At 53.0% G+C, this 57671-nt stretch carries 38 protein-coding genes and 1 pseudogene (1 of these 39 running past the window's edge); 19 read left to right on the top strand and 20 right to left on the bottom strand.

The genetic code is table 11. The features are described from left to right. The 6 genes from BM123_RS10395 to BM123_RS10370 form a co-directional block, all read right to left on the bottom strand. Positions 1 to 917, bottom strand: partial view of a calcium/sodium antiporter gene (locus BM123_RS10395; protein ID WP_090168025.1) — the 5' portion only. Its footprint begins 13 nt before the window's first position; only the first 917 of its 930 coding nucleotides appear in the window; the start codon lies at positions 915 to 917; the stop codon falls past the left edge of the window. Between the two features lie 251 nt (positions 918 to 1168). Then, the gene (locus BM123_RS10390; protein ID WP_090168023.1) at positions 1169 to 2038 is read right to left on the bottom strand and encodes a pirin family protein; all 870 of its coding nucleotides are present in this window, start codon (positions 2036 to 2038) and stop codon (positions 1169 to 1171) included. Between the two features lie 126 nt (positions 2039 to 2164). After that, a complete protein-coding gene (locus BM123_RS10385) occupies positions 2165 to 3826 on the bottom strand; it encodes an ArnT family glycosyltransferase (protein ID WP_090168021.1) in 1662 nt (553 codons plus the stop codon). 78 nt (positions 3827 to 3904) lie between these two features. After that, positions 3905 to 5437 carry a hypothetical protein gene (locus BM123_RS10380; RefSeq protein WP_090168019.1) on the bottom strand — a complete coding sequence of 511 codons (1533 nt, stop codon included), beginning with the start codon at positions 5435 to 5437 and terminating at the stop codon, positions 3905 to 3907. Positions 5438 to 5498: 61 nt separating this feature from the next. After that, positions 5499 to 6620 carry a DUF4249 family protein gene (locus BM123_RS10375; RefSeq protein ID WP_090168017.1) on the bottom strand — a complete coding sequence of 374 codons (1122 nt, stop codon included), beginning with the start codon at positions 6618 to 6620 and terminating at the stop codon, positions 5499 to 5501. Positions 6621 to 6652: 32 nt separating this feature from the next. Next, the gene (locus BM123_RS10370) at positions 6653 to 9376 is read right to left on the bottom strand and encodes a TonB-dependent receptor (RefSeq protein ID WP_090168015.1); all 2724 of its coding nucleotides are present in this window, start codon (positions 9374 to 9376) and stop codon (positions 6653 to 6655) included. 503 nt (positions 9377 to 9879) lie between these two features. Here BM123_RS10370 and BM123_RS10365 point away from each other — a divergent pair. The 3 genes from BM123_RS10365 to BM123_RS10355 all read left to right on the top strand — a co-directional run bounded on the left by BM123_RS10365 (position 9880) and on the right by BM123_RS10355 (position 13961). Then, positions 9880 to 10881: a hypothetical protein gene (locus BM123_RS10365; protein ID WP_139211839.1), complete on the top strand. Its 1002-nt coding sequence runs from the start codon at positions 9880 to 9882 to the stop codon at positions 10879 to 10881. A 47-nt stretch (positions 10882 to 10928) separates the two neighbouring features. Beyond that, positions 10929 to 11432: a hypothetical protein gene (locus BM123_RS10360; protein WP_090168012.1), complete on the top strand. Its 504-nt coding sequence runs from the start codon at positions 10929 to 10931 to the stop codon at positions 11430 to 11432. A gap of 420 nt (positions 11433 to 11852) precedes the next feature. Beyond that, a complete protein-coding gene (locus tag BM123_RS10355) occupies positions 11853 to 13961 on the top strand; it encodes a carboxy terminal-processing peptidase (protein ID WP_090168009.1) in 2109 nt (702 codons plus the stop codon). Between the two features lie 262 nt (positions 13962 to 14223). Here the strand turns inward: BM123_RS10355 and BM123_RS10350 are convergent, their stop codons facing one another. The 3 genes from BM123_RS10350 to BM123_RS10340 form a co-directional block, all read right to left on the bottom strand. Then, on the bottom strand, positions 14224 to 14799 hold the full coding sequence (locus BM123_RS10350) for a DinB family protein (RefSeq protein WP_090168007.1): 576 nt from the start codon (positions 14797 to 14799) through the stop codon (positions 14224 to 14226). Positions 14800 to 14902: 103 nt separating this feature from the next. After that, entirely contained in the window at positions 14903 to 16537 is a 1635-nt protein-coding gene (locus BM123_RS10345) for a T9SS type A sorting domain-containing protein (protein WP_139211838.1), read from the bottom strand. A 322-nt stretch (positions 16538 to 16859) separates the two neighbouring features. After that, on the bottom strand, positions 16860 to 17399 hold the full coding sequence (locus BM123_RS10340; RefSeq protein ID WP_090168003.1) for a Crp/Fnr family transcriptional regulator: 540 nt from the start codon (positions 17397 to 17399) through the stop codon (positions 16860 to 16862). 420 nt (positions 17400 to 17819) lie between these two features. On the opposite strand from BM123_RS10340, the gene BM123_RS24685 reads away from it, so the two are divergent. The 3 genes from BM123_RS24685 (at position 17820) to BM123_RS10330 (ending at position 22240) form a co-directional block, all read left to right on the top strand. Further along, the gene (locus tag BM123_RS24685) at positions 17820 to 17951 is read left to right on the top strand and encodes a hypothetical protein (RefSeq protein WP_262490453.1); all 132 of its coding nucleotides are present in this window, start codon (positions 17820 to 17822) and stop codon (positions 17949 to 17951) included. 54 nt (positions 17952 to 18005) lie between these two features. Further along, positions 18006 to 18848: an alpha/beta fold hydrolase gene (locus BM123_RS10335; protein WP_090168001.1), complete on the top strand. Its 843-nt coding sequence runs from the start codon at positions 18006 to 18008 to the stop codon at positions 18846 to 18848. A gap of 122 nt (positions 18849 to 18970) precedes the next feature. Then, positions 18971 to 22240 (top strand): T9SS type A sorting domain-containing protein, encoded by a 3270-nt coding sequence (locus tag BM123_RS10330; protein WP_090167999.1) that lies wholly within the window; start codon positions 18971 to 18973, stop codon positions 22238 to 22240. 305 nt (positions 22241 to 22545) lie between these two features. Here the strand turns inward: BM123_RS10330 and BM123_RS10325 are convergent, their stop codons facing one another. Further along, positions 22546 to 23307 (bottom strand): enoyl-CoA hydratase/isomerase family protein, encoded by a 762-nt coding sequence (locus BM123_RS10325; protein WP_090167997.1) that lies wholly within the window; start codon positions 23305 to 23307, stop codon positions 22546 to 22548. A gap of 428 nt (positions 23308 to 23735) precedes the next feature. On the opposite strand from BM123_RS10325, the gene BM123_RS10320 reads away from it, so the two are divergent. Continuing rightward, the gene (locus tag BM123_RS10320) at positions 23736 to 25325 is read left to right on the top strand and encodes a septal ring lytic transglycosylase RlpA family protein (protein ID WP_139211837.1); all 1590 of its coding nucleotides are present in this window, start codon (positions 23736 to 23738) and stop codon (positions 25323 to 25325) included. 260 nt (positions 25326 to 25585) lie between these two features. After that, positions 25586 to 26512: a bestrophin family protein gene (locus BM123_RS10315; protein WP_090167994.1), complete on the top strand. Its 927-nt coding sequence runs from the start codon at positions 25586 to 25588 to the stop codon at positions 26510 to 26512. Positions 26513 to 26711: 199 nt separating this feature from the next. On the opposite strand, the gene BM123_RS10310 is transcribed toward BM123_RS10315, so the two are convergent. Next, positions 26712 to 27803, bottom strand: coding sequence for a T9SS type A sorting domain-containing protein (locus BM123_RS10310; protein WP_090167992.1), 1092 nt, complete (start codon positions 27801 to 27803; stop codon positions 26712 to 26714). 265 nt (positions 27804 to 28068) lie between these two features. Between BM123_RS10310 and BM123_RS10305 the strand changes: the two genes are divergently transcribed. Both BM123_RS10305 and BM123_RS10300 read left to right on the top strand, forming a co-directional pair. Further along, the gene (locus tag BM123_RS10305) at positions 28069 to 28812 is read left to right on the top strand and encodes an isoprenyl transferase (protein ID WP_090168228.1); all 744 of its coding nucleotides are present in this window, start codon (positions 28069 to 28071) and stop codon (positions 28810 to 28812) included. Positions 28813 to 28901: 89 nt separating this feature from the next. Further along, positions 28902 to 31442 (top strand): BamA/OMP85 family outer membrane protein, encoded by a 2541-nt coding sequence (locus BM123_RS10300; RefSeq protein WP_090167991.1) that lies wholly within the window; start codon positions 28902 to 28904, stop codon positions 31440 to 31442. 412 nt (positions 31443 to 31854) lie between these two features. Here BM123_RS10300 and BM123_RS10295 read toward each other — a convergent pair whose 3' ends face one another. Together BM123_RS10295 and hppD are read right to left on the bottom strand one after the other, a co-directional pair. Then, positions 31855 to 34587 carry a TonB-dependent receptor gene (locus BM123_RS10295; RefSeq protein ID WP_090167989.1) on the bottom strand — a complete coding sequence of 911 codons (2733 nt, stop codon included), beginning with the start codon at positions 34585 to 34587 and terminating at the stop codon, positions 31855 to 31857. A gap of 644 nt (positions 34588 to 35231) precedes the next feature. Beyond that, positions 35232 to 36359: a 4-hydroxyphenylpyruvate dioxygenase gene (gene hppD / locus BM123_RS10290; protein WP_090167987.1), complete on the bottom strand. Its 1128-nt coding sequence runs from the start codon at positions 36357 to 36359 to the stop codon at positions 35232 to 35234. Between the two features lie 422 nt (positions 36360 to 36781). On the opposite strand from hppD, the gene BM123_RS10285 reads away from it, so the two are divergent. The 7 genes from BM123_RS10285 (at position 36782) to kynU (ending at position 44205) form a co-directional block, all read left to right on the top strand. Next, positions 36782 to 37327 carry an RNA polymerase sigma factor gene (locus BM123_RS10285; RefSeq protein ID WP_245748498.1) on the top strand — a complete coding sequence of 182 codons (546 nt, stop codon included), beginning with the start codon at positions 36782 to 36784 and terminating at the stop codon, positions 37325 to 37327. Next, positions 37324 to 38718: a hypothetical protein gene (locus BM123_RS10280; RefSeq protein ID WP_090167986.1), complete on the top strand. Its 1395-nt coding sequence runs from the start codon at positions 37324 to 37326 to the stop codon at positions 38716 to 38718. The genes BM123_RS10285 and BM123_RS10280 overlap by 4 nt, the downstream gene beginning before the upstream one ends. A 95-nt stretch (positions 38719 to 38813) precedes the next feature. After that, entirely contained in the window at positions 38814 to 39545 is a 732-nt protein-coding gene (gene msrA / locus BM123_RS10275; RefSeq protein WP_090167984.1) for a peptide-methionine (S)-S-oxide reductase MsrA, read from the top strand. Between the two features lie 108 nt (positions 39546 to 39653). Beyond that, entirely contained in the window at positions 39654 to 39998 is a 345-nt protein-coding gene (locus BM123_RS10270; protein WP_245748510.1) for an arsenate reductase family protein, read from the top strand. Positions 39999 to 40116: 118 nt separating this feature from the next. Next, on the top strand, positions 40117 to 41019 hold the full coding sequence (gene hemF, locus BM123_RS10265; RefSeq protein WP_090167980.1) for an oxygen-dependent coproporphyrinogen oxidase: 903 nt from the start codon (positions 40117 to 40119) through the stop codon (positions 41017 to 41019). 285 nt (positions 41020 to 41304) lie between these two features. Continuing rightward, positions 41305 to 42657 carry a DUF58 domain-containing protein gene (locus tag BM123_RS10260; protein WP_090167978.1) on the top strand — a complete coding sequence of 451 codons (1353 nt, stop codon included), beginning with the start codon at positions 41305 to 41307 and terminating at the stop codon, positions 42655 to 42657. Positions 42658 to 42957: 300 nt separating this feature from the next. Next, on the top strand, positions 42958 to 44205 hold the full coding sequence (gene kynU, locus BM123_RS10255) for a kynureninase (protein WP_090167976.1): 1248 nt from the start codon (positions 42958 to 42960) through the stop codon (positions 44203 to 44205). Between the two features lie 63 nt (positions 44206 to 44268). Here the strand turns inward: kynU and BM123_RS10250 are convergent, their stop codons facing one another. Both BM123_RS10250 and BM123_RS10245 read right to left on the bottom strand, forming a co-directional pair. Beyond that, positions 44269 to 45192 carry a helix-turn-helix domain-containing protein gene (locus BM123_RS10250; RefSeq protein ID WP_090167973.1) on the bottom strand — a complete coding sequence of 308 codons (924 nt, stop codon included), beginning with the start codon at positions 45190 to 45192 and terminating at the stop codon, positions 44269 to 44271. A gap of 44 nt (positions 45193 to 45236) precedes the next feature. Further along, positions 45237 to 46103, bottom strand: a complete 867-nt coding sequence (locus tag BM123_RS10245; RefSeq protein ID WP_090167971.1) for an oxidoreductase — start codon at positions 46101 to 46103, stop codon at positions 45237 to 45239. Positions 46104 to 46418: 315 nt separating this feature from the next. Between BM123_RS10245 and BM123_RS10240 the strand changes: the two genes are divergently transcribed. After that, the gene (locus BM123_RS10240) at positions 46419 to 47468 is read left to right on the top strand and encodes a DUF3089 domain-containing protein (RefSeq protein WP_175489323.1); all 1050 of its coding nucleotides are present in this window, start codon (positions 46419 to 46421) and stop codon (positions 47466 to 47468) included. Positions 47469 to 47520: 52 nt separating this feature from the next. Here BM123_RS10240 and BM123_RS10235 read toward each other — a convergent pair whose 3' ends face one another. From BM123_RS10235 to BM123_RS10215, 5 genes are all read right to left on the bottom strand, one after another. Continuing rightward, positions 47521 to 51117 carry a hypothetical protein gene (locus BM123_RS10235; protein WP_090167967.1) on the bottom strand — a complete coding sequence of 1199 codons (3597 nt, stop codon included), beginning with the start codon at positions 51115 to 51117 and terminating at the stop codon, positions 47521 to 47523. Between the two features lie 124 nt (positions 51118 to 51241). Further along, complete coding sequence (locus BM123_RS10230) at positions 51242 to 51523, bottom strand: hypothetical protein (RefSeq protein WP_090167965.1); 282 nt, start codon at positions 51521 to 51523, stop codon at positions 51242 to 51244. Positions 51524 to 51672: 149 nt separating this feature from the next. After that, positions 51673 to 52185, bottom strand: coding sequence for a hypothetical protein (locus tag BM123_RS10225; protein ID WP_090167964.1), 513 nt, complete (start codon positions 52183 to 52185; stop codon positions 51673 to 51675). 10 nt (positions 52186 to 52195) lie between these two features. Further along, positions 52196 to 52993, bottom strand: a complete 798-nt coding sequence (locus BM123_RS10220) for a ParA family protein (RefSeq protein WP_090167962.1) — start codon at positions 52991 to 52993, stop codon at positions 52196 to 52198. A gap of 85 nt (positions 52994 to 53078) precedes the next feature. Beyond that, entirely contained in the window at positions 53079 to 54326 is a 1248-nt protein-coding gene (locus BM123_RS10215) for a hypothetical protein (RefSeq protein WP_090167960.1), read from the bottom strand. A 406-nt stretch (positions 54327 to 54732) separates the two neighbouring features. Here BM123_RS10215 and BM123_RS10210 point away from each other — a divergent pair. Beyond that, positions 54733 to 57671 (top strand): annotated as a pseudogene (locus BM123_RS10210) (hypothetical protein); the annotation flags it as partial.

Below are 57671 nucleotides of genomic sequence, written 5' to 3'. Positions count from 1 at the left end.
TCAATGATTGCCCCGAAATACCAGAGGTAGAACAGCAGTAATACGAGTCCTTCCCAGCGGGTGATCTTGCGGTTGTTACTCATAACGCCGAGCAGAATTGTCATGGCGATCATGAGCGGGAGGTAGATAGTAATGATGTCCTGAGGGATCTCCAGCTTACCGAAGAAGCGGGGGATGGACATCACGATGAAGGTATTGAAAACGTTGGAGCCGATGGCATTACCAACGGCAATACTGGCTTTCCCTTTGCGGGCGGCGGCCAGGCTGACGGCTACTTCCGGCAGGCTGGTACCAATCGCTACGGCGGAGAGCGCAATCACCGTTGGTGCAATATTGAGCATCGCACTGATGTTGGTAATTGCCTCAATGACGCCGGTGGCGGATAAGCTGACGATCGCGCCGCCAACGAAGAGCAATACATAGTCTTTCCAGCTCGCGGAGGGCCGGTCAGCTTTATCGGGTCGTTCTTGCCCCTTGAGGCTGTACCCCAGGAAAATGCAGATGCCAACCAGAAAGAGCAGTGCTTCGTAGATAGACAGATTGCCGTCAAAAACGGAGAAATATAGCAGAAAGGCGGAGCCCCAAAGGAAGGGGATGTCGATGTGCCAGAGGTTATACTCCAGGTCAATGTTCTTAACGACTACTGCCGTGAGGCCCAGTACCAGGGCAATATTCGTGATGTTGGAACCTACTACGTTGCCGATCACGATCTCCGGTGTCCCGTTCATCACAGCCACGATGCTGGTGGCCAGCTCGGGCAGGGAAGTGCCGAAGGCAACAATGGTTACTCCGATGATGAAGGGGGAGATGCCCAGCGAAAGGCCAATGCGTTCGGCAGACTCCACAAAGCGATCACTGGCCCATAAGAGCGCGACGATACTGACAACGAAGAGGCCAATTTGTAAAAGTAAATCCATAATCTAGGCGGCAAAGATAGATGGATATGGGAGATTTTGGCTGAAGCCAAAATTTCCCATAGTCTTGCAGACTGATCGTCTGATAGGCTACCGCACATTCTGGGCGGTAACGCGTGGACAAAGAGCGGGGGTAGTTGCCAGAAAATAACGGGGAGGAATATATTCTTGATCGGCGAGTTGAGTGATCTTCCCGCCCCGGCCTCGCCTCCCACGTGCGGTAGCCTGCCAGACTACAAGGCCACCAGGCTACCTTACCCCTCTTCAATATAAAAGCCCATCTTCCCCATCTGGTAATCCCGCATCGCTTCCATGATTTCCGTTTGGGTATTCATCACGAAGGGGCCATGTTGCTTCACGGGCGCGCCGAGGGGAATACCGCCGAGGAGAAGCAGACGGGTGAGAGGGGCTTGTCCGCTAAGGGAAATTCCCGCTCCGTCTTTTTTGTAGTGGAGCAGGTTTCGGCCTTCATAGCCAAAGCCGGAGGGCAGGCTGAGTTTGCCGTCCAGCATATAGGCGGCGAAGTTGTAGTCTTCCGGTACGGGCAGCTCCACGGTGGCTCCTGCGGGCAAGTCCAGCAGCCAGGCGATGATGGGGCTGTAGGTCTGGGCCGGACCCTGCTGACCAGCAAACTGTCCGGCTACTACCTTTAGCTTCGCTCCTCCGGGGAGATCGATCAAGGGGAAAGAATCAGCTTTCATGTCCTGATAGCGGGGTTGCACCATTTTATGCTCCGGCGCCAGGTTTACCCATAGTTGAATGCCTTCCAGCACGCCGCCACTGGCGAGGAAATCTTTGCTGCCGCGCTCGCTGTGGATGATCCCCCGGCCGGCGGTCATCCATTGCACATCACCACCGGTCAGAATGCCGGTGTTGTTGCGGCTGTCGCGGTGACGCAGGCCACCCTGAAAAAGGAAGGTGACGGGCTCAAAACCCCGGTGAGGATGGGGACCCAGATCAAGGGGATCATGGCCGGGCTCTACCTCCCAGGGGCCGAAGTGATGAAGCAGCAGGAAGGGGTCGATCTGGTCAACCCGCTGCGTAGGCAGCGGCTGATGGATCGTGATGGGGCCCATCTGCATCGGCTCGGCGGGAAGGATGTGGGCAAGGGAGCGAAATTGCATAGCTTTAATGTATGTACATGATTAACAATGGCTCATGCCTTTGGTTGAGACGCCGGCTTCAGCCGGCGGTACAGTAGCCACGGCTTCAGCCGTAGGCTCGTCGCGTAGCGTCTCCACCAGAACCGGTCATTCTTCCACCGGCATCCCCGACCCCATTCCGTCCAGTAGTTTCTCTCCGCTGTGAATCCAGGCTTTGGGCGGATTAACGAGCAGGCCGACGGGGTAGTAGACGTCCCCCTTCCAGGAGGCACGGGAGAGATGGCGGAGGTAGAGGCTGTCCGTCTCGGTCATCTTTATCTCGGGGTACTGCAAAGAGGATACGATGTAGCGGGTGGTTCGGTCAAAACCTTCCCACTTTCGGGGGATGACGTGGCCCCGGGCTTCCGTCAGATAGTAGCCCGTGGCGGGCTCAATCAGGGTGAAGCCGAAGATGGCCAGGGAGTCTTGTTCGTGTCCGGTCACCACCTCATAGGCCGTTTCCCGCACGGCGATGCCGCGCTCGTCTCCTGCCGCCCGGGGCGGCAGGACGAAAAAGTTAAAGCCGATGCGAAGAATCAACAGCAGGAGCGCAAACAGTAGTAGCAGGTTACGTTCACTGCGCCACGCCAGAACACACACAGCACCTGCGGCCGCGCCCAACACCAGGCTCTTGGCCCAGGCCCACTCCACGATGGCGGTTTCCGGAAATAGCGGCGCAAAGGGGATAATCAGGGTGCAAACCGTCATCAGCCCCAACAGCAGGTACCGCAGCCCCAGGTAACTCCGCGTTCGCGCTTTTTTGTGGCACAGATGCAGGTGCAATAAACTGCCAAAGAGCAATGGGAAAAGCATGAGTAAATACCGGGGGTACACATTAGGCGACAGCCAGTATATCGGCAGATTAACCAGGAAAGCAAGCAGGGAAAACGCAGCGAAATCATTGGTTTTCAAACGCTGCCAACTTCCGGGCTGTAGCAAATAAAGGAGAAGTAGCGTCCACGGCAGAAAGTGATAGCTCATCTCGAAAGGGAAAGCAATAATGTGCTGCACAGATTCCCAAAATCCGTGGGCAACTGCTGTTCTTTTTCCGCTTTCCACAAAGAGTCGCTGGGCTACTTTAGCCAGGTCTACGTATTCGCTGTATTGCCAGTAATACAGGGCCAGCAGGGCTACACAGCCCAGTCCACTGAGCAGGTGAGCGGGGCGGAAAAATTGTTTCCAGCTACGCGTCCAGCCAAGAATGGCCAGTACCGTAATGCCCTGAAAAACGATGGCGGGTAAACCCTTGAGCATAAAACCCACGGCCGTCAGCGCGTAACTCCAGGCAAAAGCTTTCCACCATTCTCCTTTTCGCCCGTGTTCATACAGCAGCATAATCTGTGCGTAAACGACCCAACTGAAGGTGACGTCAATCAGGGCCAGCATGGAATCCCAGAACAGCATTCGCCCGCAGGTGATCACCGTCAGAGCGTGGAGGCCGGCCAGGTAGCGGGAGAAGTGTTTACGGCTGAAAAAGTAGGTCGTTGCCGCAAAGCCCAACAAGCCAATTACCGTTGGTACCCGGGCGGCTAATTCACTGGCGCTGCCGAAAAGGGTGAAACTGAGGGCCAGGATCCAGTTCCAAAGCGGCGGCTTATTCAGGTAAGCATCGCCGTGCATGGAGGGGGAGACGTACTGCCCGCTCCACAGCATCTCCTGGGCGACGAGCGAGCGGATCGCCTCATCGTCGATGAAAACCATGACGCCCAGGTTGATCAGCAGGGCGGCGGGCAGTAGGATCAGGCTTAGAAGGAACAGGTTGCGGCGCACGGGGGCGAAGGTAGTAGGTAGCGGTGTAGTTTTGTAGTAATGTAGCGCTACATTACTACAAAACTATCGACTACATTACTACTTCACCTCTACCGTAAAGCTTTTGCTCACAGAGCGCAGACTACCGTCCGCTGCCCGGGCAATGACGAGGACCCGGTAGCTGCCAAAGTCATCCGTAGCCGGAAGGGAAATACTGGCGCTACTTTCTCCTTTGCCCGTCTTCCAAAGCAGCAGTGGAGAAAGTGCAGGCACGTCGCTGTCTGCCGCATCCCGAACCTGAAAACTTGCTTTAGGCTGTAGCCCCTTGACGGCGAAGATGTCATCGGCATCTTCCTCCGGGAATTTAGTGGGCTCCCGCAGGGTTTCAATCTGGATTACTCCGTTGTTGCCCAGTGCCGGGAAGTACTTACGGAGCTCCGATCCAACGTAATAGTAGGCCAGATAACTCACCTCTGCCGGACTCATCGTATTGATGTAATTTTCGTTCTGGGTCAGCTTTCCATCAACGATGTATAGTGGGCTGTCCAGAAAGAAGCGCTGGTTGGGCGCATTGTAGAGTCTGCCGCTGTAGTTACCCTTTTTTACCTTTACCCGCAGCTCACCACCAACCTCTTTGAAGAAGGTGTACATATCCGGGAAGGCTTTGTAATCCTGAACGTCAAAATCACGATTAGGGGAAAGTTTTCTACGCTCTTCCGCAGTGATCTTGGCTTCTATCTCAGTCTCTACGGTCGCAAAAAGCTGGTAGATCTTCCGGCGTCGACGACTCAGGTCTACGTAGGCAGCAACTTCTTTGGTGAGCGGTGGCTCCTGCCCGATAGCGGCTAATTTTGGCAGGGCCACAGTGGGCTTAATATCTGCGGGGTCAAGGGCACGAACCTGAAGGTCTTTCTCTCCTTCGAAGGCACCAAGCTGCAGCGTGAAATTGCCGTTGGGGCCCGTTTTGGCAAAGCCAAATTCATAACGGCCCGGATCGAAAACGGGCAGCAGGTTGGTCACTACGGGAGAACCGTCCTGAAGGCTGACGTTGGCGTTGTAGAAAAGGGTGTCCAGCCAGGGTCCGCGTGGTGTTTCCGTGCCCTGCAGAAAGGCTTCCCCGGTTTCTCCGCTTACGTCGGTATTAACTACACTCACGCTGTAAGCCGCACCGTTTAATCCGCCGATTTGCAGACCGTCCGGGCTGGCCTGCAGCGTTAGTCCGTTAGCTGCAGGGAGTTTGTTGCCCTTTCCGGCAGTGGCCGTAGCGGAAGGCTCCATTCGCTGATCACTGTACACGGCATGGCGGAAAGTTCCCAGGTCTATGACCCGGCGATCCGTTGTGAACGCCTGCAGGTTAATACGATAGTAGCCGGTAGCGACTTCGAAGGGCCAGCGGTAGTATCCGTTTAATTGTCCGTTAGCATCTTCCTTTAGAAAAAAGTAATCGACAGCGGTGCCGTCCGGAGCGAAAACAGTTGCCTTGATTTTCTTTGGTGCAGGCTGAGGAGCGTAAGCCGCAAACCAGGCTACCTCCCCGGCTACGTGGAAGGGCCGGTCGAAGTGAATAGCGGTCTGTGCATTCAGGGAGAAAGTGGCCAGAGTAAGAGCAATGATGAAGGAAAGGGTTCGCATAGCAGCGTAAGTTGTAAGCGGGAAGGGAAAGGAAAAGTCCGGAGTGTCTGATCTGAGCGGTCTAGAAGGGGAAGAAGTCCGGTTTGACGATTTCAGACCCGGAGAGGCTTTCGCAGTCGTCACAGGAGTTAGGTTGTGGGAAAGGAGAGGGGGAGCGTAGGAGGGGACAGAACAAATTGGGGTTCATCGCGTCCTCCGGTGATACGGCTACGCGGGCTACGGTACGGTTAGCGGCGTAGAAGAAACCGAATACGTTGGCCGTTGTACCGTTTACGTCAATGACATTACCTACAACCGGACCGCCGGGCGGCTCAAAAAGGCTGGCATCCCGGGTGGCAATCTGATTAACCTGGTTGAAGTATTCGTAGGCATCCCGGCTGATGGCTTCCTGAATGATCGTCATCACGTTGCCTTCCGCATACCGAAAGTCCGCCAGCTGAAAAGCCAGCGGGAAGTTCTCCACCCGATCGCCGGATTGTTCCAGGCTGTTGAAGAGGAAAAGCTCATCGCTTTCGAAGGAAATGCTGACGTAGCAGGGCTTGGGAGGATTATCCCGGTTAGGGCCAACCTGCGGGGTGTCCGTTACCTTGTAAGTTTGCTCCAGTGTCCAGCGGAGAAAGGTAGGACTACCGTCTGAGTACCGTACCGGAGCGGTGATGTCGTAAAAGATGGCAAGTTCCTGAGAAGGGTTGCCGTTGAGATCATCAACGGTAGTGAGTCCGATGCTTGCTCCGGCGGACTCTGCCTGCAGTGGTGGAGGTAATACGTCGAAGGCGGAGAGGTACTCTTCGCCTTCCCTGGTCTGTACCCGTAAGCGGTAACCTACACCGGGAGCTATTTGGAATGAAGCATCTCCGGAAGCAACGGTTGCCCGGTAAGCACCGTCCCGGAAGGGAAGGGAAAGCGTTTGCCCGTCACTGTTCTCCAGCGTCAGCGTAGCGGTTACTACCTGATCCGGCCGGTTGGAGTTCTCGAATTGAAATAAACGCTCGAGCCGTACCTGAACGTCGGCACTACCGGTTTCCACGTCAGCGTTTAGCCGGCCCTGGACAACGATGCCGTCCGGCAGGGCAGCGCCCTGCGCCAGGTCGATCTCATCGAGACAGGCAACACTTAGCAGAGAGAAAATGATCAGCGCGAACACCCGGGACAGGGCCGTCAGTTTGATTGCTTGGTTTTTCATTTTTCTTGGGTTGGGGGTGGAGGTAAGCCGGTTTAGCGTGTCTCGATGTTAAAGGTAATGGCTGGGAATACCGTACCTAATACGGCCAGCCGGTTGGCCACATTAGTTTGATCAGGCGCCTGGGTGTAAAAGACAGAGAAGGCGTTCTTGCGTCCGTAGACATTGTAGAGGGATACCGTCCAGCTGGTCTGGAAAGTCTTCGTCTTATTATAGCCCTTGCCCAGAGTGTAAGCCAGATCCAGGCGGTGATAATCGGGGATGCGGACTTCGTTGCGGTTACTGTACACGGGCACAAAAAGTCCGTTCTCCACCCGGTAGTTACCCACTGGTGCCGTTACGGGCCGACCAGTACCGTAGGTAAAGTTAGCCGTCAGGGTGTTTCGCTTGTTGGGATTCCAGTTGATGGTTGCTACGAAGTTGTGCGGCTTGTCGAAATTACTGTTGTAGTAGTTACCGTTGTTGATGCCGGGAATCTGCCGCTCCGTACGGCTGTAGGTGTAACTCACCAGCCCGTTAAGCACACCGACCTTACGCTTGCCGCTCAGCTCCAAACCGTAGGCCCGGCCTTCGCCGATCAGGATTTCTGTCTCCAGGCTGGGGTTGACGATTACTTCGGCGAAGTCCCGGTAATCCCACAACTGGTCGATTTGTCGGCCATAGACCTCCGCGCCCAGTTCTACATTGTTATCCTCCAGGTTAAGGAAGTAACCTATAGAGAAGTTGTGCGACAGGAAGGGAGGGATATAACCCGTGCTGAGCTGGTACTGAGAGCTCGGGGTAGGGGAGTCGCTCACGAATATCTGGTTCAGGAACTGTGCCGTCCGGCTGTAGCCGGCCCGGATGGAAGCCTTACCCGTCAGGCGGAAGCGCGCGCTTACCCGTGGTTGAAAGGCGTTGTAGGCCTCGATCAGCTCGCCCGCACCGAAGCGGATGGAATCCGTGATCCGGCCCCGGGCCGGGATGCCGTCTTCGTACTGAAACTCCGTGCCGGGGCCCAGAAAGCGGTAGTTCGTAAAACGGAAGCCACCACTTACGCTGAAGCGTTCGGATATCTCAAAATCAGCACTGGCGTAGAGGCTGGCCTCCATGCCCTGTTCTTCTTCCAGGCTGCTTTCGGTGGCCAAAGACTCCTCCGATGCGCGCGTCCGCTCACCGGGATTGACGAAGTATTGATTGATGTCCAGCCCCGCCTCAACGCTCAGCTTCTCATTGGCCTCGTAGTTGATGGTGGGCTTGATCGTCAGGTAGCGGATGCCGTTGTCCACCTGCTCCGCCGTCAGCGTACGCAGGTCGCTCTGGCTGCTGGTGTAATCGTTGTAGACTACACTCAAATCGCCGTATAGCTTATCACTGAAAATTTGTTTCCAGCTTGCCTGCCCCATCATCGTCTGGTAATCGAAGGCAAAGGTGTTATTGTAAGTGAACTCATCCTGTGAGCCATAACCTTGTAGGATGAGGGTGGATTTTTCCCCAAAGCGCTGCGTCAGCCGTAGGTTGCCGTCGAAGAAGAAAGCCGAACTGGCCTTTACTTCCGGTACACTGGCCAGCTGAATCGCCCAGTTGGCGTAGCTGGAACGGGCGCCGAAGATGAAGCTGCTCTTCTCCTTCACGATCGGACCTTCGAGCATCACCTTACCGGTTACCGGACCAACGCCGGCCTTTACGCGGAAGTGATCGAAGTTGCCGTCGCGCATCTGTACGTCGAGTACGGACGCCAGGCGTCCGCCAAAGCGAGCAGGAATATTGGCTTTGTAAAGATCTACACTCTTGATCAGGTCGGCATTATAGGTGCTGAAAAAGCCCAGGGCGTGGCTGGAATTAATCAGCGCGCCATTATCCATCAGCAGCAGGTTCTGGTCGATCTCACCGCCGCGAACGTTGAAGCCCGAAGCGCCTTCCCCAATGGAGCTAACGCCAGGATTCAGCAGCAGGGCTTTCACTACGTCCGTCTCGCCCATGAAAGTGGGCAGTTTTTCGAGCTGGGCCATGTCGATGCGCTGTACGCCCGCCTGTACCCGATCCACGTTGGCATCAGCGGCCGTTTCCGTTACCACGATTTCCTGCAGGTTGGTAGCACTGGAGCCCAGGGCGATGTTGTAGTCGCCGCTGCCGTTCACTTTCACCTCCCGGCGGTTAGCGCCGAAGCCAACGTAACTGACCACCAGCGTATAGCTGCCGGGGCGAAGCTTTAATTCGTAGTTGCCGTCCGTATCGGTCACCGTGGCCGTTGTACTGTTTTCGACCTGCACGGTGGCGCCAATGAAGGTCTCGCCCGTGTTTTGGTCGGTAATCTGTCCTTTGAGGGTGGCCATACCGTCGGTGCCCAGGCTCTCCAGGGTACCGATGTAGGCCGGGCCGTCGTTGGCGGCACCCCGACGGGTTTCCGGGGCGGGTTCGGCTTCTTCAATACGCTCAGCCACGGCGGCGTAGTAGGCAGCGTCGAACTCCGTACCGATGGTAATGGCCGGACCGATGACGTACACCCGGTCGCGGTAGTCAATGAAGTCGAGTACCGTGTTTTTAAGGATCGCGTCGAGAGCCTCTCGCATGGTGGCGTCCTTCAGGTCCAGCGCAATGGGCCCCGTAGGCAGCTGGTCTTCCTGGAAAAAGATGCGGACGGGCAAGCCGTCGTTGATCCGTTGCAGGGCGGCGGAGCGGGTGATGGAAGCATCCGTCAGGTTAAGCGTGAGGTCTTTCTGGGCGCTAACGCAGGTGCATAGCAAGACCAGAAAAGCAAGGGAAAGTAGTCGTTTCATCTAGTGATATGGCTGGGGTGGTGGCGGGAAACAAAGCGCAAAGCTAAGAAAAGTGAGGGGTTGGTAGCCTTAACTTCTGGTCGGGTGCTGGACATAAGGGCCGTCTTGCCCGCTTTGTATCGTGATGCACTGCGGTTTATGGGGTTGCTAGTCAGCTCGTCGGCCGAGCGTTACGACGAAGGAGTTTCGCTCGCCCGCCGAGTGTAGGAAATCTACCTGACAACCCACTAGTTTATGCACCATGATTTTGTCAGCGCTACGCTTGCTAGCCATCGGCTGAAGCCGAGGCTACAGTAGTCGCGGCTTCAGCCGCTGACTAGCAGTGCGTAAAAGCCCGCCGGAGCTGTGTAAATAAAACTACGGTCGGTCACCGAACCAACGTTTCAGTATGAAAAGCTACCGGTTTGTCTGAATTCAGGTATTGTGTTTAGTAAGGTCAGTTGATCTTATTAGGTTTAGGCCAGAATTGAAATAGGTTATTATCAAAAGCTATTTACCTTTTGATGAAAAATTTTATCCTCTCAATACCTAAAATAGCATTATTAATGAAACCCTTGCACTTACTATTATTGATTTCTTTTTTCGGATACTTCACCGTTGTTTCGGCCCAGATTGGAACAGAAATACGTGTTCATGATGGAGGGCGGGGTGGCCTTATGATGTCCCACGACGGTAGATGCAGCGGGGTGATCAATGCAATAGCACTTGGTAATAGTGGCCCATTCAATAGGGGGGATTTTTTTGCTGCTGGAAATCAATTTGAAGATGATTTTATAGAAAATTACCCTCACAAATTAAGTACAATCAATTCTTTCTATCGATGTTTTACATATGGAGGGCTTCAAGAACAAATTGTTCTTGATGCGCTAGGGTTACCTCATAACAATACTAGTCCGTCTAATTTCGGTGGTAAACCAGATGCTTATGGAAAAGGTTATTTTTGGGACTTTGATGATTCGGAAAGTTTTATTCCGACAACTTTTTATGCTCCTATAATGGTAGAAATAAAGGCTCGATATGCGAATGATTTTTTTGATTACACGAGCATTAATAGTACTCAGTTTAATAGGTATTTAGATTATCTAAGTGACCCTAATAATGTTTATAGGCCAAATGAAACAATTTCGCATGCTCTAATTATGGTCTTGCCGTCTGGAATCGAATTTTCACCTGACGATATTGAGAAATGTTCAAGAAAAAATATTCCATTTTACATAGCAAGAGTACAGAAAAAAGTAAATACAGCTAGAAATCCTAAATTTCTTACAAGAGTCACGCCTCCTAATTTAAAAAATGCTGATAAGCTAGATTATTCTTATACTAATGCTAGGAGATTTCCCTATTGGTTAGTTGAGGTAACTCTTGAATATAGGACGATGTGTTCCTTTGATTATAATGTCATTGAAGCAAATTTTGAAAATTGGGCAAATGATTTCGAACAGTCTTATCTAATTCCTTCTTCCATACCCTCTGACGCAGAAGAAGAGTGTGAAGACAGAACCTAAAATGATATTGTCTTTCCGGTTTAAAAGTTGATAAATATAGACAGAGTATGATTAAGGACTATTTTTTAAATTCTAAGTTAGGCGTTCCTTATTCATTCAGATATTATAATCTTGATTCTTTTCAAGAGGTTATCGACGAATTAGACAGAGAGGGACAAGTAGAACTTGACGAGCACGACATTTTTTACAAGAATAATCAAAGTCTGATTTATACCTTTGAAGATGGTAGAGTGGTCGTTTTTACTGGTGGTTCAATTTACTTGTTTGAGTCAGAGTCATATAGCATTTGGTTGTATGATTCAGGAGAGATTGACCGCGTTGTTAACGATTCTCCAAAGGTTTTTATTAAAAGCAGGAGTGAAAATATTCTTAGTGCGCATCTAATATCAGATCTAGTTGCGGGAGTTATCTTAGAATTTGCAACATTTCAAGTCCATCAATCGAATCAGGATAGAGACGTTTATTTGACACCTAACGGGTGGCTGATTGTTCAAGACTTAATCAAATTTGAAAATTACCTTCTATTAGAAGATGAAGCGATTAAGTTTTGAGCGTGTACGGGTTCAATCTCAACAAAGCCCGTGTTCGGAGTTTACACAAGCGAAATTGCTTTTTCCTCACGGATACTCTTGCTTTCCTTTGCTCTCTAAAAGCTTTTTTGCACCCGCGTCCGCGCCCAAATTTGCACAGGTAAGCTAGCTCAACCCAGCGTACAACGCTCTCTTAAATTCCCCTTAAAACCCGCCCAAGTCGCCCCCTGACTCAACCCTCGCCCCCCGCCAAACATTTACTTCCCACAGGCGCAAAACACCATCGTATGGGGTTGGTAGGTCCGGAAGCGAAACCTTAAATTTGCTGACCGGCTCTTTCTACCTAATAATCAAGGGTGTTTGGCCGTTGTATACTCCCGGGCTTTCGTCCGGCAAATCGCTTCCCCAGCCGGCAAAACCGCCGGCCGCAAATGATGATCTATGAAATCCCGAGGTACGCTCCTATTTTCCGCCCTCTTCATGGCACTTTTTGGCTTTTTGGCCGCTTACCTGCCTGAGCCAACGCCTCCCGGCGACAAACAGTCCGTCATCATCCAAACGATGATGCAGAACCTGGCCCGCTTCCATTATCAGCCGATGAAGATCGATGACGCGTTCTCCGGCCGTGCCTATGACTACTACCTCAACGATGTGGACGGTGCCCGTCTGTTCTTCACCCAGGAGGACATCGCCGCCTTCGCCCCGAACAAGTTCATGGTCGACGATCAGGTAAAAACCGGTAGCTACGAATTTTTTGACCTCGTGCAGGAGCGCTGGGGAAATGCTCTCGATAAAACAGAGGCATACTTCAAGGACATCCTGAGTAAGCCCATCGACCTGGAGCGCGGGGGTGAAATCACCGTCCGGGACGATGATTCCGGCTGGGCGGCCAACGATAAAGCACTGCGCAATTACTGGGAGGAGTACATCACCCGGGATATTCTGAATCAGATCATTCAGAAAGAAGAAGAAAACCAAAAAGATGAAGAGCTTACCGTAAAGCCAAGCACCAAAGAGGTGGAAGAGCAGGTGCGCAAGAAAACCCTCGAACGCTACGAAGGCTGGTTCGAACGGATGCGGGAGGCCAAGCTTTCCATGCGCCGCAGCCAGTACCTGAACGCGCTCACGAGCATGTTCGACCCCCACACCAGCTACTACCGGCCGAAGGATAAAGAAAGCTTCGATATCCGCTTTAGTGGTCGACTGGAAGGCATCGGTGCAACGCTGCAAAACCATGATACCTATACCAAGGTGGCTACGCTGGTAGTGGGTGGACCGGCCTGGAAAGCCAAGGAACTGGAAGAAGAAGACCTCATTATGGCCGTCCGCCAGGAAGGCGAAGAGGAAGCCGTGGATATCAAGGATATGCTCGTCGAAGACGTCGTGCAGTACATCCGTGGTAAAAAGGGAACCACTGTATTTCTGAAGATCAAGAAGCCCGATGGCACGATCAAGGAGATCAGCATCGTACGCGACGTGGTGGTGATCGACGATCGTTTCGCCAAGTCGCTCATCGTGGACGGAGCTGGCGAAGGCGAGAAAGTAGGCTACATCAATCTGCCCAGCTTCTACGCCGACTTCCAGAACGAAGACGGCCGCTTCAGCGCCAAAGACATTAAGATTGAGCTCGAAAAGCTCAAAGACCGCGAAGTGGATGGTATCGTTCTTGACCTGCGCAACAACGGTGGTGGATCGCTGCGCGACGTAGTGGATATGACCGGCTTCTTTATCCCCGAAGGCCCCGTTGTTCAGGTGGCCGGCCGTGGCGGCCGGAAGGAAATCCTCCGCGACAAAGACCCGAGCGTGATCTGGGACGGCCCGCTGGTCGTACTTGTTAACCAATACTCTGCTTCCGCCAGTGAGATCCTCGCCGCGGCCCTGCAGGATTATAACCGCGCCGTCATCGTCGGCAGTACCTCTACCTTCGGCAAGGGTACCGTTCAGCGTTTCATCGATCTGGATCGCACGATTCCCGGCCGTACGGACATCAAGCCCCTCGGCACCGTCAAGCTGACGATGCAGAAGTTCTACCGCATCAACGGAGGCTCTACCCAGCTACGTGGTGTTGAGCCCGATATTGTGCTGCCCGACAGTCGCTCCCTGTTGGAAACCGGCGAGCGCCAGCAAACGGCTCCCCTGAAGTGGACCAAGATCGACGCGGCAGATTATAGCCAGAATGTGTATCAGATTGACTTCATGGAAACCCTCCGCGAAAAGTCAAACGAGCGGGTTGCTTCTAATGCTACCTTCCAGAAAATCGCCGAGAACGCCAAGCGCGTTAAGCGGCAGCGCGACCGCAAGACCTATCCGCTTTCACTGACGGAGTATCAGGCCATGGACCGCGCCAATAAGACGGAAGCAGAAATGTATAAAGACCTCTTTGACGACGTCGTGAACCCTGGTGTTTTTAACATCGAAGTCGACCTGGAAGAAATCATGGTCGATGAATCCAAGGAAGCTCGCAACGATGAATTTAAGAAAGGTGTCGGCAAGGATGTGTACATCCAGGAGGCGCTGAACATTATTGCGGATATGCGGGAGTTGGAGTAAAGGCCTGAGGCTTTTATGTAGACGGGAAAGGCGCTGCGCGCTTTCCCTTGTATACGCCGCTTCGCGGCTTTTAGGACTTCGCCTCCGGTAATGATTTGCCGGAGGCGAAGTGGTTTTGGGCTACCTCGGTTGAGGACCTCCGGTCCGAATCAGGCAAGGGAGCGCAGCGACTTTGCCTGTGTAAGCCCGTCACGATCCAAAGCTGCCGCGCATACCCGCTCCGGGAGCCTTCGGCCCCGTTCGCGTTCGACGCGGGAGCGTCTCAACCAGCAACGACACAAGCCCGTTGAGCCTGCTCCACATGCCGCCAGTTATGGTAAATCACCACCCGTAGCGTATCCCCCAGCCGAAGGCGAACGAGCTCGGAGAGGCTGGTACCGGTTTTAGTCCGCGTCAGGTCTACGCGGCTGGCGAGTTGGAGTAGCTCCAGTATTTCCTCTTGCTGGCGGATGAATTCCTCGATGGCGGAGCGATCCGGAGCGGGGTCAAAGTTAACGGGGTTGGCTTTTTTGAAAGTATTAATCTTGCGCGTTTGTGGGCCGGGCTTCATGCCGGCGGCAAAGTAATTGCCAAGCCAGGAAGAAGTGAAGGTTTCGGTGTTAGTACGGTGCTTCGTTGCGTTGATTTGCTTACGGATTTCGGGTAGGTAATAGTCACCGTAGTAATTCAGATGAGCAAAATTTTCCAGCGCATTCCAGGCATCGGGGCGTCCCGCAGTACTGCGGGACAGGTGCAGGGTGGTGTCATCGAGCGCAAGGAAGTCCCGGCCGGCAGCCAGGTTACTGCGGGTGCGTTCGGTGAGTTGGGAGAGGAGGTCCTGGGCGGAACGAGCTTTCATCGGGTACTGTTTTGGTTAAAGTATACCGCAAAGTTCTGGCCACTGAATTGCGTGAATCTTGATTTGACGCAAGAATTTAGCTAATCAAGTAATCCAGCCCCACTCATCGCTTCACAAAAGTAGACGCCCAGCGCTGTTCTCCATCTTCCACCGTCAGGTGGTAGACCCCGGGGAGTAAGCTTTTTACGTCAATGCTGTAGTTGACTTCGCCCGTAAAAGGAATGCTGGCGCGATGCCTCCTGATTAGCCTGCCAAGTTGGTCCGTAATGGAAAAAACGAGATGCTGTCCCCAATCCCCTCGGGGCTGTACGTTGAGCAAATCGCTTGTCGGGTTGGGAAATGCTATTCCACCTACGACTTCTGCTGAGTTCCAAGGTACACTCACCGATGTTGTGTCCAGGCAAGAAGGACGCAGTCTGCCTTCCGCGTCTACTTTCAATATCCAGCCGCGTTGCCGAAAGGCTTCAGTGGTATCTGTCTCGAAGTTAGTGATTTCCCGCTGACTCTCTCCTACCATGATGAAACCACCGTCCGAAGTCGGCTTGAGGTCATAAATTTTATTGTTAACACTAATCGTATCGCTCTCCCCAAAGGCAGAATACAATCGCCGCCAGAGGAGCTTGCCATCCGGCGTAAACTTAATGAGCTGTACGACCTTTTGAAAAGTTAGTTCCGGAGTGTCGGCGGGAATAGCCTGACTGTAGACCGTAACAAAATTTCCGTCCTGGGTAGGTGCAATGTCCGCAATTCGGCTCTCCCACTCAAAATCATCGGGCCGGGTGAAGTCTCTTTCCCACTCCAGCCCCAGGGTGTCGTTAAATTTGAAAATTCGAGGATCTTCATAGTAAGCAGCATTACACCTGGGATTAGTATTTAAATAGGTTAATCGTTGGGCGTGAAGGTAGATGGAGCCGTCAGGGGCTTCATGTAAGGAGGTGTTGGAAGAAGAAATTAATGAGGTGTCGTTAAAGCTAAATTCATGTAAGTAGAAACTCAAGGTAGGATCATACTCTCGTATATGTAGTTTTGTGTATGGTTCACAGAACGTACCTGATTCGATTTCACAAAATAAAACTAGAATATTTCCATTGTCTCTAGCTAATAGGTCTTGTACAGAAGTTTGGGAAAGAGGTGATACTTGTATTATTAATGATTTGTTTAAGTTTAGCATAGAGTCTACTTCAAGTACAATAGCGTCTTGAAAGAAGTCCGGGTGTTCACTTTTGTAATTACCATAAACAAAGAACTGTTCATTAATTTCCTTTACTCCGATTCCCGTAAAAAAACCTTGATCGGGATAAGAAAAGTGTGGTACGGTACGGATCAAAAGAGAGTCTGAGTTTAGGTCATGCTTGCCGAGTAAAAGCTCTCTACCAGTTCCGTTGACATAACCCGTAAAGTATAGTTGTTCGCTTTTACTGATGAAACTCTCTCTTGCCCATGATTCCAGGCTTTTTTCATCATTGTAAGCAGTCTTGTTGACAAAGTAATTTCCGGTATAGTCTGCGGTATAAATTATCGAGCCGATTGGATGGGGGAACTCATTACTGCGAACTATTCCAACTGTTTTATAGCTGTTCTCATACGGCACCACAGCATTGAAAATAGTGTTTAGCTGACTTGTCTCCGTTCTTACGTTAAAGGTGCACGGAGTTTGAGCAGCTGCTTCGCTCCCGCTAAAAAATAGTAACACAAAAAGCGATGATAGTAGTATGCCCGGGAAAATAGAGGAGTTCATAGTCTCTGGAAATAAGCTGCGCCAATAGGCAATTATCTTGTCATGGCTTTGTTAGCCTCAGATGTGGCTGTGCCTGGTAATACACCACAAGTAGTATTAGAGGCCTGACTAAACAAGGAGCCATTAATGAAAAGAAAGGCTAGTACGATTCCTACATGGTGTAGTAATCTTGGGCGGAGTAAACATAACTCAATTGGGTTGTTTGGTGAATAAAATAGTGCCAGGTACAATACCTGATATTTTGATGTTTTAGTACTCCGGTAAGTTAGAGGCTAAAGTTGGTTTAGAGAAATAACCAAACGAGAATAGATGGAAATTTTCATCATGACCGACGAATCCGCGACAGCGTCTCCGCCGTCATCCGCAAATAATTGGCGATGTACTTAGCGGGAATTTCCTGAAAAAGCCGCGGGCTGCGTTCCAGGACTCTGCGGTAGCGCTCCGCCGGATCATTGGTTAACAGATCAATTTCCCGCTCCAGCTGACCGATGATCATCCAGGACATGATGTTCTGCCACAAGCTACTCAACTCCGGTTGCTCCGCGATGTGTTTGATGTAATCTGATTTGCGGATCATCTTCAGCGTACACTTCCTGATGGCCTGGGCGTACAGTATCGTTGGTTGCCCACTGATGAAACAATCTATAGCCGTAAAGAAATCTCCCTCATACCCAAAGCGGATAATCTGCTCTTCGTCATTGACCAGCACGAAGGACTGTAACGTCCCCCCAACCACGTAATAGATGTTGTCGTCCAGATCGTCCGCCATGTGGAGATAGTCTCCCCGTTTAAGCACAATGGTCTTCTGCCAGAGCTGGTGCTCCTGGATATAGTCGTGGAGGGTTTTCAGGGGAGAAAGCATGGTCCAAAATTAAGGATATATGGGGCTTCCTGAACCGGGAGTAAAAAAGTTTCTCTCGTTTATGGAATCGGAATGCCCATGGCGTCCCTATGGTGAAAGTTGGGCGAAGCGGCTGAATACAGCTGTTCAATAGCTCACAAAATGTCTTGCTGTAACGGATGCTGATCCAGCCGCATTAAGCAGCAAACGGGGAAGCTTATTCCCGGCTACTACTAGTGGTCGGGAACCGAGATTCGACACACCTTAAGCTTGTTGTCGCGGCGCTATGCGGCACGGCCCGAACTCCACCGTAGCTACGGCTATGCTGAAGTTCGTTCCGCACCACCTAGCACCACGCTAACGGCGCTTAAGCTAGGTCGAATCTCAATCCCCGACCACTACCACCCGGCAGTTTTCCATTGCCACCAAATCAACACACTCATGCTTTTACTTCCCATCACCCTTTTCGCTACTTCTGTTGCCATCTTCTTCCGCCCCGTAACGCGTATTCTCCGGGCCGATTACGATGTAACTAACCCCTTCATGAGCAAAATGATTGATGATCTGAGATAGACAGATCGATCCTCCCCGCTTACCGTCATTTTTTTCTTCTACATCCCGCCCGTTATGCACAAGCCCGAATCTTTTTTACAAGCCCTTCAGGGAAAGAGTAACGTCTATTACTTCGCTAATGGAGAGGTGAACAACCGGGTGGTGTCTTTTCCCGGCCCTGCGGGAGCTCCACTGCTGGTGTTTGTGGCGAACTGGCGGGCAAAACTGAAGCACTGGAAGTCCTTCATCAAAGTATTGCAGCAGAAGCACCGCGTGCTCTACTTTGAAACCCGCGAGAAGGAAGCAACACAGTACCGGACGGAAGCTCCGGACCTGTCCGTAACGGCCATGGCAGAAGATCTTACTCGTTTTCTCAATCTGGTGGAACGCCCCTATCATTTGCTGGGCGTTTCCGTTGGCACCTCCGTTATTCTACGGTCTTGGGCCAAGCTGACAAATAAGCCGGAGTCACTGATTCTTCTCTGCCCCGTGCTAAAGGTGAAGATGCCGGCTTACTTCCGGGTCTTTCCCTTTATTGACATCAAAACGTTCACGCGCTACGCGCCTTTGCTGTACCGCTTGTTGTGTGTCTCTCCCCGGCTGAAGTCGGTCCAGAAAACCCTGCGCCGGGCCATGACGGAGAAGGACTTTACCGAAATTGCGGTGATGAAGGCTTCCGTTCAGCAGCTGCTCACCATGCCGGACCCATTGGCCTGCAGCAACTGCCGCCCGACCGGGCGGACGCTCATCGTCCGCTCCCTGCAAGACCCTCTACACTCTGCCGCGGATGCTGACCGGGTGATGCAAGGCATTGGCGCTACGGACGCTTTCAGCTGCCCTGATTTCCGCAGCGTCCACGCAGCCGAGACGGCGGAGCGCTTACTGCCGTTCCTGCGGAGGGAGAGTTTTGTGGGGTGAGTGAACAACCCCGTTCAATAAAAAAAACGTAGAGACAGGGCGCTCCCTGTCTCTACGTTTTTTTATTGAACCTGTTTGTGGAATACTCCCCTGCCCATCGTCCCTAGATAAAACCACGGACTATGCGCTATCTTTTCCTCTTGCTTCTAATAACTTTCCTCTGCACCTGCGCCCGCGCCCAGTTCACCATGACGGCTTCTATCGGCCTGGCGGATGAACAGTGTACGGCGCCCATCACTGACCCGAATACGGATTGTATTGCCGTTCCAAACGGTGAGGACATGCTCAGTTACCTGCCTGGGCAGGACGGAGACATCATCATTACCTATCGCCTGACCAATAACTCCGGCGGTACCATTACTATGGCTTCCGTTACGGATAGCGACCGGGGTGTCATTGTGCCGGTTTCGCCAATTACCATTGTGCCGGGGCAAACCGTGACGGCCAACCGGATTTTTCCCGCCGAAACACTTCCCCGAACGGTAACGGCCACCGTTACCGCTAACGTCCAGAATGCCGCCGGCGCCAGCGCTACGGTGACGGGCCAATACACGCTGGATGTTGTGGCTCCAGCGGTGGATGTCGAATTCGGCGTCGCCCGCCAGGCGGATGTTTGCGATAACGAACCTACAGCGCCAAATTGTAACGTTCCCTACGGTGCCCTTAACGGGCAGACCATTACCGTCGGTGCGCTGGATACCTTCACGACCCGCTTTGCGTGGACCAACGCGGGCCTGAGTACCTTCGACATGGAAAACCTGGTCGATCAGGACGGGTTTCAGGTCGGCAATACCGGCTTCGATCAAGTACCCGGCCAGACCCTTATCTCCTCCCGCCACTGGGAGGCTCCGGCTTTGCCCGGAACCTATAACTACAGCCAGACGCTGACGGTTACCGATTTTGCCGGCAATGAAGCTGTTCGGACGGTCACCTTCGTGGTAATTGTACAGGCCCCACAGGTAAGTGTCGAATTCGGCGTTGCCCGTCAGGCGGATGTCTGCGATAACGAACCTACAGCGCCGAATTGTAGCGTTCCCTACGGTGCCCTTAACGGGCAGACCATTACCGTCGGTGCGCTGGATACTTTCACCACCCGCTATGCATGGACGAATACCGGTCTGGGAGAATATGACCTGATCAATTTGGCTGATCAGGACGATTTTCAGATTGCGAACACCGGCTTTGACCAGGAGCCCGGGCAGACTTTAATTTCCTCCCGCCACTGGGAAGCTCCTGCTTTGCCCGGCACCTACGACTTCAGCCAGCTGCTGACGATCACCGATCAGGGAGGAAATATGGTGACGGCCGAGGTGACTTACATCGTCATCGTTGAAGCTCCTATGGTGGAAATTGAATTCGGCGTTGCCCGCCAGGCGGATGTCTGCGATAACGAACCTACAGCGCCGAATTGTAGCGTTCCCTACGGTGCCCTTAACGGGCAGACCATTACCGTCGGTGCGCTGGATACTTTCACCACCCGCTATGCATGGACGAATACCGGTCTGGGAGACTATGACCTGATCAATTTGGCTGATCAGGACGATTTTCAGATTGCGAACACCGGCTTTGACCAGGAGCCCGGGCAGACTTTAATTTCCTCCCGCCACTGGGAAGCTCCTGCTTTGCCCGGCACCTACAACTTCAGTCAGCTGCTGACGATTACCGATCAGGGAGGAAATATGGTGACGGCCGAGGTGACCTACATCGTCATCGTTGAAGCCCCCATGGTGGAAATTGAATTTGGCGTGGCTCGCCAGTCAGACGTTTGTGATAATACCATCGCTCCAAACTGCCCGGTTCCTTACGGACCTGTAAATAGCCAAACGGTCACCTTGGGCGCCGGAGATACGTTGACGACCCGCTTTGCCTGGACGAACACCGGCCTTGGCGACTATGACCTCATTAATATCGTCGATCAGGATGGTTTCCAGATTGCCAACACTGGTTTCGACCAGACTCCCGGTCAAACGCTGATCTCCGCCCGTCATTGGGAAGCACCAGATAGTCCTGGCACTTACAACTGGAGCCAGACCCTGACCATTACGGACCAAGGGGGCAATGTCATTACTGAAACGGTCACTTTTAAGGTGGTTGTAGATTGTTCTCTGGGAGATTTTGCTCCGCCTACCGCGCTTTGTCAGGACCGGACGGTAACGCTTACCGAAGGAGAAACGGTTAACATCAATGCCGGTCAGATCGATGACGGAAGTTTCGATGGCTGCGGAAATTTAGCCGGAGGCGGTATCGACATATCTTCTTTTACCTGTGATGACGAAGGGCCGAATACGGTAACCCTGACGGTAGGGGATCTGGCAGGAAACTCTGCCAGCTGTACCGCAACGGTGACGGTGGTGGTAGAAGAGGCGATCTCTTCCGGATCAGCGGGGAATTGTGTGCAGACGGTGACTCCCGTTACGGGCGGGCAGGCCTGGTGGGACATCGAAGACCCTGATGGCAAGCTGATCGCTCAGGTGATCGTTGGGAACAATACGAACATCAGTGGAGTCAGAGCCGGTATCTATACTTCAGCAGCTATGACCGAAACGGTGAGTGGTAATCCCTTACTCAGTAAGCGAACTTTCCTGCAGCTGTTGGACGGAAGCGGACAAGTCGTTCAGCCAAACAGCGAACCGCTCTACGTTCGGCTTTACTACACGGAAGCTGAAGTAAACGCCTTATTGGCGGCCGACCCTGAAATGGGGATTGGCGATCTGGCCATCATCAAAGCCGACGGCGAAGAGTGTGGAAGCGGATATACGGGGCAGAATGCTACGTCAATAAGTGCGACCCTGGAAAGAACCGGATGTGCGGATGAAGATTATTATTTCGAATTCTTTACGGGCTCCTTTTCTACCTTTTACCTTTTTTCCAACGATGCGCTATTGCCGGTAGAGCTGACCACTTTCGAAGCCCGCGCCATCGAAAAGCAGCGCGTACAACTGGACTGGATGACGACGACCGAAACAGATAATGACCGCTTCGAGATCGAGCATAGTGTGGACGGGCAAACGTTCACGCAGCTGGGCGCGGTCGCAGGTGCAGGGGGCAGTTCGGAGGAGCAGTGGTATGACTTCGTCCACGAAACCCCCGTCTCCGGCCTCAACTACTACCGCCTACGCCAGATTGATTTCGATGGCACGGAGACGCTGAGCGAAGTTCGGGTAGTAGAGGTGACGGGCGCCAGCCAGCTTAGCCTGTACCCCAATCCGACGGTGGATGAACTTTGGGTCAAAGGCTTCGTCGGAGGAAACGTTCGGGTGCTTGACGCACAGGGTCGTATAGTTCTGGGGCAAAGCCTTCTGGAAGGGCAATCGCTTGATGTGCGCGCTCTGCCTTCAGGCATCTACCTGCTCCAACTCCCAACGGAGACGCTGCGCTGGGTGAAACGGTAATCAACCATCGGGCGGAGGAGCTCCAGCTCCGACTCACGACTGAAGCCGAAGGCTTTTGGAGTGGGCTTGCGCTGTAGCATGCTTGTTTCATTCACGGTGTGTAATCCGGGCAAAATCGTTTCTCGCTACCGTCGATGTCGGAGCTGGAGCTCCTCTCCCCCAAAGAAACACTGTCGTTGGTGATCATATTGATCAATGATGGTTTGTAACATAGTCCGAATGGAGCGACATTCGGTTTTTTCCCCACCGTGGCTTGCTGCGGTGGGGTTTTTAATTTCCTGGTCTGACGACTTTAGCCCCTCTGCTCACTTCTTCTTAAACTTCGCCAGCGCCTGCTTCGCCTCTGCCGTCAGCACCAGCCGACCGGAGATCTCCGCACGCTCTTCGATCAGGTAGGGCCAGCCCCGGGTGCCCTCCCAGAGGGCTTTTTTAAGCTCGGCGGCGGCCTGCGGACTATACTTTGCCAGCTTAGTGGCCAGGTCTTCAGCGGCGGTATTGAGCTCTTCATAAGTGTGAAAGAGTCGTTGGTAAAGCCCTTTTTCGTGGGCCCAGCGGGCGTTGTGCCACTCCGTGTCGAGGCAGAGCTCGGAGGTGGCCGCCGTGCCCATCTTCCGGCGCAGCGCCGGAAGGATGACGAAGGGCCCGATGGCGATGGCCAGTTCACTGAGTTTAATACTGGCGGCTTCGGTGGCGAGACAGTAGTCCGCTGCGGCGGCGATGCCGACGCCACCACCAATAGCCTTGCCCTGTACGGCGACAACAATGGGCTTGGGGCAGGCCCGCATGGCGAGTAGCAAATTGCCGAAGCCCATGAAAAATTCCTTGCCTCCTTTACGGTCTTCAATGGCCAGTAGCTCGTCGAGGTTGGCCCCCGCGCAGAAAGTCCGTTCGCCACCGCTACGCAGCAGGATGCAGCGGGTATCTTCATCGTTGCCGGCAGCATCGATGGCGGCTACCACTGCCCGCAGCTGATTAGACGGGAAGCTGTTGTGCGCCGGATGAGAAAAAGTGATGTGACGGACGCCGCTGGGCATCAGCTGGCTGTTGATTTCACCGTTGGGGTTCATGTGTTGGATTTATGTGGTGGTTGGGTGGGGCGAAGGTAGGGTTTATATTGGACCGGCCTCATGTGAATAGCCTTAATCTACCGTCTCAGGATATGTACAGATTAGTGGGGAGTGAGGGACCAACCAGCACCCCGTACCTTACCGGGCCAGTCCAATCGCCTGCCCTGCCAGCCCTTCCTGCTGGCTTTTATCGATCTTTTTATCGAGGGTACTGACGGAGCAGTGGGGAGCGTTTACTGTACTGTGCAACAGGGTGGGTATCGTCTTCTGCTGCGCCCATAATTTTGCTGGGGCGGCCGGGAAATCCGGCTTCTAAAGTCTTTTCTCTGCACCTGCGTCCGCGCCCTCACCCATTCATCATTGAAACATTATCCATCGCTTTCACCCCGCCAGCCGTAAATTACGGTCGATTTCAAGCCCAACTTACTATGTATACCAAGCAAAAAACGATACTGAACAACCGACTCTTCCTGATACTTTTCGCCTTTGTGCTGGCGCTGCCACTCAGCAGCCAGCAGCTGGAAGGTATTGCTACTTTTTATGGTGATCGCTTTGATGGCAAACTAACGAGTACGGGAGAGGTTTTTCTCCACAAAGGATATACGGCTGCCAGTAAGGATTTGCCCTGGGGAACCATCGTGGAAGTGACGAACGTTGCAAACGGTAAAAGCGTCCAGGTACGGATCAACGACTGCGGTCCTCACCTCAAAGGCCGGATCATCGACCTGACGAAAGCCGCCGCTACCGATCTGGATTTCATCAAGCAAGGAGAAGCCAAGGTGAGCCTGCGCATCATCCGGAGCAGTGACTCCGGTCCGACCTGTAGCCGGGGAGCATGGGCTAAGCAACTTCGTAAAGAAGGGAAGTCGATTCCACCACCGCCTCCGGCCTGGACACCAGGCAGCACGAACGGTGGTTCTACGGTCGTAACCACTCCATTGCCCACGGGAACTGTCGAGGGAATGGCCAGCTACTACGCCGATCGGTTAAACGGCCGCTCGACCAGTACCGGCGAAACATATGACCTGACAAAGTTTACTGCCGCCAGCAAACTATACCCTTACAACAGCATTCTGGAAGTAACTAACGTCGTTAGTGGAGCTAAAACCCGCGTACGTGTAAATGACTGTGGTCCGCATTATGAGGACCGCATTCTGGACCTGAGCCGGGCTGCTGCCAAGCAGGCGGGCATTCTGGAGGCGGGCGTTGCCCGTGTGCACGTACGGGTGGTGAGCATGGGCCAGGACGGGCCTACCTGCGACCGTGGCGCCTGGGCTAAAGCCCAGCGGGAAGCCACCAGCGAGGCCAATACTACTGCTCTCAGCCCCGGCCAGGCACCACCACCCGCCCCAACGGTAACGGGTGAGGGCTCTGCACCCGCTACCTACCAGACCCCGGCACCGCCGAACACGGCCCCGGCTTCTACTGCTGTCCCTACGGCAGAAGTCTACGGCGTACAGGTAGCGGCCTTTGGGAACCGGGCGAACGCCATACAGGCGGTTGCCGATTTGAAAGAAAAAGGATTTACGGATGCTTACACCATCACGGACGGGAAGATCTCTCGTGTCTACGTGGGCAAAGCTCCTACGGCGGAAGATGCCGCCCCCACCAAGCAGGCACTGACCAAGGGCGGATATCCGAAAACGGTCGTCAAAAAAGTCAGGGTGCCCGCTTCGGATGCCGCGCCGGTTACTTACGGTCAGGCAGCAGTAGCGCCCCCCACGCCCGCTACACAAGCGGAGACCCAATACACGGCTAAGCCCACGGATGCACCAACCTTTGACCCCGCAGATATTCTCTTTGGCGTACAGGTAGGCGCCTATAAATCAAAGGCAGGAGCAGAAAAGGTCGCCAAAGATCTGGAAGCGAAAGGCTTCCCGATGGTCTTCACCGCTACGGTAGGAAAAGTGACCCGGGTCTTTGCCGGGAAGTACTATTTTCAGGGACAGGCCGAAGACCTGAAAGATAAACTCAGTGAAGCGGGCTATCCCGGTACCTCCGTAAGAAGGGTGCAGTAGGCAGGATGATACCGGACGCTTTCAGAATTGGCGTATTAAGCCGGTATCAATGACAGCAAAAATGCCGGCATGATGAGCAGGATGATCAGCACCAAAAGTCTCCAGCTTTTATTATCGATATTCATGCTAGTATTGACGAAACCAAGGCCCCGAAGTTACTTTCCGTCGCCAGTTTAATTATTTAATAACGATCGGGCCTGGTCCTATTAACGAGAATTAACGATTGCTCTTTTTAAATCGTAACCTACACTTCCTCTTCCATGATTTTATATAAGACTAACGACAATTGGTTCAGTGACATAAGCCACTTGTTTACCTCCTGGACGATGCAACGAATTGTGCGTTCAGTAGTGGGGATTGGCATTTACGCAGCCGTCTTTGTTTGGGCTACGGAATATTTTGAATTGGAGGAGTTCCTGATGATGGACACAACAGTATTCTCTCTTTTGGGGGTTATTCTGTCCCTGTTCCTGGGCTTCCGTACGACCACGGCCTACGATCGTTGGTGGGAGGCACGTAAGCAATGGGGAGCATTGGTCAATAATTCCCGTAATCTGGCGATCTACGTAGACAGCATGTGGCCGGAATCCGATACGGGGATCCGCCGTTTCATGGCCAAGCACATTGCCAACTTCTGTATCGGCCTGGCCTGGCACCTCCGCGATGGGGTGGAGCTGGAGAAGCTCATCTACCTGAGCCCGGAAGAAGAGGGCTACTACCAGAGTAAGGATCACGTCCCGAACTTCATCGCGCTGCGCATCTTTCAGCGCATTGCCGCGGCTCACCGCGACGGGGTAATTAATGAGGGAGATTACATCAACATCAAGGCGCAGCACCAAAGCTTGCTGGATATTCTCGGAGCGTGTGAACGAATCAAGAAAACACCCATCCCTTTCAGCTACAATGTGTACCTGAAAATTTTCATCACCGCCTACGGTATTCTCTTGCCCTGCGGCCTGGCGGAAGGCTTCGGCTGGACGACAATTCCCATCACCATGCTCGTCTTTTTCGCACTGCTGGGAATAGAATTAATGGGTGAAGAAATCGAAGACCCCTTTGGCCTGGACTGCAATGATCTCCCCACCGCAGACATCGCTCACACCATCAAGCGGAACGTCTTCGAAATTCTGGAAGACCGGACCCCGGCGGAGCGGGAGGGGAAGGAGCTGTACACTAAAGTTTTTTAGTTCGTTGGTCCGTTGGTTTTTTGGTCTGTTGGTCTTTTGGGCTGCCGCACGTTGGAGGTGTTATAGGCGGCAAAGGAAGATTTTGCCTCAACGCCTCCAAATTGCAGTAGCCTCCAACGCCTCCAACGTGCGGTAGCCTCCAACGCCTCCAACGTGCGGTAGCCCAACGAACCAAAGGACCAACGAACCAACAAACCAATCACCTCTTCACCACCGTCCGCACCACTTCCAATTCATTAAAGTCAGTAATCCGGAGGTAGTAAATGCCGGGGCTGGTTTTACGTCGCTTAGGGGCCAGGTTCAGGAAATTGTCGCCGGCAACGACGTGCCACAGCTGGCTGTGCACGAGCTGGCCGTTAGCATTAAGGAGCTCAATGACCAAAGAGCCGTCTTTAGGGACGTTGAGGTCCAGGCGAAGCTCACGGTCAAAGGGATTCGGAGAGACGACGAGTGATTCGAGATAAGTGGCTTCCGGGCGCGGCCGCGGGTGCGAGGTGGGTTCCTTGGGAGGCAAGGGAAGTTGAGGTAGCATTTGCTTAATCGTATCCTTAACCCAATCCATGCCGGTAGGCTCAGGAACTTCCATGATCATGATGCCCATGATCATTGGGTGTTGCTCCTCGGGCAGCGGGATGGTATCCGGAATCGGACAAATAATTTCTCCTCCGGGAATAGTGTCCGGAATGGGCTCGACGACGATGTCCCCAACGATTTCATCCTCTATGCGAGGGTGGATGGCGATCTTGCCGACTACGGGCGGACGAGGTGGCAGGCTGTCCGCCGTTACCGGTTTGGCCGTCATTTCACCGCGGATGGTTGTAGCGTCAGCGTCCGTAGAAAGGTGCGCGGCGTTGATGGCCCGTATGTTAGCCAGGGTAGCATCTTTTGTTTCCACTTTGGCGGGGCTCTCCGGAGTCGGGAGGGCCGACTGAGCCTCCATCGCCGCTGACGAGAGCAGCAGGCCGGCCGTAGCGGCGGCTACTTTCAGCGGGCTCGCCCGGCGGTCAGAGATGGCGCGGAGTGGCCGTTCGAGCTGATCGGGGCGGAAGCGACCACACATACGGCCTTTGTTCTCCCGGGCGTAGGCATGGAGTTGGTCGTCGGTGAAGCCCGTAAAGTCGGTTACATTCTTCGCGCAACTGTCGCAGTGGCGGGCAGTAGTGCCGGAAACCGGGGTCATGCCATTCCAGTCCTCATGACAGGGAGTAGGGACGGATATTTTCAACGGAGTGTAAGCCATGGTAAAGATGTTCTGGTTGATCAGTAGATGCAGGCTGGAGAGAGAATGCACACTGCGGGAGGGAAAACTTTGCGCTGATACTTTTCACATTGCACCTGCGTGTGCGCCAAAATCGCCTGTCATCTATTCCATCTCGCTTATCTTTTCCCCGCTGCGGGGCACTACGGCAGTCGCTGCGTATAAGTCTGCTTACCTCGCTATGCCTCAAGGTTTCGGATACCGATCATTGTGTCGCGCAAAATCGGGAATCGAGAATCGAGAATCCCAAATCGCTAATCTTCTTCTTGCTATCCGTACCTTTGCGGCACTTTTTGATATGAGTGAATTATTGGATCAAGTTGACAAAAGCCGCCTCCCCCGTCACATCGGGGTGATTATGGACGGCAACGGCCGCTGGGCCAAGGACCGGGGGAAGCCCCGCGTCTTCGGGCATCACAGTGCCGTAGAATCCGTAAGAGCCACGGTGGAAGCCTGCGCAGAGCTGGGCGTCGATTGCCTGTCTTTATACGCCTTCAGTACCGAAAACTGGAGTCGGCCAGAGATGGAAGTGGGCGCTTTAATGCAGTTGCTGGTGGACACTATTGGCTCCGAAATGGAGACTTTGCTGAAAAATAATATCCGCCTGCGCTCCGTCGGGGATACCAGCAAGTTGCCCGAGGCCACTCGTGATGCACTGAAGTTTGGCATCGCGAACACGGCGAAGAACGAGGGTATGGAACTCATCCTGGCACTTAACTACAGCGGTAAGTGGGACCTGACCCACGCCATCCGGCGCATCGCCGGAGAGGCCGCTGCCGGCAGGCTAAACCCCGTCGATATCGACGAAGAACTCATCGATCAACAGTTGTCTACCCGGGAGTTCCCTGACCCCGAACTCATCATTCGGACCAGCGGCGAAAACCGACTAAGCAACTTCTTTCTCTGGCAGGCGGCCTACTCCGAATTTTACTTCAGTCCCGTTTTCTGGCCGGAGTTCCGAAAGCCCGATCTTTACGCTGCCATCATCGACTTTCAGCAACGGGAACGACGTTTTGGCAAAACCAGCGAACAACTCAGCTAAGCTCAACCAACCCCAGCGGCATAATCCCTGTCTATTCAACCGGTACTTCCGGCCTACCCCGATTTTGGCGGGGCGCAAATCAGCGACGAATGAAACTAAGTGTATTCTTCTTATCCGTTTTCTGTCTGTTCACGTTTGCTACGGTAAGCGCACAAACGGACTCACTGGACCTTCCCGTTTACAACTACACGCAACCTCAGGAATATGAGATCGGTGCCATCACGGTGGCCGGTGCGTTCTTTGCCGAGCAGAACGCCATTATTGGTGTGACGGGCCTGAGCGTAGGCGATAAAGTCCGGATTCCCGGACCAGACATCCCCCGTGCCATCAAAAACCTTTGGAGACTTCGTCTCTTCACCGATGTATCCATCGAGCAGGAAAAAACGATCGGAGATGTTATCTTCCTTGTCGTACGGGTGGAGGAACGCCCCCGTTTTCTGCGCCACAGTTATGTAGGAGTGAAACAGGGCTTGCACGAAGACCTGAATGAGGTAGTGAACACCTACATCGTTCGCGGAGGCATCGTTACGGAAGACGCTAAGGTGAACGCTGCTGAGGGAGTCCGGAAGTTTTTCATTGAGAAAGGCTTTCTTGACGCTGCCGTTGAGGTGGAAGAAATCGTTGACTCTTCCCGTGCGAATTCTGTTCGCCTGGTGTTTGACGTAGAGCGCGGAGACCGGGTGAAAATTGCGGAGATTAACTTCAATGGCAACACGGCCATCAAAGACAAGAAGCTGCGTAAGAAAATGAAGGAGACGTCTCAGAAGGGGCGAATCTTCAAAAGTTCCAAATTCCGTCCGGAAGAATATAAAATTGATCAGGAAGCAATCATCGCTTTCTATAACACCCAGGGTTACCGGGATGCGCGGGTACTGGGAGATAGCATTTACCGAAACGAAGACGGTGAGCTGGTGATCAACGTTGACCTGAATGAAGGCAACCAGTATTACTTCCGCAATATCACCTGGAAAGGAAATTCCATTTACGACGATGAGACGCTTGCCCGCGTACTGGCCATCGAAAAAGGAGATATTTTCAACGAAGAAGAACTGCAAAGCCGCCTGAGCTTCAGCCCGGACAATGCGGACGTATCTTCCCTTTACATGGACAATGGCTACCTCTTCTTCAGCGTAGACCCCATCGAGGTCGCCATTGCCGGCGACTCTATCGACCTGGAGATGCGCATCTTTGAAGGCCCGCAGGCGACGATTGATAAAGTGACCATCGAAGGTAATGACCGGACGCACGAGCACGTCATCCGCCGCGAAGTCTTCACCCGCCCGGGGCAGAAGTTCTCCCGCTCGGACATCATCCGCAGCCAGCGGCAAATCATCGGCCTGGGCTACTTTAATCAGGAGACCCTCGGCATCGATACGCCCGTTAACCCGGATCGTGGAACGGTGGACATCAAGTACACCGTAGAAGAAAAGCCAAGTGATCAGTTGGAGCTCAGTGCTGGTTGGGGTGGACGCCGGGGCGTTATTGGCACGCTGGGCGTGACCTTCAATAACTTCTCCCTGCGCAACGTCTTCAACAAAGAAGCCTGGCACCCGCTCCCACAGGGAGACGGGCAGCGACTGAGCCTGCGGGCACAGACCAACGGCCGCTTCTTCCAGAGCTACAACGTCAGCCTGACCGAGCCATGGCTCGGTGGTAAGCGTCCTGCTTCCCTGACGGTTTCCGGCTTCTACAACAAGTATGACCTCGGTATTACTACGGCACCCCGTAAGCTGATCATTAAGCAGGCTTCCGTAAGCCTCGGTACCCGCCTCCGCTGGCCGGATGATAACTTCATCCTCCGTAGCGGTATCAACGTTCAGCAGCTGGTCCTTGATAACTGGAGCCAACTCTTTACCACCGATGCCGGTGAGGCCGTTACGACGGGTAACTATAATAACTTCAGCTTCCAGTTCACCCTGGCCCGCACAACGGCTACGGACCCGATCTTCCCTAAGCAGGGCTCTAACATCGAGCTGACGGTTAAGCTGACGCCTCCCTACCGCCAACTCGGTCTGGTGGACGACGACCCCGAAAAGCTCAACAACCCGGAAGACCGCTTCCGCTATCTGGAGTACCACAAATGGCGCTTGAATGCCGACTGGTACACACCACTGGTGGGTAAGCTGGTGCTGAAGACCCAGGCCAAGATCGGCTTCCTGGGGGCTTATGACAACGAAATTGGTGTTGCTCCCTTTGAGCGTTTCCAGCTCGGTGGCGACGGTATCAACAACCAGCAGTTCCAGTTTGCCGGCGTTGACATTATCAGCCTGCGTGGTTACGAAACGACCGATCTGCCCAATAACTCCATTATTAGTAGTACAGGACTCGAGCGTGAGGTTGCTACGCCCATCTTCAGCAAGTACACCGTAGAACTCCGCTACCCGCTTAGTTTGAATCCTTCCAGTACTATCTATGTATTGGCCTTCGCCCAGGGCGGTAACGCCTGGCGCTCTGCCCGTGACTTCAACCCATTTGACCTGAAGCGCTCCGTAGGCTTCGGTGCCCGTGTCTTCCTGCCGATGTTCGGTACCCTTGGCTTTGACTGGGGCTACGGATTTGATAAAGACCTGTTGGATGAGAGCGTGAAGCCTTCCACATTTAACATTATTCTTGGCTTTGAGCCGGAGTAAAAAACGCTAAGCGTTTTTTTAGACGAAACCTTGCTGCGCGCGGTTTCTTTTAGACGGAAGAGATCGCTTCGCTCCTCTTCCTTTAAGACGTTCGCTTCGCTCTCTTGTAGACGAAAAATGCGCTTCGCTTGTTTTTCTTTAAGACGGCCTTCGGTCTTTTAGCACTACGCCTCCGGTAAATCAATACCGGAGGCGAAGTAGGTTATGGAGGAAGGTGATCTACTGGTAGTAGAGCAACGTCCGACAACTGTAGGAAGGACAAGCCGAACCAACGAATAAGCGAAACCTAAAAAGCCCCCATTGACACTTCGTCAATGGGGACTTTTTAGTCGATAGTAAAATCAGCCGGCGGAAACGTAGCGGGGCAGCCCCTTAAGACTGTTTGGCTAATTGACGGCTGGCCAATTGGACTTTAGAACCGAACGTTCAGCGCCGCACTCAGCATCGTGCCCAGCTGGCTGAAGTGGTAGCCATCATAAGTCATTTGCGAGTAACGTTGGTTGAAAGTAATCAGGTTAGACTGGTTCTGGAGGAACTCGGCGTCGTTGAGGCGGCTGTCGCCGCTGATTTCAGACTTGAATTCCCACTCGGGCAGTACGTTGAGCAGATTGTTCACGTTGAGCGATAGGGTCGTCATCTCTGTGATCCCGTAGTTGAGGGCGAGATCGGTTACAACCTTTGTGCTGAACTCGGTAAAAATACCTGCATCAAGGCCCTGCTGGTAGAAAGTAGTCGGGCCGAATACGGTGTTGTTCAGAGAGACACCCAACTTGCCAAAGTCAGTGCTGAGACCGAGGATTGCCTTGTACTTTGGGCGGGAAGTGAAAAACAGGGCTTCCTGTGTCTGATTAGCAACGGATTGGCCGGCGCTGGCAACGATGGCCGGGTTCTTAACGTCACCGTCACGTTCGTTCTGGAGCATGTAGTTGCCGGCAAGATTGATGTTCAGGGCATTCTCACCAAGCTTGAAGCCGCGGTAGTTAGCTACGAAGTCGATACCGGAGGTGCGGGTGTCAAGGCCATTTACGAAGAAACTGAGGTCAGACAGGTTATTGTCAGACAGGATGGCGTCCAGTTCGGTGCCTCCGCCATCAGTCCCACCGATTTCCGTGGAGAGTATAATCCGGTCTTTAACACTAATGTTGAAGTAATCGAGCGTGATGCTCAGGTCGTCAGATGGGCGAAGGCCAACTCCAACGGTGAAGTTAGTAGACTTCTCGGGGTCAAGAGCAGGGAGGCCCAGCAGGCGTGCTTCGCGGCTAACGTTGTTAACCAATCCGCCTACCTGGATACCCTGGCCGGGAACAAAGCTGTACTGTGCTTTCTGCGTGAAAATCTGGTGTAGCGTAGGAGCCTTGAAGCCCGTAGAGAAAGACGCGCGGAGCGTGATCTTATCTTCATTGAATTTATAACGTGAGCTCACCTTATAAACGAAGGCGTTACCAAAATCAGAGTAGTTCTCGAGGCGAACGGTTGCGTTTACCAGGAAATCATCGGTGATGTCAAATGCTGCGTCAGCGTAACCACCAAAGTTGTAACGATTAAACTTACCGGAGTTACGAGGGTCGTTACCGGCGAAAGAGTCGGCTCCTCCGTCCTCATAGCTGGAAAGTTGTCCTTCGATAATGGTGAAGTTCTCGTTTCGGAATTCGGAACCGAATGCAATACCCACCTTGTCAGAAAGGCGGCGGGTGACATCAATGTTACCAACAGTGTGGGTGAAACGGGTGCCACCGGGATCGAAAGTAATCGGGCTGTTCTCCCGGTAGGTGAAGGTTCCATCCGGGTTAAGGGTATTGTTGCGGTTATGCGAGTTGTTGACTTTGTAGGTCTGCTGGTTTCCACCAACGGTGAAGCTCAGGTCGGCAATCCATCCATTCTTTTCCGTACGGAAGCCGAGGGTGGCGTTGTAATCATTCAGGAGACCTTCGAAGGTAGGAACGTAACCGATGTACTCACCGTTTGGTCCGTCGGGGAAGAAGTCCGCCAGGTAAGGGAAGTCTTCTTCGGTACGCCAGTAAGGAGTACGGTAGTTGGCGAAGGAGTTTACCCGCTTATAAATGTAAGCGGCGTCGCCATAGATCTCTGTGGTCTCCGTAAGGTTGTTTCCGAAGTTGACCGCGATTTTGGAAGCCGTTGTCTCCGGTGAGCCATTAATGTTGCGGGCATCAGGGTAAGCGGACAGGAAGCGCTGTACATCAGCCAGGTCTGCACCAAAGTCACCAGCTTCGCCTTCTGCACTTACGGTGCCGGGGCGGTTGGCGAGGTTGGTCTTGCTCAGGTCGAGTGTGTAGTTGATAAAACCATCGCGGCCCAGGCTGGAACCGTTGTTAAGGGCAATGCCGTACATCTCACCGTCACCTTCACTGGTGATACCGGTGCGCAGGGTGAAGCTGCCAGCTTCATCATCGTCTTTAAGGATAATATTCATTACACCGGCGATAGCGTCAGAGCCGTACTGGGCCGAGGCACCATCACGGAGAATCTCAATGCGTTTGATGGCGTCTACCGGAATACCGGAAATGTCAGCACCCGTCTCTCCACGTCCCGGAGAGGTTTGCGTGTAAAGCAGGGCAGAAAGGTTCTTCCGCTTTCCGTTGATCAGGATGAGCGTGCGGCTTGGGCCCATGTTACGAATTTCGTAGGGGTCAAGCAGCGACGTTGCGTCGTTAACCGGCGTTTGAACCGTGTTGAAAGAGGGGACGCGGTACTGCAGGGCCTTGTCGAAGGTCGTCTGCCCGGTAGAAATCAGGTCCTTTGAACGGAATACGTCAACCGGTAGGGGAGAGGTCGTATTCGAACGGGGTGCTGTCCGGGATCCTACGATGACAAGTTCTTCCAGATTGGTCGCTCCGCTTTCCAGCGCGATGTTCCAGGTGACGGTCTCCCCGCTCGAAAGCGTAAAGGTTTTGGTGGTGGAAGCGTAGCCAATGTAACTGGCCGTAAGCTCATAGGTGCCTGCTCCGGTAAGGTTGAGAGAGTAGTTGCCATCCAGATCAGAAACAGTGCCCATGGACCCCGCGCTAATGGTAGCGCCGATAACGGGCTCACCATTGTCCGTTACCGTTCCGGAAACCGTTTGTGCCGTTGCCGCAAAAGGCAGCGCAAGCAACAGGGCTAAAATCTTGAAATAAAGAGGTTTCATATACTAATTACGTTATGTGAGAAATGACCGCCCGGACCGGTAAGGTTTATTAGTGTGCTCCACCACGCCAGTTGTGATACCACTGGGTGATTTCAATTCCTTCCGGGAAGGAATACACTTGTTTTTTTGTATAGCGTTTGGTGGAAAGGAAAGAGCCGTTCAGCCGATATGCTTGGTTTAATATCCGCGTAACCAATCCTGGTGTACATGGCCAGAACTACTTTTTTATCTACGGTATTTTTGCAATATACCGTAAAATGTTGTGCCTACATTTGTTTTTTCGGAATTAGATTCTTTAAAGGTGTTTTGTGTGCGAATTTTCGCTAATTTTTTAAAGGCTAACTACTTAACGTTCAGCTTCTCGCCTGTACCCCGCTGCTTTTTTTCGCAACTGCGAAAAAAGCAGAATTTCCCTCAATTCGTTTGGGGCTTTGCTCCTTCTTTGCGGCCCGATATCTGAAAAAGCCCCTCCCGGAATTTTGATCCGAAAGGGGCTAAAACAATGTATTTTCGGCAACCTAAGGCGCGTAGTAGCCGCCTCCAACGAGCAGCACTCTGTAAAAGAGCGGAGCCCTGTAGCACATCCAAAATGCGGAGCCTGATGAACGACAAGACTACCAGACTATAAGGACTACCAGACTACCTTACAGCGTCCCCCGTAACTCCTGCTCCCGCTCAATGGCTTCGAACAGTGCCTTGAAGTTGCCCTTGCCGAAGCTGGTGGCGCCTTTTCGTTGGATGATCTCAAAAAAGACCGTAGGGCGAGGCTGTACGGGCTTGGTGAAAATCTGGAGGAGGTAACCCTCGTCATCACGATCAACGAGGATGCCGAGCTCCCGGAGAGGAGAGAGGTCTTCGTCAATGTCGCCCACCCGTTCGAGTAGGGTGTCGTAGTAGGTGTCGGGTACCCGGAGGAACTCAATGCCACGGGCGCGGAGCTGCCGTACGGTGCTGATCACATCATCCGTCGCAACGGCAATGTGCTGGATGCCCGGCCCGCCGTGAAATTCGAGGTATTCCTCGATCTGGCTCTTTTTTAGGCCGGGAGCCGGCTCGTTGATCGGGAATTTTACCCGGCCGTTGCCGTTGCTCATCACCTTACTCATCAGAGCGGTGAATTTGGTGGAAATGTCTTTGTCATCAAAGCTGATCAGCTGCTTGAAGCCCATCACGTCAGCGTACCAGTTTACCCAGGTGTTCATTTCGCCTTCGTCGACGTTGCTCACCATGTGGTCAATATACTTCAGGCCAACGGGCTCCGGGCGGTACTCAGGATTCCAGGCCTGGTAGCCAGGCAGGAAAGGACCGTTGTAAGCTTTGCGCTCCACAAATTCATGGATGGTATTGCCAAAGCTCTGGATTTGGGCGCGGACGCAGGTGCCGTGCTCGTCTTCAAAAGAGCAAGGTTCCATCACCGGCTGCGCACCGCGTTCCACTGCGGTGTTGAAGGCTTTGGTCGCATCTTCTACCCACAAGGCTACACAACGGACGGTGTCTCCGTGCAGATCGTGTAGCCGGCCGATTTCCGTGCCTCCCTTCAGGGGGCTGGTGAGCACCAGGCGAATCTTATCCTGAACGAGCACGTAGCTCTCCCGATCTTTTAAACCAGTGCTTAAGCCTGCGTAAGCCAGCGGCTGAAAGCCCATGCAGGCCTGGTAAAACAGCGCCGATTGGCGGGAGTTGCCGACGTAAAGTTCTACGTAGTCAGTACCTAAAAGGGGGAAGTCATCAGCAAGTACTTCTGCTTGAGGAGCGGCGAGGGTCGAGGACATAATCAATATTTTATTGTCTGTGCAACTATTGTTTGCGCAAATTTAGGGTTTTGCCTTTATAATGGCCTAATTTAAGGTCAAATAATTGTTTCTTTGAGGCCTTTAGTAATGCGCGGAGTAGATTGGTTGAGACGCTATGCGTCGAGCCGGTCAAGGGAGCGACAGCGACTTTGGGCGTGTACTGCTACCGCGTTTACACGCTCCGGGAGCCTTCGGCCCCGTTCGCGGTCGACGCATAGCGTCTCAACCAAACGAAAACAACTAGTTTGGACGTTAACCGTATGCTTACTGCATTGCTTCGCTATCCATTCGCTTGCACCTGCGGCCGCGCCGTAAAGCCAACCTACAAAACTTTATCTTTGTACCCGGGCCACATTCCCCCCTCTCACCGTGTCTACGTGTTGAAAAGCAATAGACCATTGATGTTAAGCATGAAGGAAAAAGAACTGATCGAAGGCGCTCTGCGGGGCGATGAGCGGGCGTCGCGCCTGCTCTTCGAACGGTATTCCCCGATGCTGATGGGCGTCTGCCAGCGCTATTGCCGTACGCAGGCAGAAGCCGAAGATGTGCTGCAGGATGCCTTCATCCGACTCTTTGCCAAGCTGCCGAAATACGGTTTTCAGGGCTCTTTCGCCGGCTGGGCCCGGCGCCTGACGGTCAACGTTGCCCTGAAAACATACCAACGTAAACGCTACCAACTGGAGCAAACCGGGCTCGATAACATCCCCGAAGGATCCGGCGCTCCGACGGCCTACGCCGACCTGGGCGAAAAAGAATTACTGGAAATGGTGCAGGCACTGCCCGACGGCTACCGTCTGGTCTTCAACCTCTACGCCATTGAAGGGTACAGCCACAAGGAAATCGGCGATATGCTGAACATCCAGGAGGCCAGTTCCCGCTCTCAGCTGCTAAAGGCCCGTAAGGTGCTGCAGCGCCAAATTGAAATCCGCCAACGCATCGCCATATGAAGCAGATCGACGATCTATTCCGCGATGGGCTGAGCGGACGCAAATCAGCCGTTCCCGAAGATATGTGGAGCCGGATTAATTCGGCTAAGTCAACCGTGCCCGAAGGCGAACAGCTGGACGCCATTTTTGCCGCAGGACTAAGAAGCCGGGTGGGTAAAGTCCCCGCCGGAATGTGGGACCGCATCGTGGCCGCGCGCAGCCGCAAGCCAATGAGACTACTCATGGCCACTGCCGCAGCGCTATTGCTGTTGGTTTCCACTGTAGGGTATACCATCTACCAGAACCGTTCTTTTGCTGGCCCCCTGAACGGAGAATTTCCGATGGAGCAGGTTGCTTCGCCAGCCGAACCGGTGGCGATTGAGGAGGCGGTACCTGCTGGCGACAAAAATATTGTAGAGGCATCCGCCCAGTCTGGTATTGAGGCAGAAAACCGTGTTAATCTAACTACGATTCCGGAAGGATCGGGCCGGATGAATGAACAGGCGATTCCGCCGGAATCGGTAAGGGAAGAACCCGTCTCGATGGGCACTACGCCTTCAGCTGCCAGTCTCGCCTTAGCGGAATTAACTACAGAGGCTGATGAAATGGTTACCGGAGAGCGTCTCCCCAATACTGAAGAAGCCCGCGCTGCGCTATATGCCGTCAGTGAAGTGCCGGCTGCCTCTCTGACGTTGTTGCCGACTGATGAGACGGCCTTTCCGGAAATAAAGCGCCAGTATCGCCCACGGGCGAACCTGACACCGGCTTTTCCCGTCAGCCCTCGCCATCGTCTTCAGGCGGAGTTGCTCTTTGGAGTGGCTTATGCTAATCAGATCTTCCGCGAGTCGGATGCCAGCCAACTGCCCCTGAGAGAGATTCGGGAAGTAACGGAGTTTCCGGAAGTAAGCTATCAGATCACTCTGCGGGGAACCCGCAAGCTGGGGGAGCGGATGATGCTCCTGGGGGGCATTACCTATGCTGAGATCCGTAACCGGGTAGAGTACAGTCAGTTCATCAATGGTAGCGCCGTTGATATTGCTACGAATAATCAGATTCGCCTGCTGGAAGCGCCCATTCTTCTTGGCTACCGCATTCCGGGGCGTCGCTTGCAGGTGTCAATGAATGCCGGCCCGATCTTCAATCTCAGTACCAGCGCTCGGGGGCGCTTCCTGAATCCGGACTTACCCGTTCCGCAGGATTTATCAGCAGAAGGTAGTTACCGCAATAATATCGGTGTTGGCCTGATGGCTTCTTTGTCAACTACTTACCGGATTGGGCATAAAGAGCCTTTCTTGCTGGTGGTTGAGCCTTTCTTCAAGTCTTACCCCGGCGCCTTTACGGTCAAAGGTGCCCCGGTAAGCGAAAAGTATTGGGTCGCGGGTTTGCAACTGGGGATTCGTAAGAGCTTCTAGAGCCGATAGTTTAGGTCGGAAAGCGACATTGACATCCTGGCCGGATAACCCATCCTGCCTTTTTCACGTTATACTCGTCAACAAAGCGATTAACGATGAAATCCCCCGCCCTTACCTTTTTACTTCTTCTGGGTCTGATCTTTAGCTCCAGCGCCTGCGACAGCCAGAAAACGAACGCCAGTGCCGGTTCTGAAACCACGGCTATGCCCGACCGCAAGGGGAATCCTGAGCCCGTTGCCGGAATCACCATTCAGGAACTTGACAAAAACTATGAAGGCCTGGAGAAAGCCTACCTCGCCGGAGGATGTTTCTGGTGCACGGAGGCTGCGCTCGATCGTATTCAGGGCGTCGTTGATGTACACAGCGGCTATGCCGGAGGCAAGGAAGTCAACCCTACCTACAAGGAAGTGAGCGCCGGTAAAACCAGCCACGCCGAAGCCATCGTCGTTTACTATGACCCGGCCGTGATTGATTACAATACCGTTCTGGACGTATTCTTTGTCGCCCACGATCCTACCCAGGTCAACCGCCAGGGACCGGACGTCGGGCCACACTACCGAAGCGCCATCTTCCCCATCAACGAGGAGCAGCGTATGGCGGCTGAAGCGAAAATCGGGGCCCTTAACCAAAGCGGTAAGTTCAGCAAAAAGATCGCGACTACCATCGAGGATCCCATCGAATTTTACCTCGCCGAAGCCTACCACCAGGATTACTACGAAGATCCCTCTAATCCCAACCAGGGCTACGTGCAGAACGTGAGCCGGCCGAAGGTGGAGAAGGTAATGAAGGTGTTTAAGGATCGGTTGAAGCCGGAGTTTCTGAAGTGATAAGAGAATGATAGAATGAGTGAGTGAAGAGCTCCACTTCAAGCAAGTTATATTTGCACCTTCCATTCACTCATTCCTCCCTTCAATTATTCATTTCCCGTGGCAAAAATGTATCAACTCAGCAGCTGCAACACCTGTAAGCGCATCATCGGAGAGCTGGGCGATCAGCCCGATCTGGAGATCAGTAACATCAAGGAAGAAAAGATTACGGCGAAGGAGCTGGATCATATGGCTACACTAGCCGGTAGCTATGAAGCCCTCTTTAGTCGGCGAGCAATGAAGTACCGTAGTATGGGCCTGGCGGACCAGGAACTTAGCGAAGAGGATTACCGCCGACTGATTCTGGAAGAGTACACCTTCCTGAAACGCCCGGTTACTATCGTCGGTGATCAGATTTTCATTGGTAGTGCCAAAAAGAGCGTTGCGGGAACAAAGGCTGCGCTGGCGGAATAATACTTCCCCATTCTCCAAGGTGCGGTAGCTCTCCCGCCTCCAAAATGCGGTAGCCTCTAACACCTTGCCGCCTATAAAATGCGGTAGCCCCAAAATACTAACGGACCAAAATACTAAAATGCCTTCCCGCAAAGAAATCACCACCTTCTTCCAGTCTCTTCAGGATGAGATCTGCGCCTCCCTCAGCGCCGCCGATGGCGGCGCCTTCCGGGAGGATAGCTGGGACCGCCCCGGAGGGGGCGGAGGCCGGGCCCGCGTCCTCTCCGGCAACCACATCGAGAAAGGCGGTGTGAATTTCAGTGCCGTGCACGGCGACCTGCCCGCAGCAGCAGCCAAAAGCCTGAAGCTGGATTCCGGAGCGACGAGCTTCTATGCTACCGGCGTCAGTATTGTGCTGCACCCGAAGAACGTCCACGTGCCGATCATCCACATGAACGTACGCTACTTCGAGCTCGACGGCGGGCGCTTTTGGTTTGGTGGCGGGATTGACCTGACGCCGCACTACCTCGTCCCGGAGCAAGCCGCCTTCTTTCACCAGCAACTGAAGAATACCTGCGACGATTTCGACCCAAGCTATTACCCCCGCTTTAAGGAGTGGGCGGACGATTACTTCTACATCCCCCACCGCCAGGAGACCCGGGGCGTAGGCGGCATCTTTTTCGACCGCCTGGAGCCCGCTACGGAAGGTAAGGACAAGCGGACGCTCTTCGACTTCACCGCCGCCGTTGGTCGCACTTTCGTACCGACCTACCTGGCCCTGTTGGAGCAAAATAAAGACCAGGCCGTAAGCGAAGAAGAGGCTCACTGGCAGAAGATTCGCCGGGGGCGCTACGTGGAGTTTAACCTGGTCTGGGACCGGGGCACAAAGTTCGGCCTGACCACCAACGGCCGCACCGAGTCCATCCTCATGAGCCTCCCGCCGCTGGCGGGGTGGGAGTATGACTTTAAAACAGTGCCCGGAAGCCGCGAGGCGGAAACGCTGGCGGGGCTGGTGAAGGGGAAGGATTGGTTGGAAGGGTAGGGCTCTGCTTAGGTAGCCGCCGGCACGCTCTCAGGTCCTTTCAGGACGCTTAGAGCCCCCTTGAAACTGTCGGCAGATTTAGTAGAAACGCGAAGCGACGGGAGAGCATCCAGGCGCCCCAACCCACTGAATGATTTGGGGCAGTGGGAGTGGCTCCGGTACCCTGCTTTAATATTCCCTCCCCTTGCACCTGCGTATAGCGCTCCCGCCTTTCCCTCGCGGGAGCTACTATCAAACTATCATTACTATCAATCTATCCCACTATTAAACTATCTTAGCCCTACCATGCCACCGCAGTTAAAAGCCCTCTACGATCATATCCGCTACCTCTACCTGGGGAACCGCTTCTTCATGGGGCTGGCGGCAGTAGTGGTATTGTCAGCAATGGGTTTTTGGTGGAGGCCGCTTTTCTACCTGGCGATCCTTGGCTTGATTGCCCTGATTGCGGCCCTCTTTTACGACATTTACCTGCTCTACGGATTATCCGGAAAGGTGACCGCAACGCGACGCACCCCCAAGGTTTTGTCACTGAGCGACGTGATGAAGGTCCGGATACAACTGCATAACACCGGAGACAAAAAAATCAGCGCAACGCTTACCGATGAATTGCCGGTCGACCTGCAGGTGCGCGACCATAGGATTGCCTTTGAGCTGGAGCCGCAGTCAGACAAAGAACTGAGCTACCCCATCCGGCCCATGACGCGGGGAGAATACAGCTTTGGAAACATCAATCTCTTCCTGGCGACCGACTGGCAACTGGCCGAACGCCGGCTGGAGTTCCCCGCTGCGGAAACGGTGCCCGTTTACCCGAGTATTATCCAGATGCAGGAGTTTGCGCTTAAGGCAAAAACGACCGTACCCGCCGAAGGCCGTAAACGGATGCGCCGGCTGGCCAAGAGCTACGAATTCGATCAGATCAAAGAATATGTCCTCGGGGATGATTTTCGCAGCATCAACTGGAAAGCTACCGGCCGGCAGAACCAGCTGATGGTCAATCAATACGAAGACGAACGCGCCCAGCGCGTTTTTTGCTGTATCGATAAGGGCCGCACGATGCTGATGCCCTTTAACGGCCTGAGCCTGCTGGACTATGCCATCAACAGTACCCTGGCACTGAGCAACGTGATCCTGAAACGGCAGGACCGTGCGGGGCTGTTGACCTTCTCCGATAAGATCGGAACGGTGCTGCCGGCGGACAGCAAGCCGGATCATTTGCGCCGGATTATGGAAGCACTCTACCGCCAGCAAGACAGGCAGATGGAGAGTAACTACGACCTGCTCTATTATGCGAGTCGGAAGCTGTTGGGCGGCCGGAGCCTCATTATTCTCTTCACCAATTTTGAGAGTAATTATGCCCTGGACAGGGTACTGCCCGGACTGCGGCGGATCAGCAAATCACACCAGCTGGTCGTCATCCTTTTCGAAAACACGGAGGTAGCAGAATTACTCGAAGAGCCCACAACTGAAGTAGAAGACGTGTATCTGAAATCAACCGCCCGCCGCCATCTCGTGCAGCGCAGTCTCATGGCCGCCCGCTTACGGCAGAACGGCATCAAGGTAGTGCTGACGCGGCCGGAAAATCTGACGGGGGACGTGATTAATCAGTACCTGGAGCTGAAGCGACGGGGGCTGGTGTAGTCTGGTTGAGACGCTATGCGTCGATTGCGAACGGGGCCAAAGGCCCTTGGAGCGTGTATGCCTGGGAGCTCATCTACGGTCAAAATCGCTTTCGTTCCTTTTGCCCGGCTCAACGCATAGCGTCTCGACCAACCGATTGGAAACGTCACAACCAATTCTGTAACGTATTTTGGGCGCAGCCGCAGGTGCAATGTGAGGCTTTAAAGAGCCATGTTTCACCACCAGCAACTAACTAAAAACGCGAAGCGTTTTCCCAAGCCCCTCTCCGTCGAGCCGTAGGCGAGAAGTACCGGAGAGGGGTTGGGGAGAGGTTTTTTAAATCAACCAGTCATCAGCCATCTCCGCCACCACTTCCACCTCCCCGAAAACAAGATTTACCTCTGTGGCAACAGCCTTGGCCCGCAGCCGTTGGCGGCGGCGGAGCGCCTGGCTACGGAGATGGAAAGCTGGCGCGTGCGCGCCGTGGAGGGTTGGTGGAACGGCCCCGAAGGTGGCTGGCTCGGCTTCCACCGCCGCGCCGAAGGCGCGCTGGGCGGCATCGTCGGTGCCCGGCCGGCTGAGGTGACGGTCGCCAACGCCCTGACGGTCAACCTCCACCTGCTGATGGTCTCTTTCTTCCGCCCCGCGGGAAAACGCCGCAAGGTAATCATGGAAGCCGGGGCCTTCCCCAGCGACCAACACGCCATTATCAGTCAGCTCCGCTTTCATGGGCTGGATCCGGAGGCCGACCTGATTGAAATTGCCCCCAGGGAGGGAGAGCATAGCATCCGGACGGAAGACATCGTTTCCACCATCGAGAAGACGGGCGACGAGCTTGCGCTCGTCCTCTGGACCGGCGTTCATTACTACACCGGTCAGTTCTTCGACCTGAAGGCGATCGCTGCCGCCGGCCATGCCGCTGGTGCTAAGGTGGGCTTTGACCTGGCGCATGCAGTGGGCAACGTACCACTGCAGCTGCACGATTGGGGGCCAGACTTCGCCGTCTGGTGCTCCTACAAATACCTGAACGGCGGACCCGGGGCTCCGGGTGGACTTTTCGTCCACGAGCGCCACGCTGAAGACGAAACCCTGCCCCGCTTCGCCGGCTGGTGGGGCCACCGAGAAAGTGACCGCTTTCAGATGCGGCGGACCTTCCGCCCCGAACACGGTGCGGCTGGCTGGCAAGTCTCTACTATTCCCGTGCTGGGCATGGCACCCTTGCTGGCCTCGCTGCCACTGTTTGAAGAAGCGGGCGGCATGAAGGCCCTCCGCCAACGCTCCCTGGCGCTGACGGCCGACCTTTACGCCGGCCTGAGCGAGCTGCCCGGCCTGGAGATCCTCACCCCCGCCGATCCGGAAGCCCGCGGCGCTCAGCTTTCCGTTTACGTGCCCGGCCACCGGCCGGAACTGGAACAGCAACTCTCCGCCGCCGGCCTCATTGTTGACTACCGGGAGGATAACCTCGCCGGCAGCGCGGGTGGGGTGCTGCGGATGGCGCCGGCTCCTTTGTATGCTTTGGAGGAGGAGGTAAGTCGGGCGGTGAAAATTCTGGGGGAAGTGGTGAGCTAATGCTTGAAGCTTTAGAATAGCCAGTAACAGCCATTTGTGTACTGTTGCTCCGTATGCGCACTTCTAATTAAACGAAGTACGAAACTCTATGGGTGTTTGCCGGGTCTTGGATTTGAATAATTTACTGAAGGATTGTGGATGTTCAAACCCCAGCCCGTAGGCAATCTCACCCACGGATAAATTGGTCGTTGACAATTGTACCTTGGCTTTTTCTATTAATTTCTGATGGATATGTTGTTGGGTTGTCTGCCCCGTTAAGCTCTTTAGCATGCTGCTTAAGTAATCCGGCGTAAGGTTCAGGTTTTGGGCCATTTCCTGAACGGATGGTAGTCCATTAACTATCGCATCATCCTGACTGAAGTAATCTTCTAAAAGCTGCTCCAGTTGGTCTAATATCTGGTGATTAGAAACTTTCCGGGTTAAAAATTGCCGTTGATAAAACCGCTCCGCATAGCTGAGCAACAGTTCCAGCTGATTGATGATTATTTGTTGACTGAACTGGTCAATGTTACTCTGGTATTCCGTCTGTATGTTTTGAAGTATTTCATTAATTACGGTCTCTTCTTTCTCTGACAGAAAAAGTGCCTCCCGAACGGAGTACTTTAAGAATGAATACTTTTTGATGCTTGTTGCCAGCGAGGTTCCAAACAAAAAATCAGGGTGAATGGCCAGAATCCAACCAGATGGATTGCTCGTTGCGTCATCCTCGGTCAACTGTACTGAAACAAGCTGCTCAGGAGAAAAAAAGGTCATTAACCCTTCATCAAAATCGTATGATTGCTGACCATATCGGTATTTGCCAACTACATCTCGTTTTATGGAAATTGAATAAAACTGTTGCACCCACTTCAACACATTGTTCTCCGGAGCAGGGTTGATTTGGCTGTAATCTATTAAGCTGATCAAAGGATGCTCTGGCGGAGCGATATTGTTGTACCGGTGCAGGTCACTGATGGTTTTTAACCTTGTTGGACTCAAAGAGGGCATGTTTCAGGATTTAAAGAACCGTGAGGCCTTATGGCGTAGCTTGTTTAGAAAGGGAAGTTAGCCGCTGTAGCTTCCCTGGCCCAATTCCATAGTTTGGCGTTAAGTTCCTGGTTTAAAGCCGCTTTATCAATTTTCGCCAAGGCGGGCTTGCCCTTTTGTTCGTTGGGTCCGTCAGGACCCCAGTATTGTCCCCCTTCTGCATTCTCTCGCAAGCAAGCCGCAAGCGTCGGTTGAGCGCCTTCCTGAGCGGTCATTAAATCAAGCGAAGCAAGTGTGTCCTTGTCCATGTTTTTCTGCAAATCTGTTTTGCTGAAACCAGGGTGTGCTGCCAGAGATTTAATTTGGTAACCATTGCTTTTTAGCCTCTTGTCAAATTCAAGTGCAAAAATGATATCAGCCAGTTTGCTTTGTCCGTATTCTCTCCAATGGTTGTACTCTTTTTCTAATCGGAAATTGTCGAAGTCAATTGCGGAATTTCTATGCGCTATGCTGCTTAAGGTAACTACTCTAGAGCCCTGTGTTGTTTCCAACAGATTAAACAAATGACCGGTAAGAGCAAAATGCCCAATGAAATTCACCCCGAACTGGATTTCAAAACCGTCTTCTGTTTTTGAGGGAGGTGGTATCATAATTCCTGCGTTGTTGACCAAGTAATCAAGCCTTGCTTCTGTTCCGATTACCTCGCCGGCAAATTCTTTAACGGAACGTAGACTTGCCAAATCCAAACGACCAAATATAAGTTCACCCGTTCCGCCCCGCGTCTTCATCCTTGCTATGGCGTCTAATGCTTTCTCTTCATTCCGACAAGCAACGTAAACCCTTGCTCCTTTCTGGTATAGGTCCAATGCCGTTTCGTACCCTATACCGGTATTAGAACCCGTTACGATCGCTACTTTTCCTGATAAATTCATGATTCCTTTTTTAATTAAGTGATGGAACAAAAGTAAAGGCTTAAAAAAGGAGGGGTGTAGCTAAATCCGGGCTTGTTGTAGCAGAAAACGGCATTTAGCGGCGAGTAGGATTGGTGTTCCGTTTTTTGCTGCTGCCAGATTGTACAGAACCATCTTTTACCTGCAAGATGAGTGGTTGAATAATCTCGCCGCCCATCTATTAATATGGTTTGTACGATACTCTCCTGCGACCCAACGTTGCTCCGTTTCTTCCCCCATTGCACCCGCGTCCGCGCCCCCCAACATTTCTCCTCCCGATCCCGTTTGGGTCTGTGTATGCACAAAAAAACTGTACCCCACCACGGCCTCTTTGCCGGACTACTACTTTCTGTTCTGATGGCTGCCTGCGCTGGTATCCCCGAACTGCCTGCCGGAAACAATTTCCCGGTGCCTTCCGCCCCGGACTATTCCGAAGTGAAAAACTGGGCCGCCCTGCCCACCACAAACGACGGTGCCGACCGCACCCCCGGAGATACTCTGGCCGACGGGCAGCTGACCGCCACGGCGGATGTCTTCTACCTTCACCCCACGGTCTACTCTAAAACCCACCGCGGAAACGAGCTGTGGAACGCGAACCTGGCCGACGAAAAGGTAAACGAGACCGTGGACGACTTCGTGCTGCCCAACCACGCCAGCATTTTCAACGCCGCCGGGCGGATCTATGCCCCACGCTATCGGCAGGCCAATATCAAAGTGTTTTACCCCGAAGGGAGGGAAGTGTCCGAACGGGCACTGGACACGGCCTATCAGGACGTGTTGGCGGCTTTCGATTATTACCTGTCAACTTATAATCGAGGGCGGCCCATCATCATCGCCAGCCACAGCCAGGGGACGACCCACGCTAAACGCTTACTCGCCGATCGCTTTGATGGGCAGCCGCTGAAAGATCAGCTGGTGGCCGCCTACCTCGTAGGGATGCCCGTCTCCCGGGAGGCTTACCGCAGTATCCCCGTTTGTGAAAGCCCGCAGCAGACGGGCTGCTTCGTCAGCTGGCGCACCTACCGCGAAGACTTTGTTCCCAAGGAAGGCTACCGGGATACGGTGCCGGACATTGCCGTCGTCAACCCTCTCACCTGGACCACTCAGGAAGGCCGGGCACCCGCCAGCCTCAACCGGGGAGGCGTTCTGTATAACTACGATGCTGGCTTACTCCCGGAACTCGTCTGGGCAGAAATCCGTGGCGACGGGCTGTTTACCAATAAACCCAAGTTTTTTGGCGATATCTTCTTCAGGACCAAAAACTACCACATCGGCGATTATAACCTGTTCTGGATGAACGTCCGGGAGAATGCAGTGGATCGGGTAGGGGCGTTTGCGCGGTTGTAGACAGGGCATGACCTGTCTCTACAATAACAATGATTTCAATCCTGTATCCCACCTAAAAATCATACCCCAGGGAAATATGCAGCTTCGCCTTCTGCCGGATTCCCGTTTCAACACCCCAGGCATAATCCGCCCGGATATAATATCCGAATAGGGTAGTGCGGGCGCCGAAGCCATAGCCGTAAATGATGGGATCGCGGAAGCGACGTACCCGCACGGAAACCGGGCCGGATTGCCCCAGACTAGGGTCTGGGTAAGTGGTGATGTTGACGGGATTGTCCTCGTCAAATGGATCAGAACCTGACCAGGCTGTACCTACGTCGAAGAAGGAAACGAGCTGGAAATCACGTAGCAGACGAGAGCGCAGATTCCGGAAAAGGTAGTTGAAGACCGGCACCCGCAGCTCAGCGTTGCTGAGTACGTAGGTACCTCCGTTACGAATGTTGATGTCGAAGCCTCGCAGCGGGTTGGCGAGGTCCTGGAAGACGAAGTTCTCACCCTGCGGCGTCGGGATTCCCTGGTTGAAGTTATTGATCAGGCTATTGTCGGCTCCACCCAAATAATACAGCAGCTTCTGACCGCCGAAATTGGTGGATCCCGCCAGGCGGACGGCCAGGATACTGCGTCGGTCCAGCCGTTGGTAGTGTCGGGCATCAAAACCAAGAATGCCCAGGAAGCCAGGCTCGAAGCCCGTCTCTTCTCCTCCCTCACTGAAGCTGATGTTGAAGCTTTTATAAAAATCAGTGTATACTTTATAGCGCGTGCCTACTCTTAGGTTAGTCGCCAGGTTGAGGGTGTTGTCAAATACATACTCTAACCTGGCACCTACGCGGGCCTCACTTTCCGCGCCTTCCTGTAATGCGGCCAGCTCGGTTGGCAGCGTCTGCACCCGGTCGCGCCGTACCGTAGCGGTAGCCCGCAGAGAGCGGAATACGTCCAGCGGATAGCGAACACCATACTGAGCCAGTAAGGTGTTTTCTTCGATCAGACGTGGCTGGTTGGGGCGCAGGGCATTGAAGAAGCCGTTTTCCAATCGGCGGTTACGGCGGTAAACGGAGAATATCCGGTCCAGCCGGCGCTTCCGATTTTCGTAGGTGACGAAGTATTCCGTGCCATTGAAGCTGGTGGGGATACGAACACCACCCGTGATGGAGTAGTCTTCGAAGAGGTCCATAATATTACCCTTGAAGAGAATGCCAAGGGGTTGTTGGGTAAAGCCATTGGGGTTAGCGCTGAAGTTGTTGAGCCCGGCGAAGAGAGGATCATTATCCGCCTCGGTCTTTACGTAGTTGACCCGGAAGGTGAGGCGGTAAGGCGTGATGCGGGCAAAATTGAACTTGTAATTCCGGTTGAGCTCCGCAATGGGGCGTTCGCCCTTCAGTAGCTTATTGACGGCCCGGCGGACATTTCGGGATTTCGGCGGAGCAACCACCGTAAGGTTGGGCCGGGTTCCGGTAGTATCAGCGGCAGCCGGAGTTGGCGCGGCCGTAGCCGTCGTAGGCTCTTTCAGAAGAATGTTGTCTTCCGATGGGTCTGGCGGCGTAACAAAATCTTCAAAGCGGGTTTGAAACAGATAGGCGTTATCTTCTGCAGAAGTAGATGCATTGGGGTTTACCTTATTCGGAGCGATCAAGTTTCCGTTACCAGTACCATTCGTACTGCTTCCGGCACTCGTGAAGGAAGGCACAGCCTGCCCCGCAGCCCGGTAACTTTCCCGGCGGAAAGCCGTTGGCGCTAAGCGTACATTCTGAGTGGTGTCAAAGGTGAAGGTTCTTACGAGTTGACCCCGGTCAGCCAGGTAGAGCTCCACTCCTTTGGGGAGCTTCCGGCTGCTGCTTTGCCGTTCGATATTGGCCTGTACATTGGTGACGGCTTCCACAACGGCTCGTTCCTTGATGATGGGGAAGACGACGATGGAGTCCACCACCGCGGTGTCCAGTTTCTCCATCGTACTGTCCGCATGGAGCGTAATTTCACTGCCATCGTTGAGGTAAATGGTTTGCTCGTAGTGGTCGATGTACTCCTCCAGATGAGCCTGATAACGATTGTATACCCCGCTGGCATCACTGAGGTAACTAAAGTGAGTACCGTCAATGACGGCCGGTTGCCGCTCGTCAGCCAGCGGAGTGTCGGAAACCTGAACGAGTTCACCGCTTTTTGCCTCCAAATCGTAATACCAAAGATCATAATCTCCGATGGGGAGTATGGTGTCCAGGCGAGCCGTTTTCAATTCCGTATCAATACGGTTACTGGACCAGACGATGCCTCTTCGGCCACGAATGTTGACGGGTACAGCGTCGAGGTCATCCCAGAAGTCATTCGTGATCCTGATGGAGGCTCTTGTGGCCGGCAGGTAGGTGTACAGGTCTGTAAAACCGAACGCGCTGGCGGAGAGTACCATGGAACCCGGGTCGATGTAGGCCATGCTGAAGACGCGGTCCAGCGTAATGTCCAGATCTTTCGTCACGTCTTTTCCTGTGTTCAGGTCATACTGCATCAGGCGGGGCCGGTCGCGGTATTCATACAGGATGGCTAGTTCCTGATTGGTGGGGGAGAAATCGAGCAAGGGATAGTTGTAGTCAGTAGCTTGCAGGAGGTTGCGTTGACCGCCTTTGTGGACGAGCGTCCGCTCACCGGTGGCCAGATCCTGAAGGAAGACCTTGTAGCGGCCAATTTCATTAAGTACGTAAGCTATTTTTCCTCCATCGGGACTGATCTTCACATCCGTAATGGGGAGTTGCTTTTTGTTTTTTATGGGAACTTCTGCAGAGCTGATGGCCGCCCGGCTGGCCAGATCTTCCGTGTATCGCGTCCGGTAAAATTCCATCCAGTTGAACAGAATATTATCATAGTTGCTACCCAGAATGTACAGAAAACCATTTTCTACCGAGCGGTTGACCCGGGTCAGGTAAAGCAGGTTTGAGACGGTAGGTTTGCCGTAGTTCTGGGAAACGTAGTGCCAAAAAGAATGGCCGGCAAGTTGCGGGTAATCAGAAGCGAGGTCTTTAAAGGTTTCGTACTCCCCGCCCATCAGTAGCTGGCGCAGCTGTTCGTCTTTTTGGGTGTTCCAATCTTCTCCGAGATAGGCAATAAGGCCGCTTTTAAACCAGGGAGGTAAGTTGAGGAGTACGGCATTTTGCACGACCTCCTGTACGGAACTCCCGTAAAGCATATGCTCGATATAAACACTGGCCATGGCTTCCCGGACTTGCCGGCGCAGGTCCGTGTGGTCACCGTTGAAGTAAACAAAGGCTTTATTACCAAGGAATTTTGTCTGGGTGGCGGAGATATAGCTGGTGCTTCTTCCCAGATTCTGGTTGCCCGGCAGGGTGAACACTTCCTCACTGCCGATATTACTCTGTTTCAGGTCCGTTACGTCCCGGTACACGATCAATTGTACCTTTTCATTCATCCGATGCTCCAGCATTTTCTGGATGTAGCCAAAGTCATACTCCGCCATTTGCACGACGGATTGGCCGAGGTTCCGCCCTTCACCATACCAATAGGTAATAAAATTGTCGGATTCGTACTTCTCCCAGTCCTCGAAATCTTTATGGTACTGTACCCGGTTTTTACCGAACTCCACCTGGGAAGTCTGGGCAAACACGCCAAGAGAAAACAAACTCAATAAAAAGTAAAGGGATAGACGCATCTCGAATCGTTTGGGCACCAATGGTGTTCAATATAACGATAAGATGGCTGGAAGGTTATGTTGTTCACACGCCAGACAGCGAAATTTTGTTCGCCGAACGAATAATTGGCTGATTAACGACAAACTAAACGGGCAAATCTTCGTCCGAAGACGGCATATAGGGCTCGCAAATTCTCCACGCTACACCAATGGAATCCGCGGCTTTTGCTAAACCCTCTTTTGCTTCGTTCAGGGCCTCCGAAAGGTGCCGCCGCCCGCGGTCCCGGTCTTTACCTGCGTCGATGCTTAGCTTCCTGGCCAGTAGCTTGAGGAACTCAGCGAGGCTATCGTAGCGAAGGTCACCGACCTCTTCGGCGAGGCGTCCGAAGTCCTGCTCGTAGTTCTTGATCCAGGTTTTATGTTGCATCTCTAGAATTTTAAGGGCGCTCGCTATGACACAAAGGGCACAAAGACACATAGAACACAAAGGAGAGATTATTGGCGAATGACCTAGTTGCCCAGGAAAGAGTAGCGTCTTCCTTACCACTGACCGCCAAGGTGCGGCAACTTGCCAAACTATCCCTCTTCCTCCAGATACTTAGATACCATTTCCTGCACCACATCTTTGAGGAACATCCCACGTTCTTTGGCCTGTTCCTTTAATTCGGTGAGGTGGTCTTTTTTAAAGATCAGGGTGACGCGCTTGGTCTCGGCGGTGTTGCCGCCGCGGGTGGAACGGTCTTCATCGGCAACGGTGGAACGAATGAGGAGGTCCAGGCCGGTTTTGCGACGGCGCGGACGGGAAGCTTTTTGGGGCGCGGACGCAGGTGCAGAGGAGCTTGAGGAAGCATTGTTGCTCTCTCGCTCAAAGCTTTCGCTCAGGAAGTTGTCGAGGTCAGCCGTAAATTTTTTGCTGGACAGTTTGCGTTTAGCACGGGAGCTGCGCGTAGGAACTTTTACCTCAACGCTTTCTTCTTCCGATTGGCTGGGCGCAACGGCGGCGTCGGGCTCCTGACCACTGGCCTCCGCCTGGGGCGTCGGTTCTTCAAAGAGTCCAAAAAGATCGTCGGTAAAGCGCTTCTTTGCCATGGTGCCGGGTTTACTTGGCGGTGTTTTCTTTAGGGGAACGTTCCCGCAGGTGAATTGGGTTCTCCGTCCGGTCGATTATTTCCTTACAGACGGCGAGGTAGTCCTTCGCACCGTTACTGCTGCGGGCGTAGCCGAAAATGTCCTGCCGGCTGGCCGGAGCTTCCGCCAGCGCGACGTTGTCGCGGATATAAGTCTCCAGTAAAAGCGGGCCGAAGTATTTCTGGATGGTTTCCACTACGTCCCGGTTGAGGACCTTTCTGTGGTCGTACATCGTGGCCAGAACGCCGCTGATGTGTAATTCCTTGTTGAGCCGAAGCTTAACTTTCTGAATAACCTGCTTGATTTTCGCCAGTCCCTGGAGGGCGAGAAACTCCGTTTGCAGCGGGATGATTACCTGCTGACTGCTGGTCAGAGCATTAAGGGTGAGCAGGCCGAGGCTTGGGGGACAGTCGATGATGATGAAGTCATAGTCGTCGTCCACACCGGCAAAAAGTTCGCGGAGAATGAATTCTCTTCCTGCTTCATTGACCAGTTCCATCTCTGCGCTGGACAGGTCCAGGCTGGAGGTAATAACGTGGTAGCCCTCGCGAACGACGAAGGGGACCAGGTCACTCTCTCCCATGATGCTCTCATAGATGGTAACCGACTGGCGGGGAATACCAAGAGAGAGGGAGAGGTTAGCCTGTGGGTCGAGGTCGACCAGAAGGACTCGCTTGCCAAGCTCCACGAGCCCGGCACCAATGTTAATAGCGCTGGTGGTTTTACCAACGCCACCTTTGTGATTCAGTAAGCTGATTACGGTTGCCATAAAAGAAAATGGGCCTTAGTTTGGGGGGCGAAGGTAGGGAAACGAGCTTTAACTATGCCCCTCGTAGAGACGTAAGATAAAGAAACTATTCCTGAACGGGTGGACGTACTTTAACCGGGCGGCCATAGGCCCTGGAAATACCGATCTCTTTCAGGCGTAAATTGTACGCTTTAGCGGCGGCGGCGGCCGTTGGCCGGTTAGGATAAACGATACCGGTATACAAAGCTATCCTACCTGGAGCGGGCCAACTGTTGAGGCAATCCGTAGGAATAGCGCTCAGGCCGTCAATCCCCGCACGGTTCAACTCCTCCAGCCTTTGCTCTGCTAACTTTTCTTTCAGCAGGGCATCTACTACAATGAAGGACCGTTGCGTAACGGTAAGAGCTTCGCATCCTGTGGCAGTATCCTCTGCACCTGCGGGCCCCGCCAAAGTATCTCCATCTTGTTCCGGGCCTGGCACGTCGTCCACTTCTTCGGACTCTTCTCCTCCGTTTTCTTCGTCAACCGGAAGAAAAGATTCTTCAAACGGATCGGGGACAATTGGCCGGTGGCTTTCCTCATAACCAATGAGTGCGAGTGTGCCGATAATGGCCAGCAGGAGGGCTGAGTTGAGCAGCTGTCGTCTTTTTTTTCGGCGCTCGGGTGGGGTGGAGCCATAATCCGGTTGTTTGCTGATGATGGCCAGGATACTTTTCTCTTTGCCGTATTTACCCAAGTAATTATTAAAGGTGTGTCTGGGTTCCGGAATTACACGCAGGGACATTTTTCCTTTTCGGGTAACTACAATTAGTCCGATTCCATTTTTACGACACTGCCTGCGCAAGGTTTGGTATTCATCGGGTCTAACGAAACTGTCTTCCCCAATGGCGATCCACTTTTCGTTGGCCGGGTAGCGGGCTAACTGCTCAATTGCCCCGATGGAGCCCACCAGACTTAGCTCCATGCGGCTGACGATGGAAGAGATCAATGCCGAACCCGCCACAAATAGCCCAAGCAGGAGTAAAGTGTTGAGTGCGTTGAAATACCACTGATAACCGAGTATAACCGAAAGCAAAGCGATTAGCGCGGCGGTTATGATTCTGCCCACCCACCTGGTCCGGTCCGGGTTTTCTTTCAATTTGAGCTGATGAATGGTCGTCCGGCTTTTGGCTTCCACGACGACAACATAAGGGCGTTTGTTGCTGCGCATAAAGGCGAGCAAAACATCCGCACGTTTTAAGCGCGTATAAACTTCGGTGTTGACATAAGCAGACTTTCTGCGATAATAGCGTTTGTTCAACTGCTCCGCAACGGTGTTTTGCACAAATTTTTCGGAAAGGGATTTTTCTGCCATGAAGGCGCAAATATGCAAATAAATTTCAATAAAATTATTTTCAAACTTTGCGTGTTGATAAAAGGTGCTTTATGGCTTGGCTTATCTCAGGGGGCGTTGGGGAAGGTGGAACGTAAAGAAATGACTAGTCGGGAAAACGGGATGTCAAAGCCATTTTTAAGGGTGGTTACCCAATAGAAGAGGCTCATGGGTGATGTTTTTTAAGTATTAGTGCAGCATAAAAGAAAAAAAGCCAATAAGATTAACGATAAAAGGCAAGTGTTTGCTACCTTCGAACTTGATTCCTCTAGGTCTTTCCATGGGGGCAGCTTTTTGTACTAACCTTTTTCCTACAAGAGGAGAGTGCTTTTTACCTTTTTTCGTGCATTTGCACTCTTTTCATTATCTCAGAAAATAAGACGATAACATGAGACGACATTTACTCAACGCGGCTTTTGGCCGTGGATTATTCTTTACGCTGCTGGCGTGCCTGGCCTTTTCGGGCTTGAATGCACAGGCTTTTAGCGCATCAACGCCCGCAGGTACGGCTGTCGATATTCCAGATTCCCAATTTGATCCTTCAGCTCCGGATTTGGCTACTATGGCCAGCACTTCGGTGACTGTTTCTGGCATTGGTGCTGGCGCTACGGTAAGTGACCTGGCTGTGTCAATGAAGTTAAACCACTCATGGGTTGGTGATGTAACGGTATACGTTGCGGCTCCCAATGGTGATATTCTTCCACTTTTCTCAGAACCTGGTGCTGCTGGCTCCGGCTCTGGTAATGGTGCTGGGGATTCTTCAAATTTTAGCGAAGCTGGCCCACTTACCTTTTCTGATGCTGGAACTACTGACCCTGAAACTATGGGTGGCAGTATCGCAGGCGGTGAGGCAGTGTGTGTTGATGACGCTCTGTGTGACTACTTTGTCAACGGTGATGGCCTGGGCCTTCCTGCTGGTGCAACGGGCGCTTTGGTTACCAGTTTTGCTGATCTGGCTGCTCAGGGTGATGCCCTGAATGGTACCTGGACGCTTTACGCTGGCGATGCTGGCACTGGTGACACTGGTGACATTAGCGGCGAAATGATGTCTTTCACCGTTTCTGGTGTTGCCAGTGCTGATAACGGTGGTGGTAATGATGATGATCCGGAAGACTGTGATGCTACTAACCTTGCTTGTATTACGAGCATTAACCTGACGTTGAACGATAACTGCCAAGGTCTTGTAATTCCTGAGATGGTACTTACCGGAGAGTTTGGCTGTCTTGATCCTAACTCACTGACCATCATTGTAATGGATGAGGATCCATCTAATGGTCCTATTGTTGATGGTTGTGGTACCTTTAACTATACTGTCACTGGTGAAGGCCTTAGTGGTGGTGGTGGAAGTGCTGACGGTTTCACTGGCGACTTTGCTGGTAGCAACTGGACAGTAACCGATAACTCTAACGATGATGAGCAGCAGCTTGCTTCTGCAACCTTTACGGAGTCTACCCTCGTAATGTCTACTACCGGTTCTCCTTTCGGTGTAGGTGGCGGAACAGACTTTGAACTGTCTGCTTCTATTATGTTCAGCGGAATGAGCACTGTGTCTTTCGATTATGACCTGAATGGCGTGGATGACGGCTTTGATGACGCTATCATCGTTTTCAACTTTGAAGGTGATGTTGTTGAAGAAGTACTTAACACGGACGAACCTGCTTCAGGTTCTGCCACATTTGATGTAGAGGCTGGTTACACGCTTGAGTTCCGTATCGAAGATGACGGACTTCAGCCCATCGGAGATATTCTCGCTACGATCCTTACAATTTCTAACTTCTCTGTTGAAGGTGGTGCTCCTGCAGCAGAATTTACCTTCAATAACTGTTGGGGTATCGTTAACGCTGAAGACAAGACTCCTCCAGCTGTTGTAACGACTCCTGATGATGTTGAGCTTCTCTGCGTTGATATCGATGGTAACACGCTGACGACACTTGACGAGACGGTTAACAAGTGTTACCGTGTCTCTTCTGCAACCGGTGCTACGGTTCCTGGTTCTATGGCTACTGCTCTTCGTAACCGCCTGTTTGCTGGTGGTTCTTCTCCACTCGTACCGACCTTCACGGACGGCTGTACCGAGGAGATCGAAGTTTGTGTAAACGACGTACTTGTTTTCGACGAAGAAGATCCTAACTGTAACGACGTTGTACTGACGCGTACCTTTACGGCAACAGAAATCGCTGTTTGTGCAAGTGCTGCCGGCGAAGAAAACCCAAGCGTAACGGCTTCTTACACGATCACTTTCACGCGTCCTACTTTGGATGACCTGAATGCTGAAAATGTAGAACCAGTTGTTATTGTAGATTGTAGTGATCCTCGTGCTGGAGGTGGAAATGATACTAGACCAGTTGATCCACTTGAGGTAGACTTTCCTTTCCTACAGATTGGTGACCGTACATTTAACCTCAATGCCGGTGAAGCTGTATGTAATATTGGTGTTACCTACTCTGATGGTCCGGCTATTGTAACTTGCCCAAACACTTACAAGTACGTACGTACCTATACGGTTATTGATTGGTGTGACCCAAGCGATGTTCGCACTTTCACACAAATTGTAAAAGTAGGAGACTTTACTGCGCCTACTTTTACCGCTCCTACTCAAGATCTTGATTTTGATGGTGTAGCTGATGAAGGTCCATTGGTTTTCACAACTAACGCTGGGAATGTTTGTGCTGCTTATATACGCTTGGATGCTGGAGGAAGCATTTCAGATGATTGTGGAGATAGCCCATTGGATATTCAAGTAGTTGCCTCGATTTATCCCGGTGGTGACTTAAGTGCTACACCAATTGGCTCATTTGAAGTCAACTATTTTGATAATGATGCAGAAGTTACTTCTGCGATTCCTGTTGGGTCACATATTCTTCGCTATTCCTATACTGACCAGTGTGGTAATAGTGACTTTACAGATGTTGAGTTCGTTGTAGAAGACGGAACTGCTCCCGTTGCTATCTGTGAAGATGGTCTGAACGTAAGCATCTCCAGCGGTTCTGCTGCCGGTGGTGCCAGCACGGGTATTGCTATCCTGACGCCTGAAATGATTGATGCAGGTTCTTACGATGACTGTTCCGGTGTAACGCTGGAAATCGCTCGCGTAGGCGCTGATAACATTGCTACGGAAGCTTACGACCAGGAACTGGTGCTGACTTGTGCTGATCTCGGTACGGTTCGCGTTGGTCTGAAAGTAACCGATGCGGAAGGCAACATGAACTTCTGCTGGTTGGACGTACTGGTGGAAGACAAGAACGCTCCTACCTGTATTGCTCCCGGTCCCGTTGAAATGAGCTGTATCGTAGCTCGTGCTACGCTTCCTGATGACATCATGGAAGC

The organism is Neolewinella agarilytica (assembly GCF_900110645.1).
Lineage (GTDB): Bacteria > Bacteroidota > Bacteroidia > Chitinophagales > Saprospiraceae > Neolewinella > Neolewinella agarilytica.
The sequence above is the reverse complement of the archived record's forward strand: the minus strand, read 5'-3'. Positions and strand labels throughout refer to the sequence as shown.

What these genes read in the sequence shown, in the direction of transcription:
- BM123_RS10390 (WP_090168023.1), bottom strand. Translation starts at nt 2,038, where the DNA reads ATGCAATTTCGCTCCCTTGCCCACATCCTTCCCGCCGAGCCGATGCAG.
- BM123_RS10380 (WP_090168019.1), bottom strand. Translation starts at nt 5,437, where the DNA reads ATGCGAACCCTTTCCTTCATCATTGCTCTTACTCTGGCCACTTTCTCC.
- BM123_RS10375 (WP_090168017.1), bottom strand. Translation starts at nt 6,620, where the DNA reads ATGAAAAACCAAGCAATCAAACTGACGGCCCTGTCCCGGGTGTTCGCG.
- BM123_RS10370 (WP_090168015.1), bottom strand. Translation starts at nt 9,376, where the DNA reads ATGAAACGACTACTTTCCCTTGCTTTTCTGGTCTTGCTATGCACCTGC.
- BM123_RS10365 (WP_139211839.1), top strand. Translation starts at nt 9,880, where the DNA reads ATGAAAAATTTTATCCTCTCAATACCTAAAATAGCATTATTAATGAAA.
- BM123_RS10360 (WP_090168012.1), top strand. Translation starts at nt 10,929, where the DNA reads ATGATTAAGGACTATTTTTTAAATTCTAAGTTAGGCGTTCCTTATTCA.
- BM123_RS10355 (WP_090168009.1), top strand. Translation starts at nt 11,853, where the DNA reads ATGAAATCCCGAGGTACGCTCCTATTTTCCGCCCTCTTCATGGCACTT.
- BM123_RS10350 (WP_090168007.1), bottom strand. Translation starts at nt 14,799, where the DNA reads ATGAAAGCTCGTTCCGCCCAGGACCTCCTCTCCCAACTCACCGAACGC.
- BM123_RS10345 (WP_139211838.1), bottom strand. Translation starts at nt 16,537, where the DNA reads ATGAACTCCTCTATTTTCCCGGGCATACTACTATCATCGCTTTTTGTG.
- BM123_RS10340 (WP_090168003.1), bottom strand. Translation starts at nt 17,399, where the DNA reads ATGCTTTCTCCCCTGAAAACCCTCCACGACTATATCCAGGAGCACCAG.
- BM123_RS24685 (WP_262490453.1), top strand. Translation starts at nt 17,820, where the DNA reads ATGCTTTTACTTCCCATCACCCTTTTCGCTACTTCTGTTGCCATCTTC.
- BM123_RS10335 (WP_090168001.1), top strand. Translation starts at nt 18,006, where the DNA reads ATGCACAAGCCCGAATCTTTTTTACAAGCCCTTCAGGGAAAGAGTAAC.
- BM123_RS10330 (WP_090167999.1), top strand. Translation starts at nt 18,971, where the DNA reads ATGCGCTATCTTTTCCTCTTGCTTCTAATAACTTTCCTCTGCACCTGC.
- BM123_RS10325 (WP_090167997.1), bottom strand. Translation starts at nt 23,307, where the DNA reads ATGAACCCCAACGGTGAAATCAACAGCCAGCTGATGCCCAGCGGCGTC.
- BM123_RS10320 (WP_139211837.1), top strand. Translation starts at nt 23,736, where the DNA reads ATGTATACCAAGCAAAAAACGATACTGAACAACCGACTCTTCCTGATA.
- BM123_RS10315 (WP_090167994.1), top strand. Translation starts at nt 25,586, where the DNA reads ATGATTTTATATAAGACTAACGACAATTGGTTCAGTGACATAAGCCAC.
- BM123_RS10305 (WP_090168228.1), top strand. Translation starts at nt 28,069, where the DNA reads ATGAGTGAATTATTGGATCAAGTTGACAAAAGCCGCCTCCCCCGTCAC.
- BM123_RS10300 (WP_090167991.1), top strand. Translation starts at nt 28,902, where the DNA reads ATGAAACTAAGTGTATTCTTCTTATCCGTTTTCTGTCTGTTCACGTTT.
- BM123_RS10295 (WP_090167989.1), bottom strand. Translation starts at nt 34,587, where the DNA reads ATGAAACCTCTTTATTTCAAGATTTTAGCCCTGTTGCTTGCGCTGCCT.
- hppD (WP_090167987.1), bottom strand. Translation starts at nt 36,359, where the DNA reads ATGTCCTCGACCCTCGCCGCTCCTCAAGCAGAAGTACTTGCTGATGAC.
- BM123_RS10285 (WP_245748498.1), top strand. Translation starts at nt 36,782, where the DNA reads ATGTTAAGCATGAAGGAAAAAGAACTGATCGAAGGCGCTCTGCGGGGC.
- BM123_RS10280 (WP_090167986.1), top strand. Translation starts at nt 37,324, where the DNA reads ATGAAGCAGATCGACGATCTATTCCGCGATGGGCTGAGCGGACGCAAA.
- msrA (WP_090167984.1), top strand. Translation starts at nt 38,814, where the DNA reads ATGAAATCCCCCGCCCTTACCTTTTTACTTCTTCTGGGTCTGATCTTT.
- BM123_RS10270 (WP_245748510.1), top strand. Translation starts at nt 39,654, where the DNA reads ATGTATCAACTCAGCAGCTGCAACACCTGTAAGCGCATCATCGGAGAG.
- hemF (WP_090167980.1), top strand. Translation starts at nt 40,117, where the DNA reads ATGCCTTCCCGCAAAGAAATCACCACCTTCTTCCAGTCTCTTCAGGAT.
- BM123_RS10260 (WP_090167978.1), top strand. Translation starts at nt 41,305, where the DNA reads ATGCCACCGCAGTTAAAAGCCCTCTACGATCATATCCGCTACCTCTAC.
- BM123_RS10250 (WP_090167973.1), bottom strand. Translation starts at nt 45,192, where the DNA reads ATGCCCTCTTTGAGTCCAACAAGGTTAAAAACCATCAGTGACCTGCAC.
- BM123_RS10245 (WP_090167971.1), bottom strand. Translation starts at nt 46,103, where the DNA reads ATGAATTTATCAGGAAAAGTAGCGATCGTAACGGGTTCTAATACCGGT.
- BM123_RS10240 (WP_175489323.1), top strand. Translation starts at nt 46,419, where the DNA reads ATGCACAAAAAAACTGTACCCCACCACGGCCTCTTTGCCGGACTACTA.
- BM123_RS10235 (WP_090167967.1), bottom strand. Translation starts at nt 51,117, where the DNA reads ATGCGTCTATCCCTTTACTTTTTATTGAGTTTGTTTTCTCTTGGCGTG.
- BM123_RS10230 (WP_090167965.1), bottom strand. Translation starts at nt 51,523, where the DNA reads ATGCAACATAAAACCTGGATCAAGAACTACGAGCAGGACTTCGGACGC.
- BM123_RS10225 (WP_090167964.1), bottom strand. Translation starts at nt 52,185, where the DNA reads ATGGCAAAGAAGCGCTTTACCGACGATCTTTTTGGACTCTTTGAAGAA.
- BM123_RS10220 (WP_090167962.1), bottom strand. Translation starts at nt 52,993, where the DNA reads ATGGCAACCGTAATCAGCTTACTGAATCACAAAGGTGGCGTTGGTAAA.
- BM123_RS10215 (WP_090167960.1), bottom strand. Translation starts at nt 54,326, where the DNA reads ATGGCAGAAAAATCCCTTTCCGAAAAATTTGTGCAAAACACCGTTGCG.